Source organism: Nonomuraea sp. NPDC049646, from assembly GCF_044465525.1.
In the GTDB taxonomy this organism is placed as follows: domain Bacteria; phylum Actinomycetota; class Actinomycetes; order Streptosporangiales; family Streptosporangiaceae; genus Nonomuraea.
In genome coordinates, this window is sequence record NZ_JBITLU010000006.1 from 1 (window position 1) to 55,330 (window position 55,330).

At 72.3% G+C, this 55,330-nt stretch carries 53 protein-coding genes, 1 tRNA gene, 1 pseudogene and 1 riboswitch (1 of these 56 cut by a window edge); of the genes and pseudogenes, 21 read left to right on the forward strand and 34 right to left on the reverse strand.

From position 1 onward, the window contains the following. Nucleotides 1-31: 31 nt before the first annotated feature. From ACIBQ8_RS18560 to ACIBQ8_RS18585, 6 genes are all read right to left on the reverse strand, one after another. Nucleotides 32-496, reverse strand: coding sequence for a hypothetical protein (locus ACIBQ8_RS18560; RefSeq protein WP_397192521.1), 465 nt, complete (start codon nt 494-496; stop codon nt 32-34). Then, entirely contained in the window at nt 489-1,769 is a 1,281-nt protein-coding gene (locus ACIBQ8_RS18565; protein ID WP_397192522.1) for a Gfo/Idh/MocA family protein, read from the reverse strand. Before ACIBQ8_RS18565 ends, ACIBQ8_RS18560 begins: the two co-directional genes overlap by 8 nt. 10 nt (nt 1,770-1,779) lie before the next feature. Continuing rightward, on the reverse strand, nt 1,780-3,060 hold the full coding sequence (locus tag ACIBQ8_RS18570) for an ABC transporter substrate-binding protein (protein WP_397169880.1): 1,281 nt from the start codon (nt 3,058-3,060) through the stop codon (nt 1,780-1,782). A gap of 45 nt (nt 3,061-3,105) precedes the next feature. Next, nucleotides 3,106-3,972, reverse strand: coding sequence for a carbohydrate ABC transporter permease (locus tag ACIBQ8_RS18575; protein WP_397169881.1), 867 nt, complete (start codon nt 3,970-3,972; stop codon nt 3,106-3,108). Then, nucleotides 3,956-4,915 carry a carbohydrate ABC transporter permease gene (locus tag ACIBQ8_RS18580; protein ID WP_397169883.1) on the reverse strand — a complete coding sequence of 320 codons (960 nt, stop codon included), beginning with the start codon at nt 4,913-4,915 and terminating at the stop codon, nt 3,956-3,958. The genes ACIBQ8_RS18575 and ACIBQ8_RS18580 overlap by 17 nt, the downstream gene beginning before the upstream one ends. A 206-nt stretch (nt 4,916-5,121) precedes the next feature. Continuing rightward, on the reverse strand, nt 5,122-6,075 hold the full coding sequence (locus tag ACIBQ8_RS18585) for a LacI family DNA-binding transcriptional regulator (RefSeq protein ID WP_397192523.1): 954 nt from the start codon (nt 6,073-6,075) through the stop codon (nt 5,122-5,124). Nucleotides 6,076-6,267: 192 nt separating this feature from the next. On the opposite strand from ACIBQ8_RS18585, the gene ACIBQ8_RS18590 reads away from it, so the two are divergent. The 5 genes from ACIBQ8_RS18590 to ACIBQ8_RS18610 all read left to right on the forward strand — a co-directional run bounded on the left by ACIBQ8_RS18590 (nt 6,268) and on the right by ACIBQ8_RS18610 (nt 12,143). Beyond that, nucleotides 6,268-7,158 carry an NAD-dependent epimerase/dehydratase family protein gene (locus tag ACIBQ8_RS18590; protein ID WP_397192524.1) on the forward strand — a complete coding sequence of 297 codons (891 nt, stop codon included), beginning with the start codon at nt 6,268-6,270 and terminating at the stop codon, nt 7,156-7,158. Continuing rightward, entirely contained in the window at nt 7,155-8,027 is an 873-nt protein-coding gene (locus ACIBQ8_RS18595; RefSeq protein ID WP_397192525.1) for a 5-dehydro-4-deoxyglucarate dehydratase, read from the forward strand. Before ACIBQ8_RS18590 ends, ACIBQ8_RS18595 begins: the two co-directional genes overlap by 4 nt. Then, nucleotides 8,024-9,073: a mandelate racemase/muconate lactonizing enzyme family protein gene (locus ACIBQ8_RS18600; protein WP_397192526.1), complete on the forward strand. Its 1,050-nt coding sequence runs from the start codon at nt 8,024-8,026 to the stop codon at nt 9,071-9,073. Before ACIBQ8_RS18595 ends, ACIBQ8_RS18600 begins: the two co-directional genes overlap by 4 nt. 11 nt (nt 9,074-9,084) lie before the next feature. Further along, complete coding sequence (locus ACIBQ8_RS18605; RefSeq protein ID WP_397192527.1) at nt 9,085-11,040, forward strand: DUF6807 family protein; 1,956 nt, start codon at nt 9,085-9,087, stop codon at nt 11,038-11,040. A gap of 107 nt (nt 11,041-11,147) precedes the next feature. Beyond that, on the forward strand, nt 11,148-12,143 hold the full coding sequence (locus ACIBQ8_RS18610) for an acyltransferase family protein (RefSeq protein WP_397192528.1): 996 nt from the start codon (nt 11,148-11,150) through the stop codon (nt 12,141-12,143). Here ACIBQ8_RS18610 and ACIBQ8_RS18615 read toward each other — a convergent pair. Further along, complete coding sequence (locus ACIBQ8_RS18615; protein ID WP_397192529.1) at nt 12,027-12,767, reverse strand: TetR family transcriptional regulator; 741 nt, start codon at nt 12,765-12,767, stop codon at nt 12,027-12,029. The genes ACIBQ8_RS18610 and ACIBQ8_RS18615 overlap by 117 nt on opposite strands. A 68-nt stretch (nt 12,768-12,835) precedes the next feature. Between ACIBQ8_RS18615 and ACIBQ8_RS18620 the strand changes: the two genes are divergently transcribed. After that, nucleotides 12,836-14,059, forward strand: a complete 1,224-nt coding sequence (locus ACIBQ8_RS18620) for an acyl-CoA dehydrogenase family protein (protein ID WP_397192530.1) — start codon at nt 12,836-12,838, stop codon at nt 14,057-14,059. On the opposite strand, the gene ACIBQ8_RS18625 is transcribed toward ACIBQ8_RS18620, so the two are convergent. The 5 genes from ACIBQ8_RS18625 to ACIBQ8_RS18645 all read right to left on the reverse strand — a co-directional run bounded on the left by ACIBQ8_RS18625 (nt 14,054) and on the right by ACIBQ8_RS18645 (nt 17,822). Continuing rightward, nucleotides 14,054-14,815, reverse strand: coding sequence for a polyphosphate polymerase domain-containing protein (locus ACIBQ8_RS18625; RefSeq protein ID WP_397192531.1), 762 nt, complete (start codon nt 14,813-14,815; stop codon nt 14,054-14,056). The two genes, ACIBQ8_RS18620 and ACIBQ8_RS18625, sit on opposite strands and share 6 nt — an antisense overlap. After that, entirely contained in the window at nt 14,812-15,342 is a 531-nt protein-coding gene (locus tag ACIBQ8_RS18630; protein ID WP_397170711.1) for a DUF4956 domain-containing protein, read from the reverse strand. Before ACIBQ8_RS18630 ends, ACIBQ8_RS18625 begins: the two co-directional genes overlap by 4 nt. Before the next feature lie 87 nt (nt 15,343-15,429). Then, nucleotides 15,430-16,092, reverse strand: coding sequence for a response regulator transcription factor (locus ACIBQ8_RS18635; protein ID WP_352349732.1), 663 nt, complete (start codon nt 16,090-16,092; stop codon nt 15,430-15,432). Next, nucleotides 16,089-17,480 carry an ATP-binding protein gene (locus ACIBQ8_RS18640; protein WP_397192532.1) on the reverse strand — a complete coding sequence of 464 codons (1,392 nt, stop codon included), beginning with the start codon at nt 17,478-17,480 and terminating at the stop codon, nt 16,089-16,091. Before ACIBQ8_RS18640 ends, ACIBQ8_RS18635 begins: the two co-directional genes overlap by 4 nt. 18 nt (nt 17,481-17,498) lie before the next feature. After that, entirely contained in the window at nt 17,499-17,822 is a 324-nt protein-coding gene (locus ACIBQ8_RS18645) for a hypothetical protein (RefSeq protein ID WP_397169899.1), read from the reverse strand. 129 nt (nt 17,823-17,951) lie between these two features. On the opposite strand from ACIBQ8_RS18645, the gene ACIBQ8_RS18650 reads away from it, so the two are divergent. The 3 genes from ACIBQ8_RS18650 (at nt 17,952) to ACIBQ8_RS18660 (ending at nt 20,703) form a co-directional block, all read left to right on the forward strand. Further along, nucleotides 17,952-18,749: an SDR family oxidoreductase gene (locus ACIBQ8_RS18650; protein WP_397192533.1), complete on the forward strand. Its 798-nt coding sequence runs from the start codon at nt 17,952-17,954 to the stop codon at nt 18,747-18,749. 92 nt (nt 18,750-18,841) lie between these two features. After that, the gene (locus ACIBQ8_RS18655) at nt 18,842-19,675 is read left to right on the forward strand and encodes a hypothetical protein (protein ID WP_397192534.1); all 834 of its coding nucleotides are present in this window, start codon (nt 18,842-18,844) and stop codon (nt 19,673-19,675) included. Between the two features lie 176 nt (nt 19,676-19,851). Then, the gene (locus ACIBQ8_RS18660; RefSeq protein WP_397170712.1) at nt 19,852-20,703 is read left to right on the forward strand and encodes an SDR family oxidoreductase; all 852 of its coding nucleotides are present in this window, start codon (nt 19,852-19,854) and stop codon (nt 20,701-20,703) included. 32 nt (nt 20,704-20,735) lie between these two features. Here ACIBQ8_RS18660 and thiC read toward each other — a convergent pair whose 3' ends face one another. Further along, entirely contained in the window at nt 20,736-22,214 is a 1,479-nt protein-coding gene (gene thiC / locus ACIBQ8_RS18665) for a phosphomethylpyrimidine synthase ThiC (protein ID WP_397169904.1), read from the reverse strand. After that, nucleotides 22,207-22,319, reverse strand: a riboswitch (TPP riboswitch). Its footprint overlaps the gene before it by 8 nt. A gap of 35 nt (nt 22,320-22,354) precedes the next feature. Here thiC and ACIBQ8_RS18670 point away from each other — a divergent pair. Then, the gene (locus tag ACIBQ8_RS18670) at nt 22,355-22,975 is read left to right on the forward strand and encodes a class I SAM-dependent methyltransferase (protein ID WP_397192535.1); all 621 of its coding nucleotides are present in this window, start codon (nt 22,355-22,357) and stop codon (nt 22,973-22,975) included. Between the two features lie 78 nt (nt 22,976-23,053). Here ACIBQ8_RS18670 and ACIBQ8_RS18675 read toward each other — a convergent pair whose 3' ends face one another. Together ACIBQ8_RS18675 and ACIBQ8_RS18680 are read right to left on the reverse strand one after the other, a co-directional pair. Further along, nucleotides 23,054-23,284, reverse strand: a complete 231-nt coding sequence (locus tag ACIBQ8_RS18675; RefSeq protein ID WP_397192536.1) for a hypothetical protein — start codon at nt 23,282-23,284, stop codon at nt 23,054-23,056. Beyond that, entirely contained in the window at nt 23,281-23,694 is a 414-nt protein-coding gene (locus ACIBQ8_RS18680) for a glycoside hydrolase N-terminal domain-containing protein (RefSeq protein WP_397192537.1), read from the reverse strand. The genes ACIBQ8_RS18675 and ACIBQ8_RS18680 overlap by 4 nt, the downstream gene beginning before the upstream one ends. A 59-nt stretch (nt 23,695-23,753) precedes the next feature. Here ACIBQ8_RS18680 and ACIBQ8_RS18685 point away from each other — a divergent pair, with 59 nt between their 5' ends. Together ACIBQ8_RS18685 and ACIBQ8_RS18690 are read left to right on the forward strand one after the other, a co-directional pair. Continuing rightward, nucleotides 23,754-24,104: a hypothetical protein gene (locus ACIBQ8_RS18685; RefSeq protein ID WP_397169909.1), complete on the forward strand. Its 351-nt coding sequence runs from the start codon at nt 23,754-23,756 to the stop codon at nt 24,102-24,104. Nucleotides 24,105-24,106: 2 nt separating this feature from the next. Next, nucleotides 24,107-24,943, forward strand: a complete 837-nt coding sequence (locus tag ACIBQ8_RS18690; RefSeq protein ID WP_397192538.1) for a universal stress protein — start codon at nt 24,107-24,109, stop codon at nt 24,941-24,943. A 233-nt stretch (nt 24,944-25,176) separates the two neighbouring features. On the opposite strand, the gene ACIBQ8_RS18695 is transcribed toward ACIBQ8_RS18690, so the two are convergent. From ACIBQ8_RS18695 to ACIBQ8_RS18710, 4 genes are all read right to left on the reverse strand, one after another. Continuing rightward, entirely contained in the window at nt 25,177-25,824 is a 648-nt protein-coding gene (locus ACIBQ8_RS18695) for a YbaK/prolyl-tRNA synthetase associated domain-containing protein (protein ID WP_397192539.1), read from the reverse strand. Then, a complete protein-coding gene (locus ACIBQ8_RS18700; protein ID WP_397169914.1) occupies nt 25,814-26,113 on the reverse strand; it encodes an ArsR/SmtB family transcription factor in 300 nt (99 codons plus the stop codon). Before ACIBQ8_RS18700 ends, ACIBQ8_RS18695 begins: the two co-directional genes overlap by 11 nt. A gap of 65 nt (nt 26,114-26,178) precedes the next feature. Continuing rightward, nucleotides 26,179-26,841, reverse strand: coding sequence for an AIM24 family protein (locus tag ACIBQ8_RS18705; protein ID WP_352319638.1), 663 nt, complete (start codon nt 26,839-26,841; stop codon nt 26,179-26,181). A gap of 121 nt (nt 26,842-26,962) precedes the next feature. Next, nucleotides 26,963-27,349, reverse strand: a complete 387-nt coding sequence (locus tag ACIBQ8_RS18710) for a response regulator (RefSeq protein ID WP_352349704.1) — start codon at nt 27,347-27,349, stop codon at nt 26,963-26,965. A 114-nt stretch (nt 27,350-27,463) separates the two neighbouring features. Here ACIBQ8_RS18710 and ACIBQ8_RS18715 point away from each other — a divergent pair. Next, nucleotides 27,464-27,535, forward strand: a tRNA-Arg gene (locus ACIBQ8_RS18715). 186 nt (nt 27,536-27,721) lie between these two features. On the opposite strand, the pseudogene ACIBQ8_RS18720 reads toward ACIBQ8_RS18715, so the two are convergent. Beyond that, nucleotides 27,722-27,997 (reverse strand): annotated as a pseudogene (locus tag ACIBQ8_RS18720) (IS5/IS1182 family transposase); the annotation flags it as partial. A gap of 285 nt (nt 27,998-28,282) precedes the next feature. Then, nucleotides 28,283-28,906, reverse strand: coding sequence for a hypothetical protein (locus ACIBQ8_RS18725; protein ID WP_397192540.1), 624 nt, complete (start codon nt 28,904-28,906; stop codon nt 28,283-28,285). Nucleotides 28,907-29,417: 511 nt separating this feature from the next. Between ACIBQ8_RS18725 and ACIBQ8_RS18730 the strand changes: the two genes are divergently transcribed. Together ACIBQ8_RS18730 and ACIBQ8_RS18735 are read left to right on the forward strand one after the other, a co-directional pair. Continuing rightward, nucleotides 29,418-29,810 carry a hypothetical protein gene (locus tag ACIBQ8_RS18730; RefSeq protein WP_397192541.1) on the forward strand — a complete coding sequence of 131 codons (393 nt, stop codon included), beginning with the start codon at nt 29,418-29,420 and terminating at the stop codon, nt 29,808-29,810. A gap of 189 nt (nt 29,811-29,999) precedes the next feature. Next, nucleotides 30,000-31,985 carry a CehA/McbA family metallohydrolase gene (locus tag ACIBQ8_RS18735; RefSeq protein WP_397192543.1) on the forward strand — a complete coding sequence of 662 codons (1,986 nt, stop codon included), beginning with the start codon at nt 30,000-30,002 and terminating at the stop codon, nt 31,983-31,985. 259 nt (nt 31,986-32,244) lie between these two features. Here the strand turns inward: ACIBQ8_RS18735 and ACIBQ8_RS18740 are convergent, their stop codons facing one another. From ACIBQ8_RS18740 to ACIBQ8_RS18750, 3 genes are all read right to left on the reverse strand, one after another. Beyond that, nucleotides 32,245-35,127 carry a M48 family metalloprotease gene (locus ACIBQ8_RS18740; RefSeq protein ID WP_397192544.1) on the reverse strand — a complete coding sequence of 961 codons (2,883 nt, stop codon included), beginning with the start codon at nt 35,125-35,127 and terminating at the stop codon, nt 32,245-32,247. Next, nucleotides 35,127-35,612: a hypothetical protein gene (locus tag ACIBQ8_RS18745; protein ID WP_397169924.1), complete on the reverse strand. Its 486-nt coding sequence runs from the start codon at nt 35,610-35,612 to the stop codon at nt 35,127-35,129. Before ACIBQ8_RS18745 ends, ACIBQ8_RS18740 begins: the two co-directional genes overlap by 1 nt. A gap of 189 nt (nt 35,613-35,801) precedes the next feature. Continuing rightward, nucleotides 35,802-36,662 (reverse strand): alpha/beta fold hydrolase, encoded by an 861-nt coding sequence (locus ACIBQ8_RS18750; RefSeq protein WP_397169925.1) that lies wholly within the window; start codon nt 36,660-36,662, stop codon nt 35,802-35,804. 76 nt (nt 36,663-36,738) lie between these two features. Between ACIBQ8_RS18750 and sigJ the strand changes: the two genes are divergently transcribed. Together sigJ and ACIBQ8_RS18760 are read left to right on the forward strand one after the other, a co-directional pair. Beyond that, nucleotides 36,739-37,683 carry an RNA polymerase sigma factor SigJ gene (sigJ, locus tag ACIBQ8_RS18755; RefSeq protein WP_397169927.1) on the forward strand — a complete coding sequence of 315 codons (945 nt, stop codon included), beginning with the start codon at nt 36,739-36,741 and terminating at the stop codon, nt 37,681-37,683. A gap of 103 nt (nt 37,684-37,786) precedes the next feature. Further along, the gene (locus tag ACIBQ8_RS18760; protein WP_397192545.1) at nt 37,787-38,983 is read left to right on the forward strand and encodes an NAD(P)/FAD-dependent oxidoreductase; all 1,197 of its coding nucleotides are present in this window, start codon (nt 37,787-37,789) and stop codon (nt 38,981-38,983) included. A 37-nt stretch (nt 38,984-39,020) separates the two neighbouring features. Here the strand turns inward: ACIBQ8_RS18760 and helR are convergent, their stop codons facing one another. The 3 genes from helR to ACIBQ8_RS18775 form a co-directional block, all read right to left on the reverse strand. Beyond that, nucleotides 39,021-41,207, reverse strand: coding sequence for an RNA polymerase recycling motor ATPase HelR (gene helR, locus ACIBQ8_RS18765; protein WP_397192546.1), 2,187 nt, complete (start codon nt 41,205-41,207; stop codon nt 39,021-39,023). A 238-nt stretch (nt 41,208-41,445) separates the two neighbouring features. Beyond that, nucleotides 41,446-42,441, reverse strand: a complete 996-nt coding sequence (locus tag ACIBQ8_RS18770) for a sporulation protein (protein WP_397192547.1) — start codon at nt 42,439-42,441, stop codon at nt 41,446-41,448. 171 nt (nt 42,442-42,612) lie between these two features. Further along, nucleotides 42,613-42,885 carry a GlsB/YeaQ/YmgE family stress response membrane protein gene (locus ACIBQ8_RS18775; protein WP_397169934.1) on the reverse strand — a complete coding sequence of 91 codons (273 nt, stop codon included), beginning with the start codon at nt 42,883-42,885 and terminating at the stop codon, nt 42,613-42,615. 266 nt (nt 42,886-43,151) lie between these two features. Between ACIBQ8_RS18775 and ACIBQ8_RS18780 the strand changes: the two genes are divergently transcribed. Continuing rightward, nucleotides 43,152-43,727, forward strand: a complete 576-nt coding sequence (locus ACIBQ8_RS18780; protein ID WP_397169936.1) for a YbhB/YbcL family Raf kinase inhibitor-like protein — start codon at nt 43,152-43,154, stop codon at nt 43,725-43,727. A gap of 4 nt (nt 43,728-43,731) precedes the next feature. Here the strand turns inward: ACIBQ8_RS18780 and ACIBQ8_RS18785 are convergent, their stop codons facing one another. The 4 genes from ACIBQ8_RS18785 to ACIBQ8_RS18800 form a co-directional block, all read right to left on the reverse strand. After that, the gene (locus ACIBQ8_RS18785) at nt 43,732-45,234 is read right to left on the reverse strand and encodes an alpha/beta hydrolase (RefSeq protein WP_397192548.1); all 1,503 of its coding nucleotides are present in this window, start codon (nt 45,232-45,234) and stop codon (nt 43,732-43,734) included. A gap of 91 nt (nt 45,235-45,325) precedes the next feature. Then, nucleotides 45,326-47,140, reverse strand: a complete 1,815-nt coding sequence (locus ACIBQ8_RS18790) for a glycoside hydrolase family 15 protein (protein ID WP_397169939.1) — start codon at nt 47,138-47,140, stop codon at nt 45,326-45,328. Between the two features lie 30 nt (nt 47,141-47,170). Further along, the gene (locus ACIBQ8_RS18795) at nt 47,171-48,415 is read right to left on the reverse strand and encodes an RNA polymerase sigma factor (RefSeq protein WP_397192549.1); all 1,245 of its coding nucleotides are present in this window, start codon (nt 48,413-48,415) and stop codon (nt 47,171-47,173) included. Further along, nucleotides 48,408-48,749, reverse strand: a complete 342-nt coding sequence (locus ACIBQ8_RS18800; RefSeq protein ID WP_352319589.1) for a YciI family protein — start codon at nt 48,747-48,749, stop codon at nt 48,408-48,410. Before ACIBQ8_RS18800 ends, ACIBQ8_RS18795 begins: the two co-directional genes overlap by 8 nt. Nucleotides 48,750-48,893: 144 nt before the next feature. Here ACIBQ8_RS18800 and ACIBQ8_RS18805 point away from each other — a divergent pair, with 144 nt between their 5' ends. Together ACIBQ8_RS18805 and ACIBQ8_RS18810 are read left to right on the forward strand one after the other, a co-directional pair. Beyond that, complete coding sequence (locus tag ACIBQ8_RS18805; protein WP_397192550.1) at nt 48,894-50,090, forward strand: serine hydrolase domain-containing protein; 1,197 nt, start codon at nt 48,894-48,896, stop codon at nt 50,088-50,090. Nucleotides 50,091-50,146: 56 nt separating this feature from the next. Next, entirely contained in the window at nt 50,147-52,501 is a 2,355-nt protein-coding gene (locus tag ACIBQ8_RS18810; RefSeq protein ID WP_397192551.1) for an ATP-binding protein, read from the forward strand. Nucleotides 52,502-52,510: 9 nt separating this feature from the next. Here the strand turns inward: ACIBQ8_RS18810 and ACIBQ8_RS18815 are convergent, their stop codons facing one another. Further along, nucleotides 52,511-53,188 carry an alpha/beta hydrolase gene (locus ACIBQ8_RS18815; protein WP_397192552.1) on the reverse strand — a complete coding sequence of 226 codons (678 nt, stop codon included), beginning with the start codon at nt 53,186-53,188 and terminating at the stop codon, nt 52,511-52,513. An 11-nt stretch (nt 53,189-53,199) separates the two neighbouring features. Continuing rightward, complete coding sequence (locus tag ACIBQ8_RS18820; RefSeq protein WP_397169948.1) at nt 53,200-54,153, reverse strand: alpha/beta hydrolase; 954 nt, start codon at nt 54,151-54,153, stop codon at nt 53,200-53,202. 186 nt (nt 54,154-54,339) lie between these two features. Between ACIBQ8_RS18820 and ACIBQ8_RS18825 the strand changes: the two genes are divergently transcribed. Beyond that, on the forward strand, nt 54,340-55,065 hold the full coding sequence (locus ACIBQ8_RS18825; protein ID WP_397192553.1) for an alpha/beta fold hydrolase: 726 nt from the start codon (nt 54,340-54,342) through the stop codon (nt 55,063-55,065). Nucleotides 55,066-55,096: 31 nt separating this feature from the next. On the opposite strand, the gene ACIBQ8_RS18830 is transcribed toward ACIBQ8_RS18825, so the two are convergent. Beyond that, nucleotides 55,097-55,330, reverse strand: partial view of a 2OG-Fe(II) oxygenase family protein gene (locus tag ACIBQ8_RS18830; protein WP_397169951.1) — the 3' portion only. The gene runs 699 nt beyond the window's last position; the window shows 234 of its 933 coding nt (coding positions 700-933); the start codon falls outside the window, past its right edge; it ends in the stop codon at nt 55,097-55,099.

The window sequence follows — 55,330 nt, forward strand, 5'->3', positions numbered from 1 at the left end:
TCGCCACCCGGTACGACAAACTCGCCGTCCGCTACGAAGCCACCGTCCACATCGCCGCCATCAACGACTGGCTCACGATCCTTTGAGACACGGCCCAGGCCCGGCCGCCGTAGACGTCCCGCCGCAGCCGCCGCACCTCGGCCGACGGCCCTTCCGGGCCGTCGGCGATCTTCTCCTTGCCCGCCCACTTCATGCCCGCGTGGCAGTGCAGCGCCACGACGCCGGGCAGCGGGCCGCCGTGGTCGCGCGGTCTCAGCAGGTACGCCCTGGTACGCGGCCCGAAGCCGACCGTCCACGACAGCTCCTCGCCGTGCAGGTCGCCGTCGGTCCACGTGCGCTCGACGCGCACGTCCGCGACGGTCAGGGCGGGCACCCCGATCGCCTGCCGGGCCGCCGCCCGCAACCGCGGACCCGGCAGGGACGGGAACAGCTCCCACTGCCCGCCGACGACCTCGGCCAGCTCCCCGAACACCGCCGGGGCGGAACCGTCAGGCAAGGCGGGTGCCGGTGTCTGCCAGGTGCACGGGGGCGCCCGAGGCGGCCGACAGGTTGGCCGCGACGCCGGTCAGGACGCTGCGGATGCCGTCCAGGTAGCCCGCCTGCCGGGCCAGCGGGTCGTCGGCCGGGCCGCGGAACACGTCGTCCAGCAGCAGCCGGTCGCCGCCTCCGTGGCCGCCCGCGCCCGCCTCGATCGGCACCTCGCGCGGCTCCGCCCAGTGGGGGCGCAAAGTGAGCCGCTCCCAGGCCCCGGCGGCGTGCTCCTTGGACGCGGCGCTCGGGTCGATCGCCGCGTGCGGCGGCGTCCAGGCCCGCTCGACCACCTCCAGCTCCAGCCGTCCCGCCGTCCCGTTGAACGCCACCCGGTAGCCCTCGAAGGGCGCGTGGGCGTTCAGCGAGTACGTCAGCAGCGCCCCGCTGTCGTACCGGACCAGGACCGCCATGTTGTCGTCGATGGTCACGCCGTCGCCGAAGACGTCCTGGTCCCGGATGTAGCCGTCCTCGTGCTCGGCGTCCAGGTAGAGGCGCTTGAGCCGGGGATCGGCGGCGATGTCCAGGATGAACGGGTCGCTGCCGAGGCCGGGCGCGCCCCGGCCGCGTTGGGGACGGCCGGCCAGCCCCCGCGACCGCGCGTTGGCCGAGCCGTAGAAGCGCAGCGAGGTCTGCGCGAAGACGGTCTCCGGCGCCGCCCCGAGCCACCAGTTGACCAGGTCGAAGTGGTGGGTGGACTTGTGCACGAGCAGGCCGCCGGAGCTGGCCCGGTCGCGGTGCCAGCGGCGGAAGTAGTCCGCGCCGTGGATGGTGTCGAGCGTCCACTCGAAGTGCGCGGACGTCACCTCGCCGATCGCGCCGTCCATCAGCAGGCGGCGCACGGCCGAGTTGCGCGGCGAGTACCGGTAGTTGAAGGTGACGATCAGCCTTCCGGTGCTCCGCCGGGCCGACTCGGCGATGGCCGCGCAGCTCCCGGCGTCCACGGTGAGCGGCTTCTCCACGATGACGTCGCGGCCGGCGTCCAGGGCCGCGCACACGTAGCGGGCGTGCGCGGCGTCCACGGTCGCGACCACGACCGCGTCGGCGAGTTCGAGCACCTTGCCGAACTCGGCGGGGGCGAAGCACGGCACCTCGTGGCCGATCCGCTCGGCGTAGTAGTCCATGCGGGTGCGGTTGGTGTCGCACAGGGCGACGACCGTGCCGGTGTCGCGCCACTCGCCGAGCAGCGCGTCGACGTAGAGCTGCGCGCGGTGCCCGAGCCCGACGAACGCGTACCTCATGGTCGTCCTCTCAGCCGCCGAGGGCGGCGTTGGCCTCGGTCAGGAACTTCTGGGCGGCGACGTCGGGGGCCATCCGGCCGAAGATGACCTCCTCGGTGTACCGCTTGAGCATGTCCTCCAGGGCGCTGGCGCCCTTCGGCGGCGCGGCGGGCGGGTCGGCCAGCTCGCCCTTGATGGAGTCGACGAACTGCAGCGTCTTCTGGTCCGCGGGCGGCAGCTTGTCCTTGACCGCGGCCAGGACCTTCGAGCTGGCGGGCAGGCCGCGGTCGCTGAGGATGATGCCGCCCACCTCGGCGTCGTTGATCATGAAGTCGATGAACTTGGCGGCCTCGGCGGCGTGCTCGCTCTTGGCGGAGGCGGTGTAGAACATCGCCGGCTGGAGGAACATGCCGCCGGTGGTGGCGCCCTCCGCCTTGGGCAGGCGCAGCAGGCTCATCTCCTTGCCCGACGCCTTGACGACCGCGCCGAGCTGGTTGCTCCACCACATGCCGGACGCGCCGGTGTTGGTGGCCAGCAGCGACTGGTCCACGCTGGTCGCGCCGACCTCGGCGGTCTTGGCGGCGTCCGGGCTGCCCTTGGCCTTGATCGTGTCCAGCATGACCTGCCACCAGGCCACGATCGTCTGGGGCGTGACGGCGATCTTGTTGCCCTGGTAGAAGGGCTCGCCGCGCTGGGCGGCGAAGATCTGCAGGAAGGCGGGGTTCCAGTTGAGCTGGGTGCCGTAGACCGTGCCGCCGCCCTTGGCGGTGATCTTCGAGCTGAGGTCGACGTAGTCCTTCCACGTCCACTTCGTGTCGTCGGGCACCTTCTGCCCGGCCGACTCCACCAGGGCCGGGTTGAGCACCACCGAGAAGACGTTCGCGCCGGTGGGGACGGCGAACTGCTTGCCGTCGATGCCGCCGGTGCCCAGCAGCTTGGGGTCGATGTCGGCCGTCTGGACCTTGCCGGTCAGGTCGGCCAGCGTGCCGCGGTCGGCGTACTCGCGAAGGCCGCGGATCTCCAGGGTGATGACGTCCGGGGCGTCGCTCGCGGCGACCTTCGTGGACAGCGTCTCGTAGTAGCTGGCGAAGTCGGAGAACTCGCCCTCGACGTCGATGCCCGGGTTCTTGGCCTCGAACTTCTTGATGGCCTCCTCGGTCATCTTCTGCCGCGCGTCGCTGCCCCAGTAGGAGAAGCGCAGCTTGACCTTCCCGCCGGCGCCGTCGTCGCCGCCGCTGCCGCAGGCCGCGGTGACCGCCAGCACGGCGGTGGCGAGCAGGGCCGCCGACCACGTCTTCTTGCCAGAGCTCACGGCTCTACCTCCTGTGGGATTCGTCTGTGTCGGGGGGTGGGGGAACTACTTCAGTCCCGTGGTGGCCACACCACGGATCAGGTACTTCTGGCCGGCCAGGAAGAAGCCGAAGATGGGCCCGAGCGCGACGATCGACATGGCGAACATCGGGCCCCACGACGAGTCGCTGCTGGCGTCGAGGAACGTGCGCAGCGCCACCGGAGCGGTGAAGTTGTCCGGGTTGTTGAGGTAGAGGAGCTGGCTGAGGAAGTCGTTCCACGTCCAGATGAACGTGAAGATCGCCGTCGTGGCCAGCGCCGGGGTGCAGAGCGGGATGATCACCCTGATGAACGTGCGCCAGTAGCCGGCGCCGTCGATCTCGGCGGCCTCGTCCAGCTCCCTGGGGAGCGAGCGGATGAACTGCACCATCAGGAACACGAAGAACGCGTCCGTGGCCAGCACCTTCGGCATGACCAGCGGCCAGATCGTGTTGATCAGCCCGAGCTTGGAGAACATGACGTACTGCGGCACGATCAGCACGTGGTGCGGCAGCATGATCGTGCCCAGCATGAGGGTGAACCACAGCTTCTTGAGCGGGAAGTTCAGCCGGGCGAAGGCGTAGGCGGCCAGCGAGCAGGCCACCAGGTTCGCCACCACCGACAGCGCGGTGATCACCGCGGAGTTCCACAGGTAGTAGCCGAAGGGGTGCTTCAGCGCCGTCCAGCCCTCGGTGTAGTTCTCCAGTGTGACCTCGCTCGGCCACAGGCCGGGCTGCCGGAAGATCAGCTCCTCGGGCTTGAGCGAGCTGGAGATCATCCACAGCAGTGGATAGAGCATGACCAGGCCGAACCCGATCAGCAGCACGTGCTTGACCACCCGGCCGCCCCTGAACGGGCGGAACAGCACGGGCAGCGGCCTACTTGGTGTCGCCATAGAAGACCCAATACTTGGACGCGAGGAAGTTCACCCCGGTGAGACCGGCGATGATGAGCAGCAGGACCCACGCCATGGCGGCCGCGTAGCCCATGTCGAAGCTCTTGAAGCCCTTGAGGTAGAGGTAGAGCGTGTTGAACATCGTGGAGTCGGCCGGCCCGCCCGAGCCGCCGCTCACGATGAACGACTGCGTGAACGACTGGAACGACTTGATGATCTCCAGCACCAGGTTGAAGAAGATGATCGGCGTCAGCAGCGGCAGCGTGATCGACCGGAACTGGCGGAACACGCCGGCGCCGTCCACCGCGGCGGCCTCGTAGTAGCTGGCGGGGATCTGCCGCAGCCCGGCCAGGAAGATGATCATCGGGGCGCCGAACGTCCAGACGTGCAGGATGATCAGCGTGCCGAGGGCGGTGTCGGGGTCGCTGACCCAGCCGGGCCCCTGGATCCCGAAGACCGCCAGCACGGCGTTGACCAGGCCCTCGGCCCCGAAGACCTTGCGCCAGAGGATCGCGATCGCCACGCTGCCGCCCAGCAGCGAGGGCAGGTAGAAGATCGACCGGTAGAGCGACAGGCCGCGCAGCCCGCGGTCGAGCACCAGGGCCAGCGCGAGCGCGAAGGCCAGTTGCAGCGGCACGGAGACGACCACGTAGATCGTCGTCACCTTCAGCGAGTTCAGGTAACGGGGATCCTCGGTGAACATCTTGACGTAGTTGTCGAACCCGACCCACTTGGCCTCCTCCAGGAGGTTGTAGTCGGTGAACGACAGGTAGAGCGAGGCGACGATGGGACCGATCGTGATGACGAGCAGACCGGCGAACCAGGGCGCCAGGAACAGGTAGGCGGCCCGCGCCTCGCGGCGGGAACGTCTGGACGCGCGACGGTCGCCCCGCTCGGGCGGGGTCGCGGCGTCCGGGAGTCTCACCGCCACCGAGTCAGCCATGACGGAACTCATTCGTCATCACGGACCTTCCGGCGAGATGTGAATGGATAGCGCTTTCCTATAGCTGCCGGGAAAGTTCCGTCAACCCTTTGCAGGCGTTACATCGCCGTTATCGATATATCGACACACTGTTTTCCCTGGTGACAAGCGCTTACCGCGAAGAGGTAGGACGAATATTGCTGCGCATTAGTACAACCGTTTGCAGGTCATCGGGGCGGCGCCGTCGACTCCCGCACCACCAGCCGCGTCTCCAGCGAGGTCGTGGCGGTCACCTCCTGGATCAGCAGGTCCACCGCCAGCCGCCCGGCCGCCGCCGTGGGCATGGCGACCGTCGTGAGCTTGGGACGGTTGAGCCGCCCCGGGACGATGTCGTCGATGCCCACCACGCTGACGTCCTCCGGCACGCTCAGCCCGAGCTCGCCCAGCCCCTCGACCAGGCCGATCGCCATCAGGTCGTTGTAGGCCAGCACCCCGGTCACCCCGGCCTCGCGCACCGCGGCCGCGGCGGCCAGGCCGCCCTGCTCGGTGGGCGCGTTCGGCCCGAGGACGACCAGCTCGACGCCCGGCACCCGCTCGGCGGCCGTCCGGATCTCGCCGCTCGTCCAGGAGCCCGGCGGGCCGGACAGCAGCGCCACGCGGCGGTGCCCGAGCCCGGCCAGGTGCTCGACCGCCAGCCGCGCGCCGTGCCCGACGTCCATCAGCACCGTGGCGGCGCCGCGCAGCCGCCGGTTGACCACCACGAACGGCACCCGCTCGGCCAGCCGCTCCAGCGCCTTGTTCGACGAGCGCGGGCTGCACAGCACCACGCCGTCCACCTGCTTGGAGAACGCCTGGATCAGCTCCTCCTCGGCGGCCGGCTCCTCGTCGGTGTCGGCCACGAACAGGTGGTAGTCGCGCTGCCGGGCCGCGGCGTGCGCGGCCTTGATCAGCGGCGGGAAGAACGGGTTGGCGATGTCGGCCACGATCAGGCCCAGGTTGTGGGTACGCCCGGTCGTGAGCGCCCTGGCCGCCCTGTTGGGCCGGTATCCCAGCTCCTCGGCCACCGTCAGCACCCTGGTCCGGGTGGCGGCGTTCACCATGTGCGGCGCGGAGAACGTCCGCGACACGGTCGATACGTGCACACCGGAAGCGCGGGCCACATCACGAATCGTCACTGTCACAGCCACCCACCCTAACGCAACCGCTTGCAGGCACCATGGCATCGATGAAAGCGCTTGCCGACCAACCCGCCCTCGGACACTGACACATCTTCCCAGGTAGAAGCCATGGTCGAAAATCGGCTCTTGACGCCTCGCCCTGCCTGGCCCATAGGTTTGGTGCAACTGTTTGCAGTCCTGAAGGAGTCCCCCACGGTGAGCAGAGTGCTCGTCACCGGCAGCGCCGGACGCCTCGGCCGCAGCGTCGTCACCACGCTCGCCGCCGCCGGGCACGAGGTGATCGGCGTGGACCAGGCCCCCGGCACGCCGGTCGAGGCCGCCGCGACGTCACCGGCCGACCTCACCGACACCGGCCAGGCGTACGAGGTCGTCGCCCGGTTCCGGCCGGAGTCGGTGATCCATCTGGCGGCCATCGCGACGCCGTTCAGCCGGCCGGAGTCAGTGATCTTCCAGGTGAACACCCGGCTCGCGTTCAACGTCTGCGCGGCCTCGGTGGAGCTGGGCGTGTCCGGCGTGGTGGTGGCCAGCAGCCCCACGGTGATCGGGTACGGCGCGCCCGGCGGCTGGCGGCCGTCGTACCTGCCGATCGACGAGGAGCACCCGGCGCTGCCCTGGAACGCCTACAACCTGTCCAAACTGGTGGCCGAGCAGACCATGAAGACGTTCGCGCGGGCCGGCCGGACGAGGATGGCGGCCGTCCGGCCGTGCTTCGTCATCCCGCCCGAGGAGTGGGCGGGCGCGCCCACGCAGTCGGGGCACACCGTCAGGGAGCGGCTCGACCAGCCGCGGATCGGCGGCGTCTCGCTGTTCAACTACATCGACGCGCGCGACGCCGGCGAGCTGTTCGCCGTGCTGGTCGCGGCGTTGCCCGAGCTGCCGGACGGCGAGGTCTTCTTCGCCGGCGCGGCCGACGCCCTGGCCAGGGAGCCGCTGGCCGAACTGCTGCCGCAGGCCGTGCCGGGCACCGAGGAGCTGGCGGCGGCCCTGACCGGCACCGCGCCCGCCTTCTCCACGGACAAGGCCCGCCGCCTGCTCGGCTGGGAGCCCAAGCGAAGCTGGCGAACCGAACTCAAGGAATCCGAATGAATCTCAGCGGTGTGCTGTTCTTCCCCGTCACCCCCTTCGACGCCGGCGGCGCGCTCGCCGAGCAGGTGCTGGCCGAGCACATCCGGCAAGGCATGGCGCACGGCCCCGGCGGCGTGTTCGTGGCCTGCGGCACCGGCGAGTTCTCCGCGCTGTCGGAGGCCGAGCACGCGCGGGCCGTCCGGGTGGCGGCCGAGGTGGTGGACGGGCGGGTCCCGGTGTTCGCCGGGGCGGGCGGCCCGATCGGCGCGGCGTTGAACCAGGCGCGGGCGGCCCGCGCGGCGGGCGCCGACGGCCTGCTGCTCATGCCTCCCTACCTGACGCAGGGTCCGGCGAGCGGCTTCGCCGCGTACGTGGCCGCCGTCGCCGCCGAGCTGCCGGTGATCGTCTACCAGCGCGGCCCGGTCGTGCTCACCCCGGACGCCGCGGTCGAGCTGGCCGGCGTCCCCGGCGTGATCGGGCTCAAGGACGGGCTCGGCGACATCGACCGGATGCAGCGGACCGTCCTGGCGGTGCGCGAGAAGCACCCGGACTTCCTGTTCTTCAACGGCCTGCCGACCGCCGAGCTGACCATGCCCGCCTACCGCGGCATCGGCGTCGACCTGTACTCCAGCGCGGTCTTCGCCTTCGCCCCCGAGATCGCCGTGGCGTACCTGAACGGCGACGAGCGGCTGCTGACCGAGTTCTACGCACCGCTGGTCCGCCTGCGCGACAAGGTGCCCGGCTACCCGGTGGCCCTGGTCAAGGCCGGCGTACGGCTGCGCGGCCTCGACGTCGGGCCGGTGCGCCCGCCGCTGGTCGACGTGGCCGAGGACCATCTGGCCGAGCTCGACGCGCTGATCAGGTCCGGGCTCGCCCTGGCGGCCTCGTGATCACCGGCCTGCGGACCGAGCTGCGGACGGTCCCCCTGCCCCGCCCGTGGGGCCCGGACGTGCCGGCCAACCACGTGATCGTCTGCCACGTGACGCTGGCGGACGGCCGCACCGGCACCGGGTTCTCCTGGACGCCGCAGATCGGCGCGCACGCCGTCCAGGCCCTGCTGGAGCACGACCTGCGCGAGGCGCTGATCGGCCTGCCCGCCCATCCCGAGCTGGTGTGGGACCGGTTGTGGCGGCACCTGCGCGAGGCCGGCCCCGGCGGGATCACCACGGTCGCGCTGGCCGGGATCGACCTGGCGCTGTGGGACCTGCGCTGCGGCGACGCCGGCCTGGCCGACGTGCTGGGCCGGCGCCGGGAGCACGTCCCGGCCTACGGCAGCGGCGTCAACCTGCACTACTCCCTGGAGGAGCTGACCGATCAGGCGCGGCGCTGGGTGGCCGCCGGGCACCGCGGCGTCAAGATCAAGGTCGGCCGCCCCGACCTGGCCGACGACGTGGCCCGGGTGGCGGCCGTCCGCGAGGTGATCGGGCCCGACCGGCTGCTGATGATCGACGCGAACCAGCGCTGGGACCTGCACCGGGCCCGGCGCGCCCTGTCCGCGCTGCGCGAGTTCGACCTGCACTGGATCGAGGAGCCGCTGCCCGCCGACGACGTGGGCGCGCACGTCGAGCTGCGCCGCTCGACCGACGTGCCGGTCGCGGTGGGCGAGAACGTCTACACCGTCTACGGCTTCCGCGACCTGCTCGCCGCGGGGGCCTGCGACGTCGTCCAGCCGAACGTGGTGCGCGTCGGCGGCGTCACGCCGTTCCTGCGGATCGCCGAGCTGGCCAGGGCGTTCGACGTGCCGGTCCATCCGCACCTGCTCAGCGAGGTGTCCGGGCAGCTCGCCCTGGCGCTGCCGCTGCCGCCGCTGGCCGAGGACGTCGAGGACGCCTCGTTCGCCCGCCTGGGGCTGCTGGCCGAGCCGTACCCGGTGCGGATCGAGGACGGCGTGCTGAGCGTGGGCGGCCACGCCGGACTGGGGTTGCGATGGGCGTGAGGACGGGCCCCGTGAAGGTCGTCCTGGCGGGCGCGACCGGGCACGGGCGGCACCACCTGGACAACCTGCGCCGGCTCGCGGCCACCGGGCTGGTCGAGCCGGCCGGGATCTGCGACGTGCGGCCGGTGGAGCTCGACGGCGGCCCCCTGCCGCAGTCGGCGGACCTGGGCGAGCTCATCGCCGCCACCGGCGCCGAGATCACGATCGTCTGCACGCCGATCCACACGCACGCCGACCTCGCGGTCACGGCGTTGCGCGCCGGGTCGCACGTGCTGCTGGAGAAGCCGCCCGCGGCCAGCCCCGAGGCGCACGCGCGGATCGCCGCGGCGGTGGCCGAGACCGGGCTGGCCTGCCAGGTCGGCTTCCAGAGCCTCGGCTCGCGGGCGGTGCCCGCGCTGCGGGAGCTGATGGCGAGCGGCGCGCTCGGCCGCGTCCGCGGCATCGGCGGCGCGGGCGCATGGGAGCGGCCCTCGTCGTACTTCACCCGCTCGTCCTGGGCCGGACGGCGCAGGCTGCACGGCGCGGACGTGGTGGACGGCGCGCTCACCAACCCCTTCGCGCACGCCGTCGCGACCGCGCTCGCCCTGGTGGACGGCCCGGTCGAGACGGTCGAGACCGAGCTGTACCACGCCCATCCGATCGAGGCCGACGACACCTCCTGCCTGCGCGTCCGGATCGCCGGCGGGCCGGTGATCACGATCGCGGTGTCGCTGTGCGCGACCGGCCGCAGCGAGCCGTACCTGGTGGTGCACGGGGAGGCGGGGCGGGCGACGCTCACGTACACGCTGGACGAGCTGCGGGTGGAGCGGGCCGACGGCTCGGTGGAGACCACCGTGCACGAGCGCGACGGCCTGCTGGAGAACCTGGTCGCGCACATCCGCACGGGAGCCGAGCTGCTCGTCCCGCTCGCCCGCACCGAGACGTTCACCCAGGTCCTGGACGCGGTGCGGCTGGCCCCCGAGCCGCTGCCCATCGCCGAGCGGCACCAGGCCGTGGAGCGCGACGGCGACGGCGCGGTCACCCACCGGTTCCTGCCCGGCATCGCCGAGCTGACCGCGCGCAGCGCCGCGGAGCTGGCGCTCTACTCCGAGCTCGGCGCGCCCTGGACGAAGGTGCAGCTGCGGGCGGCGGGCGCGCCGGTCGCGGCCTACGAGTGGCGGCCCGACCTGCCCGTCACCGACTCGCCGCGGCCGTACCTGCATCCGGTGCGCACGCTGGGCGGCGTCACCGTCACCGAGGTGCGTCCCGACGACCACGTGCACCACCTCGGCGCCGGCGTGGCGATCGCCGACCTGGGCGGCGCGAACTTCTGGGGCGGCCGCACCTACGTCGAAGGACGGGGACCGGCCTGGCTGGACGACCACGGCAGGCAACGGCACGTCGCCTTCACCCGGCTGGCCGACGACGGCTTCACCGAGGAGCTGGAGTGGATCGGCCCCGGCGACCGGCTGATCGCCCGCGAGCGGCGCACGGTCACCGCCCGGCCGGTCGGCGACGCGTGGGCCCTGGACCTCGCGTTCACGCTGACCAACCTCACCGGCTCGCCGCTGGAGGTCAACAGCTCGGCCACCAAGGGCCGTCCCGGCGCGGGCTACGGCGGGTTCTTCTGGCGCGCGCCCGGCGCCTCGACCGGCCGGGTGACCTTCCCCGGGGACGAGGAGGCCGTGCACGGCAGCCGGGGCCGCTGGGTGGCCATGGCCGGGACCGGCCCGGACGGGCGGGACTGGACGCTGGTGTTCGTCCAGGACGGCGACGACCCCTGGTTCGTGCGGGTGGCGGAGTATCCCGGGGTCGGTCAGGCGCTCGCGTGGGACCGTCCGCTCGTCGTGGAGGACACGCTGAGCAGGCGGGTCGTCACGGTCGTGGCCGACGGGCGGCTCGACGGGCCGTCGGTCTCGGCGCTGGCCGCCGCGATGGAGACGGTGATGGAGGCGACGATGGAGGCGACGGTCGAGGGGCGGGCCTGACACCCGCTCTCCAACGGTCGGGGAGCGGGCCTGACACCCGCTCTTCGGTAAGCCCTCATTCCCGGTTTCCCGGCGGTTCGGCGGGCCGCGGCTAGGGTGCGGAGTCTGTGAACGCACCCGTCATCGCCCGGCCCGCCACCGCCAGGGACCCGTTCTTCGACAACGCGAAGTACCTGGCCATCGTGCTGGTCGTGTGCGGTCACCTGATCGAGGACCAGCGCGACGCGCCGCTCGCCCACGCTTTGTACTTCTACGTGTACGTCTTCCACATGCCGCTTTTCATCGTACTTAGCGGCTATTTATCCCGAAATTTCACGTTTTCGGGGGGCAAGGCGCGCAAACTTCTCTCCACCCTCGCCGTCCCCTACCTGATCTTCGAGCTGGCCTACTCGCTCCCCCGCCCGATCCTGTACGGCAAGTTCGAGCTGAGCCTGCTCGACCCGTACTACCTCACCTGGTTCCTGCTCTCGCTGTTCCTGTGGCGGCTGTCCACGCCGGTGTGGCAGCAGCTCAAGTGGCCGCTCGCGGTCGCCGTCGCGCTGTCCCTGCTGACCGGGCTCGACCGGCTGCCCGGCGAGCTGGCCATGAACCGCACGTTCGCGCTGCTGCCGTTCTACGTGCTGGGCCTGATGCTGCGGCCCGAGCACTTCGCCCTGCTGCGGCGGTCCTCCGTGCGGCTGGCCGGGTTCTGCGTGCTGGGGCTGGGGCTCGCGGTCGCGCTGCTGGTGCACGAGCGGGTGCCGACCGAGTGGATCAGGTGGCGGCACTCCAACGCGGCCATCGGCGTGGACGACCTCACCGGCACCGCGATCAGGCTGGGGCTGCTGGCCGCGGGGGCGGTGCTGGTGGCGGCGTTCCTGGCGGTCACCCCGGCCCGGCGCACCTGGTTCAGCGGGCTGGGCTCGGCCACCATGTACGCGTACCTGCTGCACGGGTTCGTGGTGAAGGGCGCCGAGCGGCTCGGCCTGGGGCTGCCGCTGTCACTCCTACTGGGCGTCCTGACCGCCACCCTGCTGTGCACGCCCTGGGTGCGCGGGCTGTTCCGCTGGGCCGTCGAGCCGCGCATGACCTGGGCCTTCACCCCGCTCCGCCGTCCCGCCTGAGTCGTGCCTGAGCAGCCGCAGGGCGCCCCTGGACAGCGCGACCAGGATGTCGGCGCACTCGTCCAGGTCGGGGTAGCGGCCTTCCAGGTGGCCCATGGCCAGGGCGTTCGTGGCCGCGTCGACGCCCTCGGCGATCATCTCCAGGCGGCGCCGGTCCCGTTCGTCGCCGGCCGTGTAGCCGAGCTCGGCCAGGTCGGCCGCGTGGTGCTCGCGGTAGGCCGCGGCCGTACGGGCGGCGAAGTCGCGCAGCGAGGAGGACGGGTCGTGCCGCGCGCGCAGCTGGATGCGCAGCAGCTCGGGGTGGCGGCAGATCGCCTCCAGCGGGATGCGGAAGGTGTCGCGGTGGCGTTCGAGGTCGCCGGGCGCCTCGCGGGCCCTGCGCCGGGCCTCCCGCATCGTGCCGCGCAGCCGGTCGCCGCTCTCCTCGGCGAGCACCCGCAGCAGCTCCTGCATGTCCTTGAAGTGCACGTAGAAGCTCGACTGCGCGATGCCGGCGGCCTTGGCGACCTTGCCGGTGGTCAGGCCGGTCTCGCCCTCCTCGTCGAGGATGGTCAGAGCGGCCCTGAGCAGCCTGCGGCGGGTCAGGTCCTTCGCCTCGCTCCTGCTGAGCGGTGTGCTGGTCACGATCGCCTCACGGGACTTGTGCCTGGTTTCACCGATAGTACTATCGGTGAAATCGCCGAAGGAGAGTCATGGCCATCGATTTCACTCTCGCCCCCGAGCACGAGGAGATCCGCAAGCGGATCAGGTCCTTCGTCCAGGAGACCGTGATCCCCGCGATGTCCGGCGTGGAGGAGGGCGACCGGGACGCCTACCTCCGCACGATCTTCGAGCTCCGCCGCCGGGCCAGGGCCGAGGGCCTGTGGCTGCCGCACATGCCGAAGGAGTGGGGCGGCATGGGCCTCGGCCACGTCGAGCTGGCCATGGTGCAGTCGGAGGCGGCCAAGACCCGCATCGGCCCGTGGGTGCTCAACTGCCAGGCCCCCGACGAGGGCAACATGCACACGCTGCTCCACTGGGCCGACGACGAGCAGAAGGAGAAGTACCTGCGCCCGCTGCTCGACGGCGTCCAGATGTCGTGCTTCGCGATGACCGAGCCCGAGGTCGCCGGGTCCGACCCGACCCTGATCCGCACCGAGGCGGTCAAGGACGGCGACGAGTGGGTGATCAACGGCCACAAGTGGTTCATCTCCAACGCCCGCCGGGCGAGCTTCGCCATCCTCATCGCGCGCACCGAGCAGGAAGTGCCGGAAGGCTCGCGCGGCGCGAACACGGCCTTCCTGGTGGACCTGCCCAACCCGGGCTGGAAGGACGTGCGCGAGGTCGAGACGATGCACGGCTCGACCGGCCACAGCGAGATCGTGATCGAGGACCTGCGGGTGCCCGACAGCGCGATCCTCGGCGGCCGGGGCAACGGCCACCGGCTGGGCCAGTACCGGCTGGGCCCGGCGCGGCTCGCCCACTGCATGCGGTGGATCTCGCAGGCCGAGACGGCGCTGGACATGATGGTGGACCGGGCGCTCAACCGCTACAGCCACGGCTCGCTGCTGGCCGAGAAGCAGGGCGTGCAGTGGCTGATCGCCGACTCGGCCATGGAGCTGTACCAGTGCAAGCTCATGGTCCTGCACGCCGCCTCCAAGATCGACCGGGGCGAGGACTTCCGTACGGAGGTGTCGATGGCCAAGCATTTCGTGGCGAACAGCCTCAACCGCATCGTCGACCGGGCGATCCAGGTGCACGGCGCCCTCGGCTACTCCACCGACACGCCGCTGGCGAGCATGTTCCAGCACGCCCGCTGGGCCCGCTTCGCCGACGGCGCCGACGAGATCCACCAGATGCGCATCGCCGAGCGCACGATCGCGGCCTACCAGGCGACCGGTTCGACGAGCGCGGCGACCGGCGGCCTGCCGCTATAGCGCAAGATATCCCCGCATGACGGGCTGCCAGCGGTTGGCCGGGACGCCCCGCAGCGCGGCCACCGCCAGGCAGTACTTGCTGACGCTGACCGGCCGCACCCCCAGCCCGCGCAGCACCCGGTCCACCAGCGCCCGCCCGTCGGCCGACTTCGACTCCAGCAGCACCCGGTCGCGGCGGGCGGGCACCCGGCGGCCCCCGTCGTGGCAGAGCAGGCCGGTGTCGCAGGTCAGCCGGGCCTGCCCGGCCTGGTCGACGAGCGTGACCCGCCGGTAGTCGGTGGACAGCACGGGACCGAGCGCGTCGGGCACGACGACGCTCAGCTCGCTGCTCAGCGTGTCGCCGACGAACTCCATGGCCTCGCTGGTCAGCTCGCCGGCCGGTGCGGCGTCGTACGGGATGCGGTGTTTGTCGGTGTTGCCGCGAGTGCCGTTCAGCTTCAGCTCCAGCCACCGGCCGCCGCCGTCCAGGTACGTACGGGTGCGCAGCTTGAAGCGGCGCCGCCGGTCCTGCCGGTGGTGCCGGAAGGTCAGCAGGTCGGGCGTGTCGAAGTAGGTCGAGGTGTAGCGGAACTGGCGCAACGCCCCGATCCGCAGCACCGACAACCGGTCGCCCAGCTCGGCCACCAGCTCGGCCATGGCCGGGACGCTGACCACGTACTTGCGGTCCACCCGGCTCATCAGCTCCGGCACGTCGTCCAGCCCGACCGGCGGCAGCCCGGCCGCGACGCCCGCCATCAGCGCGCCCGCGTCCCTCATCGGGCCACCTCGGCGATCTGGAAGCGCACGTCCACCACGGTCACGTCGCGCACGTAGTCCACCTGGGTGACGACGCAGTGCAGGACGCGGCCGCGCAACCGGCTCTCCAGGTCGGCCCTGAGCAGCTCGGGGTCGGCGTGCACGACGTCCAGCGTCACGACCTGCTGCCTGGTGCGGCCCAGGAGGCGGGGATGGTCGGCGACGTGCACGACGGCCAGGAGCACGCCGTCCAGGAGCAGCGCGGTCAGCGGGAGCTGGGCGGCGATGCCGTTCACCAGCCCGAGGACGATCGCCACGAAGTAGTAGGCGATCTCCTGCTGGGTGATCTCGCTGGACCGCAGCCGGATGATCGACAACACCCCGAACAGCCCGAACCCGACCGCCAGGTCCACCCGCTGGACCAGCAGCAGGGAGACCACCGCGAAGATGCCCACGTTCAGCGCCACGTAGGCGAACAGCAGGTCGCGCCGGTGGTGTCGCCGGTAGTACAGGCCGTAGGCGAGGACGGTGATCGCCGCCAGGTCCATCGCCAGTCCGGCGGTCACGGTGTCTTGCCCCTCGTTCTCATGTCCACCAGCCTGCGGCTCGCCGGTGAGGGAGCCGTGAGGCGCCCATTAGGCGGCTCTCATCCGGTAGCCGGTGCCGCGCACGGTCTCGATGCGGTCGGGGCCGATCTTCCTGCGCAGGTAGCGGACGTAGACGTCCACGACGTTCGAGCCGGGGTCGAAGTCGAAGCCCCAGACGTGGCTGAGCAGCTGCTCGCGGGTCAGCACCTGGTCGGGATGCCGGCAGAAGATCTCCGCCAGCGCGAACTCCCTGGTGGACAGGTCCACCACGCGGTCGCCGACGTGCGCCCGCCGGGTCCGCAGGTCCAGCGCCAGGTCGCCGACGCGCAGCACGGTCGGCTCGGGCGTGCGGTCGGCCCGCAGCCGCAGCCTGACCCGGGCGAGCAGCTCCTCGAAGGCGAAGGGCTTGGCGATGTAGTCGTCGGCGCCCCCTTCGAGCCCGGCGACCGTGTCGGTCACGCCGCCCCGGGCGGTCAGGATGATCACCGGGATGGCCACCTTCGACTCCCGCAGCCGCCGCAGCACGGTGAACCCGTCGCTGAGCGGCAGCCCGATGTCGAGCAGCAGCAGGTCGAACCCGCCCGAACCGGCCAGGTCGTAGGCCGCGACGCCGTCCGTGACCACGGCCGTGACGAAGCCGTTCCCGCGCAGGCCCTTCTCCAGGAAGGCCGCGATCCTGCTCTCGTCCTCGGCGATCAGGATCCGGTTCATGCCCTGACCAGCGGCAACGTCATCACGAAACAAGCGCCCCCCGCCGGGACGTCCGCCACTCTCACACCGCCTCCGTGCGCCTCCGCGATCGACCTGACGATCGCCAGCCCCAGTCCCGCCCCGTCGTGCCCGCCGGTACGTCCCGCGCCCCTGACGAACCGGCGGAAGATGCGCTCCCGGTCGGCGGGCGCGACGCCCGGCCCGCTGTCGCGCACCCACAGCTCGGCCCGCCCGTCGCGCACGGCCGATCCGACCGCGATGAGATCGTCCTCCATGGTGTGGCGGACGGCGTTCACCACCAGCTGCATGAGCGCCTGCGTGAGCCGCTGCCGGTCGGCCGGGATCCGCGCCTCGGCCACCTGGTCGACCCGCCACCGCCGGTCGCCCAGCGGCCGGGCCTTGGCCACCACGCTCACCGTCAGGTCGGCCAGCTCGACCTCCTCGACCGCGAGGAAGCCGGGCTGCTCGGCCTTGGCCAGGGTGAGCAGGTCGTCCACGATCCGGTTCATGCGGTCCAGCTCGTCGGTGACCAGGGCGAGGGTCTCCGCCCGTTCGGCCGGGTCGTCCCCCATCAGCTCCAGATGGCCGCGGATGACGGTGATGGGGGTGCGCAGCTCGTGCCCCGCGTCGTCCACGAACGTGCGCTGGACGGCGAAGGAACGTTCCAAGCGGTCGAGCATGTGGTTGAACGTGGCGGCCAGCGCGGCCACGTCGTCGTCGCCGGTCACCTTGAGCCTGCGGGTGAGGTCGGCCGAGTCGCTGATCTGCTCGGCCGTCTGGCTCACCAGCCGCACCGGGGCCAGCACCCGTCCCGCCACGAACCATCCCGCCGCCCCCGCCAGAGCCAGCGCGGCCAGCGCCGACAGCCCGAGCACGCCGACCGCGTCCACGATCTCGCCCCGGTGGCGGTCGTAGAAGACGGCGGCGACGAAATGGCCGGGACGGGGGTCGGCCGCCACCCTGACCGGGATGACGGCGTACCTGACCGTGCCCTCGACGCTCTCGGTGTCGCCGTAGGCGGGCCTGGTGGCCGCGGCCAGCGCCTTGACCAGCTTCTCGTCGGTGTCGAGCCGGGCCGGGGGCGTGACGGCGGTGATCCGGTCGGCCCTGCCGCCCACCATGGTGAAGAAGGTCTCCCAGCGGTCGGGCGCGTTGATCGCCAGGTAGCCGGTGAGCAGCTCCCGCACGTCGGAGACCGGCCGTCCGGTACGGGGGTCGTGGGCGGTGGCGGCGTACCTGCGCAGCTTCTCGGCCTCGTTGGTGAACTCCAGGTTCATCCGGTCGTCGAGGCGGGCGAGCAGGACGGTCCAGGTCGCGAAGATCGAGACCGCCAGGGCCAGGCCGACGACGGCGAGCATCCAGCCCACGATCCGGGCGCGGGCACTCACCCGCATCCGGCTCCCCGCTCAGTCGTCGTCATCGTCTTCGTCGTCATCGCCGTCATCGTCTTCGCGGTCGTCATCGTCGTCGTCTCCGCCGGTCCAGGCGCGATGGTGGTCGTCGTCGCCATCATCATCGCCGCCTCCGGGCTTCGGCGCGGGCGGCTTGACGGGTTCGGCCTCGGTTCCCGGCGACGTGAACGGCCGTACGTCGCCGACCGGCGTCCCCGGCGAGGTCGAGACCGTGACGGACTCCCCCAGATCGGGCCCGTCGCCGGCCGCCCGCACCCAGCCGGCCGAGAGGAAGCCCGCCGCCGTCAGCGCCACGAGAATGAGCAGCACGCGTTTCATGAGGTAGAGCGTCCGCCGCTCGGAGGAGACCATCCTGAGGCCAGGATGAGGAACCTCTCATCCCTTCCCATCCGGCCCGCCGTCATTAGAATCATGTTCTGATACCGGCTGGTCGGTCAGGAGGTCTTCATGCGGGTGCGGGACAAGGTGATCGTCGTCACGGGCGCGGCCGGCGGCATCGGACGGGCGATGGCCCTGCGCTTCGCCGCCGAAGGAGCCGCCGGGATCGTGCTGGCCGACCTGGACGAGCCCGGCGCGCGGGCCGTGGCCGACGAGATCGGCGAGCGGGCGGTGGCCGTACGCGCGGACGTCTCCGTCGAGTCCGACGTGGCCGCGCTGGCCGAGCCCACCCCCTTCGGCCCGGTGGACGTGTTCTGCTCCAACGCCGGCGTCATCGGCGGCTCCGGCCTCGACGCCCCCCTCCAGGAATGGACCTCCCTGTACGCGGTCAACGTCCTGGCCCACGTGCACGCCGCCCGCGCCGTCATCCCCGGCATGATCGCCCGCGGCGGCGGCTACCTGCTGAACACCTGCTCGGCGGCTGGGCTGGTGAGCTGCCCCGGCGACGCGCCGTACGCCGTCACCAAGGCCGCGGCCATCGCCTTCGCCGAGTGGGTGGCCATCCACTACGCCGCGCAGGGCATCAAGGTCAGCGTGCTGTGCCCGCAGGGCGTGCGTACCGGGATGCTGGAGCGCGGCGTCGAGGAGGACCACCTGACGGCGCGCGCCGTGGGGGCGTCGGGCGCGATCCTCGACCCCGCCGACGTGGCGACCGCCGTGATCGAGGGCCTGGCCGCCGAACGGTTCCACATCCTGCCCCACCCCGAGGTGGCCGACTTCTACCGCCGCAAGGCCGAGGCCCCGGACAGATGGCTAGCCGCAATGTCCAGCTTCATCACCACCCTCCAATCCACCCCGAACGCCTGACCGCGGGCCGACATCTTCGCTCCCCGCACCCGACAGGCGCTCCCGCAAGGCACTCCCCTCGCCGTCGCCGTCCGCGAAAGGCCGATGTGACCATGGACCAGCACCTCACCCGGACCGCCCGCCAGGCCTGGCGTCGCCTGGAACCCGTCCACGGGATGATCTATTTCGTCCCCGAGGCCACCACCCGCTACGCCGCCCTCGGCCTCACCGGCATGTCCGGATATTTCACCTCACGCTCCGCCCCCTTGGGCCCCGCCCCCGCCGACCTCGTCATCGCCACGTTCTACAACTTCAACCCCGACCTCGTACGCCGCTCACTCCCCTGGGACCAGGTCACCCCCGCCCAGGTCCTGCAAGCCCGCCTCGAAGCCGCCGCCGAAGCCCTCCGCCGGGCCGCCGTCCACGAGCTTCCCGACCTCGTCCCCGTGCTCACCCTCGCCAGGCGCGCCGCCGAGGCCGCCTGCGACCACCCCCAGGGCCGCCCCCTGTTCGCCGCCCACGCCGCACTCCCCTGGCCCGACGACCCCGTCCTCCAGCTCTGGCACGCCCAGACCCTCCTGCGCGAGTTCCGCGGCGACGGCCACGTGGCGACACTGCTGGCCGAGGGCATCACCGGCCTCGAAGCCCTCGTCCTGCACGCGGCCAGCGGCGAGGTCGCCAAGCCGTTCCTCACCATGAGCCGCGCCTGGCCCCCGGACCAGTGGGCGCACGCCGAGACCACCCTCCGCACCCGCGGCCTGCTGACCCCCGACAACGACCTGACCCCCGAAGGCAAGTCCCTGCGCCACCACCTCGAAACCCGCACCGACACCCTGGCCATGCCCGCCTACGGCGCCCTGGGCGAACCCGACTGCGAACGCCTCGCCGACCTCGGCCGCCCCTTCGGCCGCCGCGTGGTGGACGCCGGCCTCCTCAAGCTCACCTGATCACCTGCGCCCCGCCTCCTTGCCGATGGCCGTCACCTGGAGGCTGGATGAGGAGATGCCCGCGGACCTGTTCCGGCGTGCCGCCATCGCCGGCTGACCGCCGCGGCTCGCCGGAAAGGGCTGATCTGGGCGAAGCATGACGTTACCGATACCCCGTGACGGGAAGATCGCCGGACATGTCGGAGACACCACCACCCCAGAGCCAGCCGTACCCGGGCCGTACGGACGAGATGTCCCCCGAGCCGCGCGACGAGATGCGCGGCTACGAGGGCAGGGACCTGCTGGCGGGCAAGAAGGCGCTGATCACCGGCGGCGACTCGGGCATCGGCCGGGCGGTGGCGGTGGCGTTCGCCAAGGAGGGCGCGGACGTCGCCATCGCCTACCTCGACGAGCACGACGACGCCAACCACACCCGCGGCCTGGTCGAGCAGGAGGGACGGCGCTGCGTGCTGCTGCCCGGCGACCTGGGCGACCGCGACCACTGCGCGACGGTCGTGGAGCAGGCGGTCGCCGAGCTGGGCGGCCTGGACGTCCTGGTCAACAACGTGGCCTACCAGGCGCCGGTCGACGGCCTGGAGGAGCTGACGGACGAGCAGTGGGAGCACACGTTCGCGGTCAACATCCACAGCTACTACCGCGTCACCAAGGCCGCGCTGCCGCACCTGCGGGAGGGCAGCGCGATCGTGAACACCTCCTCGATCAACGGCCTGCGCGGCAACAAGACCCTCATCGACTACGCCGCGACGAAGGGCGCGATCAACGCCTTCACCTACTCCATGGCCCAGAACCTGGTCGAGCGCGGCATCAGGATCAACGCCGTCGCCCCCGGCCCGGTCTGGACGCCGCTGATCCCGGCCACGATGCCGGAGGAGAAGGTGGAGAAGTTCGGCGCGCAGGTGCCGATGAAGCGGGCCGCCGACCCCGACGAGATCGCCCCTTCGTACGTGTTCTTCGCCGCCGACCGGCTGTCCTCGTACTACACGGGCGAGGTGCTGGCCCCGATCGGCGGCGAGACGCTCCCGGGCTGACCGCGCGGGCCGGCCCGGGGCCTCCACCAAGATCAGAGATAGATCGAGCCGCCCTTTCCGAGGAACTCGGCCGCCTTGCCGGCCATGCCCGCCCGCACCTCGTGGCTGAGCTTCATCGAGCAGAACTTCGGGCCGCACATCGAGCAGAAGTGCGCGGTCTTGGCGGGCGCGGCCGGCAGGGTCTCGTCGTGGAAGGCGCGGGCGGTGTCCGGGTCGAGCGACAGGTCGAACTGGTCCTCCCAGCGGAACTCGAACCGGGCGTCGGACAGGGCGTCGTCCCACGCCTGGGCCTGCGGGTGCCCCTTGGCGAGGTCGGCCGCGTGCGCCGCGATCTTGTACGTGATCACGCCGGTCTTGACGTCGTCGCGGTTGGGCAGGCCGAGGTGCTCCTTGGGGGTGACGTAGCAGAGCATGGCGGTGCCGTACCAGGCGATCATGGCGGCGCCTATGCCCGAGGTGATGTGGTCGTACCCGGGGGCGATGTCGGTGACGAGCGGGCCGAGGGTGTAGAAGGGCACGTCGTCGCAGAGCTCGCGCTGCAGGTCGACGTTCTCCTTGATCTTGTGCATGGGCACGTGGCCGGGGCCCTCGATCATCACCTGGACGTCGTGCGCGTGCGCGATCTTGGTCAGCTCGCCCAGGGTGCGCAGCTCGGCGAACTGGGCCTCGTCGTTGGCGTCCGCGATCGAGCCGGGACGCAGCCCGTCGCCCAGCGAGAACGTCACGTCGTAGCGGGCCAGCAGGGCGCACATCTCGTCGAAGTGCTCGTACAGGAAGCTCTCGCGGTGGTGGGCCAGGCACCAGGCGGCCATGATCGAGCCCCCGCGCGAGACGATCCCGGTCTTGCGCCGGACGGTCAGCGGGACGTGCGCCAGCCGCACGCCCGCGTGCACCGTCACGTAGTCGACGCCCTGCTCGCACTGCTCGATCAGGGTGTCGCGGTAGACCTCCCACGACAGCGCCTCGGGACGCCCGCCCACCTTCTCCAGCGCCTGGTAGACGGGCACGGTCCCGACCGGGACGGGCGAGCTGCGGATGATCTGCTCGCGGGTCGCGTGGATGTCCGGGCCGGTGGACAGGTCCATGACGGTGTCGGCGCCCCACCGGGTGGCCCAGGTCATCTTCTCGACCTCCTCCTCGATCGAGGAGGTGACGGCGGAGTTGCCGATGTTGGCGTTGATCTTGACCAGGAAGTTCCGGCCGATCGCCATCGGCTCGGACTCCGGATGGTTGACGTTGGCCGGGATGACCGCCCGTCCGGCCGCGACCTCCTGCCGGACGAACTCGGGCGTCATCCCCTCCCGTACGGCCACGAACTCCATCTCCTTGGTCACCACGCCGCGCCGCGCCGCGCCGAGCTGGGTGACCGGCGACCCCCACGCCGAGCGGTCGGTACGCGACGGCCCCGAGGTGTCGTAGAGCCGCACCGACGTGCCGTTCGACAGCCTGACCTCGCGCATCGGCACCTGCAGGTCACCGATGTGGATCTTGGAAAAGCGCGCGTCGCTCATCGCGCAAACTCCCTTCGCCGGCATTATCCGGAGCAGGTTCTGGCGGTCGGCGGCTGACAGCCGTCCTCTCAGCCCGGTCCGCACCGGGCTCCCGCGTTGGTCATCGCGATCATAACCCGGCGCGTGGCAGGATCAAGGGGATGTCTGATCCCAGTGCGCACACGACCGCCACCTACGACCGCATCGCGCGCCAGTTCGACGAGCAGGTCGCCAATCCGTCACGCCCGTTCGCGGCCTTCCGCGACCGGTTCGCCGCAGCCCTGCCCGCCGGAGCCACGGTCGCCGACCTGGGGTGCGGCCCGGGGCGCGAGTCGGCCTGGTTCGCCGGACGCGGCCTGACCACCGTGGGCGTGGACCTGTCGATCGAGATGGCCCGGCTCGCCGCCGGGCGCGGCGTGCCCACCGTTCTGGGCGATCTGCGACGCCCGCCGCTGGCGCCGTCGTCCCTGGACGGCGTCTGGTCGGCCGCGGCCCTCGTGCACGTGCCGTCCGAGCAGACCGAGCCGACGCTGCGCGCCTGGCACGCGGCGCTGCGCCCCGGCGGGGTGCTCGCGCTGACCACCGCCCTGGGCGACAGCGAGGGCTGGGAGCCGGTGCCGTACCGGACGGAGTACGAGCGCTGGTTCGTCCACCGCGACGCGGGCGACCTGCTCGCGGTGCTGGACGCGGCCGGGTTCGCGGTCGCCTGGCACGAGACGAACGCCACGCACCGCACGTGGTTCAGCGTGCTGGCGACAGCGCGCAGCTCTCCCCTGCCCTAGTCTTCGGGTCGAGCGCGAACCCGGGGCCGCGCAGCTGAGCGGCCCCGCCGCGCGCCAGGCGGCCGGCAGCAGTTCGATCTATTGTGCCCCCGCCGCCGGGGCCGGGCCGCGGTAGCCGGGGTGGACGGGCGCGTGGTCGGTGGCCGCCGAGAAGACGAGCACCGCGCTGTCGGCACCGGTCGCCACGACGCGGTCGCCCTCGTCCGTACGGGTGCCGCCCTCGGTCAGCACTTGCACCTGCCCCTCGTACACCAGGCCGTTGTCGGCCGGCACGCCCCGGACGCGCAGCCGTCCTGCCTCAGCGGTCACATCCTCCCCGCCATCATGCGCGGTGCCAAACGCAACATGAACCCCATGCGTCCCCGAGGTGCCGCTGTCAGCCTCCCGACGATGGCGTGCGCCGGGTACGAGGCGAAATATTTCCTGGTGAGCACCACTCCGCGGGCGTCCTCGTCCGTCACGGCGGCCGAAGTTCCGGTACGCCCCGAAGCCCGGAACGTGCCCCACGGCGGGTTCCCCCGTATCGCGGCCACCTCCGCCGGCGCCATCGAACCCCGCTCTCCGATGCCCGGACCGCCGGTCCACAACCACTTCTCGTTGAACTGGACGCGCTCGGCCGAGAGCGTCCCGGACACGCAGGCGCCGAGCGCTCGGTTGCCGATCGGCAGGACATGTCCTTCCCAACCGGGAGCGGGCTCGTCGTACCGGAGCGTCAGCATGGCGATCACCCTGAGGTTTGGCGATCGCCCCTGGCGGTACGGACTCCCTCAGGGGAACTATGATGAAGATCGCCGCTGTGGCCGCGATCGTGGCTCTCACCACGATCGGACCGGCTGCCGCCTCTGGGGACGGCATCGAGCAGCAGGAAGTGAGCAAGCAGCAATACCGGACGCTGACCGCCCAGTGCCGCTACGCCGACACACCAGCCCTGCGCCAGAAGTGCAGGCAGGCGGTCAAGGAGAACTACCGTATCGGCCGGCGCAACCGTTCACTCGACTGCCGGACGTACTCCGGCGTGACGGTCTGCGGCGAACTGCTCCTCAGCAAGACCGAGCGCGCGTGCATCGACGAGTCCACCAGACAGGGCTTGGCCTATCGCCGCGCCGAAGTGGAATGTTACGTGGCCTGACCATGATCGTCGCAGGTGTCGACGGCTCGCCGACCGGACTGCTGTCCGTCGACTGGGCCGCCAAGGAGGCAGTGCTGCGCGGGGTGTCGCTGACCGTGGCCCACGTGGTGCCCGACTGGGTCTGCCGCCCGATCTCCGGCCGGTACGCGGAGGTGGGCAAGTGGATGCGCGACGGCGCCAACGAGGTGCTCGCGGCCGCCGAACGGCAGGCCCGCGAACTGGGCGCCGAGGTGACCACGGAACTCGTGCCCGGCGATCCCCGCGCCGCGCTGATCAAGACCGCCGAGCAGGCCGACCTGCTCGTCGTCGGCAGTCGTGGCCTGGGCGGCGTACGCGGGCTGCTGCTCGGCTCGGTCGCCCACGGGGTGGCCGCGCACGCCCAGACGGACGTCGTCCTGGTCCGCGACCCGCCCGCCGTTCCGCGTGGTGAGCTGGTGGTCGGCGTCGACCGTTCCGAGGGCAGCCTGCGCGCGCTGAAGTTCGCCTTCGCCGAGGCCGAACTGCGCGGCGCCAGGCTGCGCGCGGTGGAGGCCTTCGCCTGGCCGCGTCCCTCGGGATTCGGGCCCGCCGATCCGGAGGCCGAACGCGAGACCCGCGAGGCCCTGCGGACCTTCCTCGCCATACCCCGTCAATGCCATCCCGGCGTGGAGGTGATCGAGGACGTCCTGCACGGCCATCCCGTCGAGGTGCTGCGCGAGGTGGCGGCGGGGGCTGACCTGCTGGTCGTCGGCAGCCGGGGACACGGCACGCTGAAAGGCATGCTCATCGGCTCGGTCAGCCAGGCCATGCTGCACCACGCGCCGGGGACGCTCGCGATCGTGAAAGCCACCTCCGTCTAGGAGTCGCTCCCGCAGCCCGCCACTTTCCCGCGCCTCAGAGCAGAGCCATGCGCGCCCCCCTCGCCTGCACCCGCTCCCCCTCACCCTCGCCGCCCTGACCCGCCACGTGACCCCGACCGCCTCTCACCCCCCGCCGCTCTGACCTGCGCCTGACCCGGGCCGCCTCTCACCCCCCGCTGCCACTGGCCCGCACCCGACTCCCGGTGACCCTGGCCCTGGAGGCCCGCCGGTGGCTAACCGGCGGCCGGCACCGCCGCCGCCACGATGTCGGCCACGCGCGGCTCGGCCAGCCGTATGTAGTCGTCGGTGGCAAGCGCCAGCGAACGGTCGAGACGTGCGGCGTTGAAGTAGATCTCCGGCAGCTCCAGCAGTGAAGGATCGACCACCAGCTCAAGGCGAGGGTCATAACTGAACGGCAACACCGTCCCGCTGACGCTGCCCGCCAGCTCCTCAGCCCGCTCCTTGTCGGCGAAGGCCACGTACGTCCCCTCCAGCAGCCCCTTGACCGCCTGCAGATCCAGCCGCGCGTCCCCCGGCACGACGGCCAGCACGTGCCGGGTGCGCTTCTTGCCGATCTTGACCATCACGATCAGGCACTTGGCCGCCTGCTCGACACCGTGCCCGCGCAGGGCGCTCACCTGCTCGGTACGCCCCTCCGCCGGATGATCGATCACCCGGTACCGCGCCCCGCCCGCATCGAGGTCGGCGATCAGCCGCTCATAGGCGTCCGGCCGCCGGCCACCCTCGGAACCTTCGGCGGCATCGGCCCCTGCGTGTGCTCCGCGACCTTCTCCGGCATCGGGACCTTCGTAGGCTCCGCGACCTTCTCCGCCATCGGCGCCTTCGGCGGCGTCGGGACCTTCGTAGGCGTCACCAGTCACTGCTCAACATCTCCTTGGCCTCGGCGATCCGGCCCTCGTCGCGCTGGTAGAACACCCACTGCTTGATCTTCGTGCCCCGGATCAGCCCCGCCTGGGCCAGCACCTTGAGATGCTCGCCGCAGGTGGGCCGGCTCACGCCCAGCTTCTCGGCGATGAACAACGAGCAGACGCCGTCGCGTACCAGATCGCCGTCACGCTGCGGGCCGAAGTGCCGCTCGGGGTCGCGCAACCACTCAAGGATGAGCAGCCGCTTGTCGCTGGCCAGCGCCTTGACCAGATCCACATCCACCGATCCAGTATGGCAATAAGCTAATTACCTGTCCACGCCCGGCAAGCCCCCTGAGCCGTACGGCCTCAGGACGTCTGCACCACCGGCGCCCCTTCGCTGGCCTGCACCAGGACGAACCCCTGCCCCCGGAACGCCAGCTGCATGGCCTCGCCGCTCCCCCGCCCGATCAGCGCCCCGACCTTCATCGTGCGGTTGACCCCGACCTGCAACCCCGTGCTCCAGCACACCGCCGCCTGCCCGTCCACGAACGTCGGCATCCGCGCCACGTCCAGCAGCACCGGCGTGCCGTGCGTGGTCACCGCCACCCACCCCGTGCCGGTCACCGTGGTGTTGAACAGCCCACCGGCCGCCACCCCGGCGCCCTGAACCCGCTGGATGTCCCATCTCAGCTCCGGCCCGAACGCCAGCAGGTTCCGCCCGTTGACCGTCAGCCCCTCGTTCTCCAGGTAGAAGAGGTGGATGTCGTCGGCGTTGTCGGCCAGATAGAGCTGCCCCTGGCCGCGTACCCGCATCAGGGAGGCCCCCTCCCCCGTCACGGCCTTCTTCAGCAGCCTGCCGAGCCCGCCGCCCTCGTAGTCGAAGTCCATCTGCCCCTGGAAGGCGACCATGGACCCCTGCTTGGCAAGCACCTCGTGCGGCAACTGGACCCGCAGCATCTTGTGGTTCTCCAGCGCGAACCCGCCGGGAAGCGGCTGGCCGGCCAGGTTGCCGAAGATCGAACTACGCACGTCGCGCCTTTCACGTCGATGGTCGTCGCCGCCGACGTGCATCCGGAGCCGGCCCGAGCGGCGTCACCTCCGCCGCTCCCACCACCTCCGGCACACCATCCGGCGCCGTTCTACACCCCCATCAACTCGGCGCCCCGGAAGCGAGTTCCCGTACCACCTGAATGAGCTCGGCCGGATCGAACGGCTTCGTCAGGTACGCGTCGACCCCGATCCCCAGCCCCCGCCTCCGGTCGTCGTCCTGCGCCCGCGCCGTGATCAGGACGACCTTGATGTGACTGGTCGCCTCCTCCGTACGCAACTTCTCCGCCGTCGCCCACCCGTCGAGGCAGGGCATCATCACGTCCAGCGTGATCACATCCGGCATGACGTCCATCACGCGATCCAGACAGTCCTGCCCATCGGTGGCGGTCGACACCTCGAACCCCTCAAGGTTCAGGTTGACCGCGATGAGCTGCCGGATGACCTCGTCGTCATCCACGACCAGTACTTTGCCAAGAACGTCGCTCACGGGCGCAAAGCTAGCCCGTAGCGGGCCGGTCACGTGGGGTTTTCGCGGGATGCGTTCAAGGAGCGTTATCTGGTGCCGAGTGGTCCCCAGATGCTGATAGCCTTATCACTCGTCGCCCCCTTAGCTCAGGGGATAGAGCACCGGCCTCCGGAGCCGGGTGCGTAGGTTCGAATCCTACAGGGGGCACACACGATCTCCATCGAGAGATGGCCAAGGACCTGCGGAAACGCAGGTCCTTCTGCGTTCCAGGCATGCCACCCGCTGCCCCCGAGGGCGAGCATGGGCACGTACCGGGCATGTACCGATCATGAGATGGCACGACGGCCCGCCGCTCACCGACGTTGGATCATGCTCTGCGAACGGCCATGTACGTCGGGTAGAGCGCCCTGCGGCGGCGTCCACGTAGTCGGCTAGCGCGGCCAGCAGGTCCAGGCTTTCGCAAACATGGCGCAACGCTATGGCGAATCCGTTGGCCGATCAGGCGTGGGTGTCGCCGTTGCGCGGGTGGGCCAGGACGAGCAGCGCCTGCTGGGCTGGGTCCGACCGACGCCGCCGGGAACCGCGTTCGGCACGCTGGGTGCGGATGAGTTCGGCCAAGCGGATGAGGGTGTGGTGGGTCAGCGGAATCGCGGCACGACAGGACAGCAACGAGGTTCTTGGTTGGGGCATCGAACTTTGCTCGACTGCTGTCTTACCAGGAGCCTCCTCCGCCCTACACATACCCCTAGTGGTCAGCTTCATCAATTCGGAAGGAGCTCCGTACTTGGTGGCCTCCGCCGGCACCACGCAATGGTTTCTGGGTGAGTTTTGCCGGTATCGATGAGAACCGCGAGTTCGATGGTGTTCTTCCCGGCCATGCCGTTTCTCGGGGCTGCGACGTGAGGCAACGCGTCCTGGTCGTTCACTTCCTTCTGCCGCGGCAGTCGAAGAATTTCAGCCGCTTTCGGTGGACTTCTTCTGAAGGAATTCGCCCCACACTGAGACAGCGGCTCCCTTGTCCCAAAGTCCTCCATCGTCATCGCGCGGATAGAAGTCGTTGGTGACGTATTCGGCAAGGTCTCGGCCGTAGCTGATGATGTCCGTTCCCCATATCGACAGCACCTGACTGCCGTACGTACCGCGGCCACCAGGTAGGAAGCGGTGTCCATAAAGCGGAATGAGCTTCGGCGCCCTCGCCAGCTCCTGCCCCGCGATCCGTAACGCCTCCGCACTGTTCTCCGGCGGGGCTCCCCATGACCTCAGCCACGCACCGCGCTGCACATCATTCAGCACCTCACGCACAGGCCATTCCAAATGAAGGCGGAGTTGCTCCTCCTCACCGTCGCGCCAGTCGGGCCAGGGGCGCTCCCACGTGGCACCCTCCTCCGGCCGAGCGGAGTTGACGGGAAGTCCGGCGGCAAGAAACGCGCGGTGATCGTCGGCGAACTCGATGCCGTACTCAATCTCGATCCAGGCGAACTCCCTGTCGGTCAAACCTGGCCTGACCTCACATATCCCGGACAACGCCAACCGCCGAGCGGCTTCACGACCGAGACGGACCGCATCAGGGTGCAGCACGCCCTCCACCATACCGAGCCACGGTTGTGAACGCCGGGGCCCTGTGGATCGGCGTCGGCAGAGGAATTGTGCGTGGTTCATCGGCGCATGGAAGGTGGCAAACTGCCTTTGACAGTGCGCGCAGGACGGTGGAGAGCACTGACCTCTTGGAACAGCGTTATGTAGGATTCGCTCTCCGCCATTGACGAATATTGCGCAGCCCACCACAGCCTGGGAGCATGTTGACGCTCGCCGGGCTGCGGTCCGCGGAATGGGGTTGATCGGAGCCATGGGCCTGGGCGGCGGCAAGCAGGCGTCCGACGCGGGCTACAGTTGATCACGTTTGCCGCGAAATTCATGCCCGTCGCGGACCCGGAAAAACTCCGCGACGGGCGCGGCGAATTCTTCCCAGCGACCTAAGACACGGCCTGACAATGAGGTACGGAAAAGGGGGCCCATGCGGTACGCCGGCACCGGTGCGACGGAGGCGCGGGCGCATTTTCGCCGGACCCTGGGCTGCGGGGGTGTTCTGGTGGCGGTCGTGCTGCTCGCCGCGGCCGTCGCGTGGGCGGACAGCCAGCTCGTCGACAGCGCGCTCTCGTACTGTTTCGGCGATCTCGACGCGGGCGAGGCGCTGGCCGGCCTGGTTTTTCTCGGCGGCAGGTGGCTGCTTTTCATGGCCGTCTTCCTGTGCGGCGCGCTGCTCCTCGCCGGGTTCCGCGCGCTCGGGAGGCGAGCCGACGGCAGCGCCGCCGTCGCGGCTTTCCGGGTGGGTTTCTGGGTCACCGCCGCGCTTTTGGCGGTCGTCCCGGCCGGCCTGATTCTTTATGCTTTCGCGACGACCGGCACCCCTACCGGCGCTGCAGGGCTCAATTGCGGCGTGGGCAACGTGCCGCCGTGGTGGCCGGGCTGGCTGCCGTCCTGAGGGCGGCCGGGATCGGCCGAGGATGCGGCGCAGCACCTTGCGAGCCCGTGGACATGCCGGGCGCGTCGATCGGCTGGAGGTCATGCTCTTCGCCGCGAAGTGGGACACAGCGGGAGATCCCTGTCAGTATGACGGTGGGTCCCCTCCGAGGAGTGTCCGATGTGTGACGATGCGTTGCTTCCTGGTCCCGTGTCCGCCGCTCTGGCCGAGTACCGCGCGCTCCGTGACGCGCACGGCCCCTGCTGGGGCGAACCGTCTCTGTCCTACGTCGTCCAGGCATGGGCGACGGTCTTCCTCGACCGCCGTTACAACTTCTACACCACCGGCCTGCGCCAACTGGCCGAGCGCTATCCCGACCTGCCCGCTGCCGAGCTGGAGGATCACCTCGGCGAGGTGGACGCCGACCGGGTGGTACGTGACGCGCTCGCCGGGGACGTCGTGGACAACCTGCCCGTGCTGCGCCTGACGCCCGGCGGCTGCGCGGTGGCGGCCGTCACGCGAATCGTGCTGGACGGCGAGCCGTTCCGTACGGCGTTGCTGCTCGACTCCAGCAGGGACGAACCGGTCACCGTGACCGTGGACGGCACCCTGTACACGGTGGAGGCGCGCGGGGCCAAGGTGGTCGAGGTCGCCGAGTCCGTCGTCGTCGACGGGCAGCCGGTCGATCTGGCGTCGCTGAGCAGGCGGGTGGCGGCGGCCGGCGTGCGGTTGCGCGCGGGGTTCCCGTGCCGGTGGAGCGTGACGAGCGCGGACGGCCAGGGCTGGTACCCCGACGGCGCGCCGCCCAAGCTGGACGCGCATCGCAGGCCGTTCTTCCACGGCGACGACCTCGTGGTCCGCGTGCCCGCCGAGCCCGTCACCGTGACCGTGGCCAGGGGGATGGAGTACGGCACCGCCGAAGTGACCGTCACTCCGCAGGCCGGCGCGGAGACGCTGGTGGAGCTGGCGCCCGAACGGCTGTACGACGCGGCCGCCCGCGGCTGGTACGGCGGCGACCTGCACGTCCATCTCAACTGGATGGGCGAGGAGCCCGCCGCGCCCGAGCTGGCCGCCGCCGCGCAGCACGGCGAGGACCTCCACGTGCTCAACCTGGTGGCGGGCAACGTGGCGGGCGAGCGCGTCTACGACGTGGAGGCGCTGGCGCAGTGGGTGGGCAAGGACCTGCCGTGGTCCGACGACCGGCACGTGGCCAGGATCGGCGTCGAGTACCGCAACGACGTGCTCGGCCACTGCACGGCGTTCGGGCTGCGCGGGCTGCCGGGCCGCTACCACTCGGGGTTCGGCGGCGCGGCCGACTGGCCGCCCAACGCGGCGGCGTGCGAGGAGCTGAGGGCGCTCGGCGGGATCATCTCCTACGGTCACCCGTTCCACACCGCGTTCGGCGAGGACGACCCGCCGGACGTCGTGCTCGATCGCGGACGGTCCTGCGCGGCCAGGGAGATCGTGGCCGACGCCGCGCTGGGTCTGATCGACTCGCTCGACGTGCTCAACCACTCCTCCGTCCTGGCCACGGCGGCCGTGTACCGCCGTCTCGTCGGCGCGGGCAACAGGCTGGCGGTGACGGCGGGGACCGACGCCGTGCTGTCGTTCTGCCGCCGCGGCACCGCCTCGGCCCCGCCCGGCTGGGAGCGCGTGTACGCCAACGTCGCCGGACCCCTCACCGCCGAGTCCTACGCCGAGGCGATCCTGCACGGCCGTACGTTCGCCACCACCGGGCCGTGGCTGGAGCTCACGGTGAACGGGCACGGCCCCGGCGACACGCTGGAGCTGCTGCCGGGGCAGGAGGTGGAGATCGTGGTCTCCACGATCGGGCCGGAGGTGGAGGAACTGGAGATCCGCACCGCTGCGGGCGTGCTCGCGCAGGGGCCTCCCGGACAGCTGGTGGCCACGATGACGGCGGGCGAACCGACGTACGTGGTGGCCGTGGCGAGCGGCGGCCCGCATCCGCGCTCGCAGCACCGGCGCGGCGCCTACGCCCACACCAGCCCCGTGTACCTCGACGTCGCGGGCGGCCACGTGGCCAGGGAGGCGGACGTGCGCTGGTGCCTGGCCTGGCTGGACCGGCTGGAGTCGATCCTGCGCGAGTCCGGCCGCTTCGACGCCCCCGCCCAGGTGGACGATCACCTGGCCCTGTACGAGCGAGCCCGGCAGGTCTACCGCGACCGCCTGCCCTGACCGGAGCTCGCGGAGGAACGGGGTCCGCGAAGAAGCGGGGTCCGGCGGTGGCGGAGGGGCGGGCGGGGAGATGGGGGGTGCAGATCTCCACATCGACCGGCTCATGACCCACTGCGCCGAACCGGCCTGGGGCTTCCCCTCCGTAGAAGGCGGGTGGCGGCCGTTCCGGTCGGTCTGGTGGGCTGCCTGGTCCGCGTGGTCCGGTGTGCGCGCCGACGTCGGGTGTCTGCCGGGGTGGGCCTGTAGGTGGGAGGCGGGGTCACCTGGGCATCCTGGCTGTGACCGCTTCGAGGGCCTTTCCGGCCTCGATGAGCTCCTTCATGGACGTGATGAAGAGGTCGCCGTTCTCGTCCCCCAGGCTTTTCCGGCAGTTTCGGCCTCCGTTGCCGGCCTGGGTGATGAACGTCTGCCAGAAGGCCTGGGTCTCGCGGTCGGGGGCTTCGAAGTAGCGGCCCGCGTCTCGGGCGATGTCCCCCATGTGGGTGCACAGGGGGCCGAAGATCGCCGGGTCGACGGAGCCGCGCCTGGCCTGGGCGGCGTCGTTCAGGCTCTTGGAGAGGCGTACGACATCGGCCCGGTAGCGTTCGCGCAGGTCCCATCCGCCGTGCGCCCACCAGGCCTTCACCTGGAGCTGCCTGATCTCGGTGGACACCGCCGCGTCGTCGAGGCCCACCACCTGCCGCACCTGGGAGAGGGTGGCGGATCCGGGTGATTCCTGCTGTGCGGCCGCCACGAGGGGGACCGTCACCGCCGCCGCGCACAGCACAGCCGTGGCGGCTCGCCGCGCGGCGAGCCCGCCGTTCGGCCGCGGGTCGGGCCGGAGCCCGCGCACCACGCTCCGGGTCCTGGACCGCAGCTTCCCGGGCACTGACACGATGCCCGCCGCAATGCCCGCCGCAATGCCCGCCGCGATGGCCGCCGTCATGCCCGCCGCGATGCCCGCCGCAGCCGCGGCGAGCACGAGAACGTAGCCCATGATGCTCTGCACGAGCGTCCAGGCGGGATCCGGCAGCCAGTGGCAGCGCGTCGCCAGGGTGTTGAGCGGCTGGAAGCAGCCGTCCGCGGCAGCGAGCACGAAGCGCCCGGCGAGGCCGCCCAACGCCACCACCTCGGCGGTGACCAGCGCGACGAGCAGCCGGTGACGGCTCGCGAGCACGCTCGCGACGGCGGCCGCCGCCCCGGCCGCCGCCACCAGGGCCACGAGCACCCACGCCTGGTAGACCAGGGCGTAGAAGCCTCCGCGATCCGCGGCGGGAGGCTGCCAGGTGTGCATGTATGCCATCACGGCGGCGACGGCGGCCCAGCTCGCCGGTATCCCCAGCAGCACGACCGCCAGGACCCGCCGCGGCGGCGCCCCCATGGCCGGGGCCTCCCATCGGCCGGGCCCGGTCAAGGAGCCGAGCGTCCACAAGGGCGGAGCGGTGATCGGGCGGAAGGTCCAGGCGAGCAGGGGCACCGCCCACAGGGCCATGACCGCGGAGAGCGCGAGCGGCGTGTCGAGGCTGGTCAGGAGCGGCCACACCGCGCCGATCGCGGACTGCACGGCCGGATGGTCCTGCGGCGAGGCGCCGTACAGGTCCTGGAGCATCCGGCTCATCCCGGCGGGGTCGATCGTTCCGGTGCTCGCCAGGAGCGCGCCTTCGCTCTGCCACCACACGAACCACGCGAACAGCGACAGCCACGCGGCCGCGAGCCCCAGCAGCATGGCCGGCCGGATCGTACGCCCCGGCCAGGCCCTGACCCACAGGTCGGCGCACTGCGCGGTCCACCAGGCGAAGGCCACCCCGGCGAACAGCACCAGCGCCGGCACCACCGGGTGGTCCGGCCACCACCGCAGGACCGTCATCCGGTTCAGCACCAGCTCGCCGGCCACTCCGCCGGCCCCCAGCCACAGCCCGGCGCGCACGCCGGACGGCGCACGACGCCCGGTCAGCACCGCATGGATCACGGCCCGCCACAGCGCGATCCCGGCCACACCGGTGACCAGCCCCGCCACCAGCAGGGCCGACAGCCGGCCCATCCAGGTGCCGCTCGCGACGAGGGGCAGGTAGTCCGCCACCTGGACGTCGATCAGCGGGGCGGCGGCCCCGGTCAGGAACATGGGCAGCCCCTGCACGCCGAACAGCGTCGCCGAGTCGGTGACGGCGTCGCGGCGCAGCGTCCAGCGCGGGTGCATGCGCCACAGCTCGGCGAAGGAGCCGAGCGCCCGCCGCAGCCGGCCCGTGGCCGGGACGGGCGCCGTGAACGCCAGAGAGCGCAGGTCGGCGCCCCAGCGCTGCGCGGCGAGGTCGGCGTGGATCTCCCGGCTGCGCAGGACGTCCGAGCGGGCGAGATAGACCAGGAGGATCATGCAGACCGGGAGCAGCAGGCCCCGGGTGGTGAACGCCGTCTCGCCGGGCCAGAACGGCGACCGGGCGGAGGTGGGAATGGCGGTGAGGTACCAGGCGACGTACGGGAGGAGCACGAGGACGACGAACACCCGCCACACGACGATGGTGGCGTAGGTGATGGTGAGGTCGCGGTTGCGGATGTGGGCGAACTCGTGCATCGCCCTCGCGCGGAAGCCGCCGGGATCGGCGGTCCTGCGGGCGATCAGGCCACCGTGCAGGCACACGATCGGACGGCGGTCGCTGCCGAACACCACGGCGTCGGTCGTGACCGCCGTCAGGTCCACGACGATCCTGGGCACGCGGGCCAGGCCGGCCACGGCGGCGAACTCCGCCATCCTGCGCCCGATCTCGCCGTCGTGGTCGATCGCGTCCAGCGGTACGAGGCGACGCCGCCGGATCTTCCAGTGCGGCAGGCACCGGAACAGCGCCACGGCCACCGCCGCCACCAGGACGAGCCCCAGGAGGGGCAGCCACCAGGGCGCCGCGGGCTCGTAGCGCTCCACGCAGGCCCAGTAGGCGTCGTGGTAGGCGATGATCCTGGCGGAGACGGCCCGGTCGGTGCCCTGGGAGGGGTCGCCGCCGGCGGCGAGCAGGCAGCCGTACCCGTAGCCGCCGTGATACCCGCGCGCCACGACCTGCATCATCGAACCGCTGCTCACCAGCAGCAGGGTCAGCAGCAGCACGAACCGCACGGTCGTGCCCGCGCCCATCGCCCGCTCGTCGATCCGCGGCGCGGAGGCCGTGCCCGGCATCACTGGTTCTTCGTCAGGGGGGCGCCGTCGTTCGGGCCGTCCGGTTCCGGCGCGCCGGACGGCGGTGCGGCCAGTGCGAGCCGGCCCACCACGGCGTCGGCGATGAGCCGGGCGCGACCGTCGCCGAGCCCGTGCTCCACGGCGGTCTCCAGCACCCGGCGGTGGACCTCGGCGAGCTCGTCACGGGTCAGGTCGGGGACGAAGACGGCCGCCGCCGGCCTCCGGAACACCTTGCGCAGCACGGCCTTCGTCCTGGCCGCCGCGCCGTCCACCGCCGCCGTGCCCACCCGCCGTGCGGCCTCGTCGACCATGAGCCACACCACCGGGGTCACCAGGGCGGCGATCTCGCCCAGGCCGAATCCCAGCGGCTCACGCCTGTCGTTCCGCCGGCCCAGCCGCTTGATCACGACGTCGTCGTCGAGCCTGGCCAGCCCGTCCACGAGCAGCAGTTCCTCGGGCGCGGTCGCCGCCACCACATCGCGCACGACGTCGCGGACCCTGGTCGTGGCCGCTCTGCTCGCATGACCGCCGCCGCCGGGCGAAGCCGGCCCAGGACTCATGACGCCCCTCTCCGCATCGCGTTCTGTGACGCTCCTGCCACGCTGTGCAGGGTCTCCATCCTCGCCGAAAGGGTCCGGCGGTGTGGGGGAACGCGGAAAACGGCATGAATGGCGTCATGCGCGCAGGAAGGTCAGCAGGGAGGCGGCGAGTTCGTCCGGGGCCTCCTCGGCGACGTGGTGGCCGCTGTCGATCGGGTGGCCGGTCACGTCGTCGGCCCAGGTGCGCCAGATCGCCAGCGGGTCGCCGTACAGGTCCTCCATGTCGTCCTTAGACGTCCAGAGGAACAGGGTGGGGCAGGTGAGGCGGCGGGAGGCGGCGCGGTCGGCGTCGTCGGCGGCGCGGTCCACGGTCAGGCCGGCGCGGTAGTCCTCGCACATCGCGTGGACGGTGTCCGGGTCGTGGATGGCCCGGCGGTAGTCCTCGTACGCCTCCTGGCCCATCTGCTCGGCGCTGCCCTGGTACCAGGCGTCGGGGTCGGCGTTGATGACGCGTTCGGCGGGTTTGGCGGTCTGGCCGAGGAAGAACCAGTGCCACCAGGACGCCGCGAAGCGGGCGTCGGCCCTGGCCAGCGCCTCGCCGATGGGGATGCCGTCCATCACGACCAGGCGGGTGACGGCGTCCGGGTGGTCGGCGGCCACGCGGTGGGCGACGTAGGCGCCGCGGTCGTGGCCGGCGACGGCGAAGCGTTCATGGCCCAGCGAGCGCATGAGGGCGACCATGTCGCGGGCCATGGCCCGCTTGGAGTAGGGGGCGTGGTCGGGGGTGGTGGGCGGCTTGCCCGAGCGGCCGTACCCGCGCAGGTCGGGGCAGACCACCGTGTGGTGGGGGGCCAGGAGGGGCGCGACGCGGTGCCAGGTCGCGTGGGTACGGGGGTGGCCGTGCAGCAGCAGGACGGGAGTGCCGGAGCCGCCGTACCGGACGAACAGCTCGGTCTCGCCGACGTCGATCATGCCGGTTGCGAAGTCATCGAACATCGGCCCTCTCTACCCGGGACCGTCTTGGATCAACACCGGCGTTCCACCACATAAGGGGACGTTCTAGGATCAGGCCATGCCTTTGACCGTGGACGACGTCGACCGGTTCGTGGCCGCCAGACCCCGCCTGGAGGCCATCGCCTACCGCCTGCTCGGCTCCGCCGCGGAGGCCGAGGACGCCGTGCAGGAGACGTTCCTGCGCTGGCAGTCCGCCGACACGGGCCACGTCGAGGTGCCCGAGGCGTGGCTGACGAAGGTGCTCACCAACCTGTGCCTCAACCAGCTCGGCTCCGCGCGGGCCCGCCGCGAGACGTACGTCGGGGAGTGGCTGCCCGAGCCGCTGCTGGCCGGCGACCCGATGCTCGGCCCGGCCGAGACCGCCGAGCAGCGCGAATCGGTCTCCTACGCCGTCCTCACGCTGATGGAACGCCTGTCGCCCAACGAGCGGGCGGTGTACGTGCTGCGGGCCGCCTTCGACCACTCCCACCGGGAGATCGCCGACATCCTCGACATCACCGAGTCGGCCAGCCAGCAGATCTTCCACCGCGCCAAGAGGCACGTCGCCGACGGCCGGGCCCGCACCGAGGTCGACGAGGCCGCCGCCCGGCGGATCGTCGAGGAGTTCCTGGCCGCCGCCACCAGCGGGCAGACCGAGCCGCTCGTCCGCCTGCTCACCCAGGACGCCATCGCGGTCGGCGACGGCGGCGGGAAGGTGCCGGCCCGCGCCAAGGCGTTCGTGGGCGCCGTCGCGGTCGCCAAGTTCCTGTGGGGCCTGGTCAAGCCCGGCAAGGCCAAGCGCGCCATCATGGGCGGCTCGCCCGAGATCTACCCCTGGACGGCCAACGGCGAGCCGGCCGTCGTCGCCGTCCTGGACGGCCGGGTCGTCGGCGTCATGTGCCTGGAGGTGACCCCGGAGGGCATCGCCGCGTTCCGCAACCAGGTCAACCCCGACAAGCTGGGCCGCGCGACCGAGCGCTGGGCGGCCGGCGACCACGGGGAGCCGCTGTTCAGAGCCTTCTGAGACACGGTGGAGACGGTGTGACGCGCTTCACACCGTGATCCTGTCAGGAAAACGCGGGCCGTCCGGTTCAGGTGGCGAACCCGCGTCAGACAGGAGCGAGGAAATGCAGCACCGCATCATCGTCCTCGGAGCCGGCTACACCGGTGCCGTCGCCGCCGGCCGTCTCGCCAGGCGGCTGAGCCACGAGGACGTCGCCATCACCCTCGTCAACGCCGAGCCCGACTTCGTGGAGCGCGTCCGCCTGCACCAGGTGGCGACCGGGCAGGACCTCAAGCCCCGGCCGTTCCGCGAGATGTTCGCCGGCACCGGCGTCGAGCTGCGGCTCGGGACGGTCACCGGCCTCGACGCCGACCGCGGGACCGTCACCGTCACCGGCGCGGACGGCGCCGAGGAGCTGGCCTACGACACGCTGGTCTACGCCCTCGGCAGCGGCTGGAACACCGAGGGCGTTCCCGGGACGGCCGAGCACGCCTACGACGTCGCCAGCCGGCCGGGGGCGCTGCGGCTGCGCGAGCGGCTGGCCCGGCTCGACGCCGGGCGGCGCGTGGTCGTCGTCGGCGGCGGGCTCACCGGGCTGGAGGCCGCGGCCGAGATCGCCGAGGCCCGTCCGGACCTCGACGTCGCCCTCGCCGCCCGCGGCGGTCTCGGCGACTGGCTCTCGCCGAAGGGCCGCGCGCACGTGCGCAAGGTGCTCGCCGGGCTCGGGGTGACCGTGCACGAGCACAGGGCCGTCACCGGGGTCGAGGCCGACCGCGTCATCACCGACGGCGAGCCCATCCCGGCCGAGGTGACCGTCTGGACGGCCGGCTTCGCCGTGCACCCGATCGCGCGGGCGACCACGCTGGAGGTCAGCGACACCGGCCAGATCGTGGTCGACGCGACCATGCGCTCGGTCTCGCACCCGAACGTGTACGCCGTCGGCGACGCCGCCATGGCGATGGGCCCCGGCGACAAGCCGCTGCGCATGTCGTGCGCGTCGGGCATCCCGACCGCCTGTCAGGCCGCCGACTCGATCGCGGCCCGGCTGACCGGAGGGAAGCTGCCGGACACCACGCCGCACTACTTCAACCAGTGCATCTCGCTGGGCCGGGGCAACGGCCTGATCCAGTTCGTCACCGCCGACGACCGCGCCCTGCCCAGGGTGCTGACCGGGCGGGTCGCCGCCGTCTACAAGGAGCTGATCTGCAAGAGCGCCGCCTGGGGCGTCGCCAACCCGATGATGGGCAAGCCGGCCCGGCAGCGCCGCGTCGTCCGCCCGAACGCCCCGGCCGGCCCCGCCGCCGCCAGGGCGCGTGCGTGACGACGGACGGCGCGGCGCACCCGGCGGCGGGCCCCCGTCAGGGGGTCGTGAGGACGACGAGCTGCCGGGTCGCCCGGGTCATCGCCACGTAACGGTCGACCGCGCCCTCGACGCCGTCGCCGCCGTCGCCGAACCGGTCCGGGTCGACGAGGATCACCAGGTCGAACTCCAGCCCTTTCGACAGCTCCGGCGTCAGCGACCGGACCCGGGGCCGCTCCGGGAAGCCCGGGTCCCCGATCACGCAGGCGATCCCCTCGGGGTTCGCGGCGAGCCAGGCGTCGAGGATCGCGTCCAGCTCGGCGACCGGCCCGCGCTGGACCGGGATGCCGCTCTCCCGGATGGAGACCGGCACGTTGGCGTCCGGCAGGGCGGCCCTGATGACCGGCTCGGCCTCGGCCATGATCTCCGCCGGGGTCCGGTAGTTGACGCTCAGGCCGGCCAGCTCGACGCGGTCGATGCCGACCCGGCCGAGCCGTTCCGCCCACGACTCGGTGAACCCGTGCCTGGCCTGCGCGCGGTCACCGACGATGGTGAAGCTCCTGGACGGGCAGCGCAGCAGCAACATCTGCCATTCGGCGTCGGTCAGCTCCTGGGCCTCGTCCACGACGACGTGCGCGAACGGCCCGGCGAGCAGGTCCGGCTCCACGGTGGGCAGCTCCGACTCGTCCACCAGGTTGCGCTGGAGGTCCGCCCGGCGTAGCTGCGTCACCAGGCCCTCGCCGTCGTCGTCGGCCTCGATCAGGTTGTCGACGACCTGGGCCATGCGCTCGCGCTGGACGGCCAGGGCGGCCTCCTGCCGGCGCTTGCGGCGGGACGCCTCCGGGTCGCCGAGGCGCTGGCGGGCCGCGTCCAGGAGCGGCAGGTCGGAGACCGTCCAGGACTGGGCGTCCGCGCGCTGGAGCCGCCGGATCTCCTCCGGGCTGAGCCAGGGGGCGCACAGCCGCAGGTAGGCGGGGACCGTCCACAGGTCGCCGACGAGGTCGGCGGGCTCGATCAGCGGCCAGGCGCGGTTGAAGGCGGCCAGCAGCTCCCGGTTCGCGCGCAGCGACCTGCGCAGCAGCTCCGGCGAGATGCCGTCCTCGCCGTCCTCGCCGTGCTGGTCACGGGTGTCGTGCTTGTCGATGAGGATCGTGAGCAGTTCCTCCCAGATCTGGTCGCGGGCCTCGTTGTGCGGGGTGCCGGGGTCGGCGGCCTGGAACGCCTCGGCCCAGTCCTCGGCGCTCAGCCGGACGTCCGACCAGTGCGTGCTGACCGTCATGCCCTTGGCGGGCGGGTTCTCGTAGAACCTGACGGCCGGCTCGATCGCCTTCACCATGTCCGCCGACGCCTTCAGCCGCGCCACCTCCGGGTCCCGCTCGGGGACCGCCGCGGCTCCCTCGGGCACGAGGTCGCGCAGGGTGCAGGTGCGCACGCCCTCCTCCCCCAGGCTGGGCAGCACGTCGGCGACGTAGGCCAGGTAGGGCTGGTGCGGGCCGACGAACAGCACGCCGCCCCGGTGGTGGCCGAGCCGGGGGTCGGAGTAGAGCAGGTAGGCCGAGCGGTGGAGGGCGACGACGGTCTTGCCGGTGCCGGGGCCGCCGTCCACGACGAGGGCGCCGCGGGAGCCGGCCCGGATGATGGCGTCCTGGTCGGCCTGGATGGTGCCGAGCACGTCGCGCATCCTGGGCGAGCGGTTGCCGCCGAGGCTGGCGATGAAGGCGGACTGGTCGTCGAGCGCGGCGTGCCCTTCGAAGCCGTCGGCGGTGAACACCTCGTCCCAGTAGTCGCTGATCCGGCCGCGGGTCCAGCGGTAGCGGCGGCGGCTGGCCAGGCCCATGGGGTTGGCGTGGGTGGCGCCGAAGAACGGCTCGGCCGCGGGCGAACGCCAGTCGAGCAGCAGGCGGCGGCCGTCTTTGTCGGTGAGGCCGAGCCGTCCGACGTACACCGGTTCGGGGTGGTCGGCGGTGACCATGTGGCCGAGGCACAGGTCGAGGCCGAAGCGCCGCAGCGTACGCAGGCGGGCGGACAGGTGGTGGATCTCCAGGTCCCGGTCGAGCGCCTGCCGGCCCTTGCCTCCGGGGGCCATGCGTTCGGCGTCGAGGCGGGCGGACAGGTCGGCGATCGACTGCTCCAGGCTCTCGGCGAGGGCCGCGAAGTGTCTCTCGTCGACGGCGATCAGCGCCGGGTCGGCCTTGGCGGCGAGGTTGCCGGGCAGGTCGAACACGCCGGTGGTCAGGGGATTCATGTATGTGGCTCCGCTACGAGGTCGGTCTTCGCGTGGCAAGGCGTCTGGCCTCGGCGGACGATTCTGCGCCACGACGGGGGTCTTGCCGCAAGCCCCCCGGTGCGCTATACGTTAAGAGTGGAAAGGAGTAGAAGCTCCTTTTTCTGCCACTTTGCTCCGCGACACAGTCCCTGCTTCGCTTCCCGGCGCGGCGGAACCAGGGTGACCCGCCCGTGACGGGCGGATCACCGGTCGAGAATCACCAGTCGCCGTCGCCGCCCTCGTCGTCGTCGCCTTCGAAGATCTCCTCGACGATCTCCCCCGCCACCAGGCCGCCGACCACGCCGGCGGCGCCGGCCGCGGCCACCGCGCCCCAGCCCGGCCCGCCGTGGTGCTGCTCGTGATGGCCGTAGCCATGGTGGCCGTGGTGGTCACCGTACCCGTGGTCGCCGTGGCCGTGGTGGTCGCCGTGCCCGAAGCCCCCGTGGGCGTGCGCGGCCAGGCCGGACAGCCAGCGGTCGAGCTCGGCGGCCCAGTCCGTCTGCAGGGCGTCGGCGTGGCTGACGGTGAAGCGGCCGATCGCGTCGCCGGAGTAGCGGCCGGCGCGCTTGTCGGCCTCCAGGACCACCTCCAGCCCCGCCGGGTCGGCCACGAAGGTCACTTCGAGCTCGCCGAGCACGCCGGCGTACCGGCCGGCCGGGTAGAACTCGATCTCCTGGTAGAACGGCAGCTCCTGGCGCACGCCGTACAGGCGGCCGGCCTCCAGGTCGGCGGACTTGAACGCGAAGCCGAGCTGCAGCAGCGCCTCCAGGATGCGCAGCTGGGAGGGCAGCGGCTCGACCGCGACCTCGTCGAGGTCGCCCTTGTCGACCGCCTTGGCGATGGCGAGCTCGGTGCGCACGCCCAGCGCCATGCCGTGCAGCGGCTGCCCGCCGATCTGGCTGATCGGCGCCTCCCACGGCACGCCGACCTGGAAGGGGATCGTGCGCTCCTCGCCCTGTCGCAGCACGAACGGCCCCGACACCTGGACGCGGGAGAACTCCCCCGCCCCCGCGTGCTCGCCGTCGCCGTGCTCGAACTCCACGCGGGCGACCAGGCCGAGGGTGACGTGCTCGATCTCGGCGTCGAAGTCGCCGCCCTTGAGCCGCACCTCGCCGGACAGCGTGCCGCCCGGCTGGACGCGCGGGGTCGCCAGAACGGTGTCCACCGAGGGCGCGCCGACGCCGAAGGCGCCCAGCATGCGTTTGAAGACCACGGCTTGTTCTCCCTGTCGAAGATCGAATGTGTGCAGCCGACCCGCACAACGATCTCCGTCCGGCCCCGGTTCCGGCCATGCCGAAAACGTCTGCCGCGCAAGGGGGCGGGAACGGCGGGATCCCGGAGCGCGGCGCGTTCGCCGCACTCCGGGATCCCGGCGCGTTCCGCTCTACCGGACGCTGCGTCTGCCGTAGAGGCCCGCCGCCAGGGCCACGCCCAGACCGGCGAGCACCACCTGGATGACCAGTTCTATCCAGTCGATGCCGCGGGTGTCCGCGACGCCGACCGCGGCGGCGATCGCGGTGCCGATGAGGGCCGCGACGATGCCGATCACGATGGTGAGCCAGATGGGGATGCTCTGACGGCCCGGCACGACCAGCCTGCCGAGGATGCCGATGACCAGCCCGATGATGAGGGCGGAGATGATGCCGGTGACTTCCACGCTTCACACTCCCGTTCTGCCGCGCCGGATGTCGCCACCCCTCGTGGGGAAGGAGTGCCTCCGGCCTGACAGCGCCATTGCTTCCCAGGAGCATCACAAAGAAACCGGACCACTCAGCCTGATATCGGTTCATGGCGGACAGGTTCCATGAGGGTGTGCCGCTCGCGGTGGTGGCGGAGGCGGCCCCGCGGTGCCTACACTGCGGGCACACCCCACGAACAGCAGACGCGAACGAACGGCGCACCGAACCCCCTCAGGAGCCCTTTGTGACCGTCAGACGAATCGTGCTGCACGCCCTGCTCGCCGCGACGACCGCGACGACCGCCGCCACCGCCGCGGCGCCGGCGAACGCCACCGCCTTCACCCTCACCAGCACCGCCTTCACCCAGGGCGGGATCATCCCGAAGGCGCACGAGTGCACCAGCGGCGGCCAGACCGACCCCGGCCGGCGCAACGAGTCGCCGCCCCTGACCTGGAGCGGCGGCCCGGCCGGGACCCGCGGCTACGCCCTGGTGATGCGGGACCTCGACAACGACAACCTCATCCACTGGGTGATCTACGACATCCCGGCGGAGGTGACCTCGCTGCCGCAGAACGTCGAGCACGCCTACCGGCCCGCGGCCCCCGCCGGAGCCCGGCAGATCTACTACCGCGGCAGCGCCACCCTGTACGGCTACCAGGGGCCGTGCTCCCCCTGGTCGGTCAACACCTACCAGTTCACCGTGCACGCCCTCGACCGGGCCGCCCTGACCGAACTGGGCTCCGGTTCGTCCACGACGACCGCGGCGAGGGTGATCTCCGGCGCGTCCCTGGGGACGGCCGTGCTGTCCGGCGAGTCCTGAACGCTCAGGAGCGCCGGGTCCAGCCCGGCAGACCCGGCACCGGCCCCGCCGGACGGCGAGGCCCGGCGGTGAGGCCCCGCGCGGGCGGCGCCGCCGGGCAGTGCGCGCCCGCGGCGGGCAGGGCCAGGGTGGTCAGGTAGCGGTCCACGGCCCCGGTCAGGCAGGGGCTGCGGCCGTAGGCGCCGTGGCCCCAGCCGTCGTAGGTCAGCAGCCGGGCCTCCCGGCCGATCTGGCGGGCGGTGCTCAGCGCCCACGGGTAGCCGGTCGCCGGGTCGTGCAGGCCGTTGACCAGCAGCAGCGGCGGCGTGCCCGAGACGCGCAGCCGGTGCTGCGGGTCGGGGATCGGCGCAGGCTGTCCCAGGCAGGCGACGGTGAGCGAGACCGAGATCGGGCTCATCCGCATGTCGGGCGCGATGGCCGCCAGCCGCCGCAGGTGCCGCTCGAAGGCCCGCTGGTCGCGTACGGGGAGCAGGTAGTCCTGGCAGATCACCGGCGTGACGTCGTTGAACACCTCCTGGTCCGGGACGGGCGGCGCGAGCGGCGGCACGGCCCCCGAGCCGGCGTCGAGGTCGCGCAGGAACGTGGCCAGGCCGGCCCAGTCGGGGGCGTAGAAGGTGCTGAACGTCAGGTGGAGCAGCGCCAACGGGGTGAGCGGGCCGTCGGGGAGGCGCAGCTCACCGCGTCCGGCCCGGTCGAGCAGGTCTCTGAGCAGCGCCCGCACGTCACGTCCGCGCAGCACGCAGGCGGGGTCGGTCGCGCACCACGAGACGAAGGCGTCGAAGGAGTCCTGGGTGGTCCAGGTGTCGGTGTCGAGCATCTCGGCGGTGCCGAGGCTGTGGTCCATGTTGCTGTCCAGGGCCAGCGCGCGGACCCGCCGGGGGAACCGTTCCGCGTAGAGCTGGCCGATGAGGGTGCCGTAGGAGACGCCGTAGAAGGTGAGGCGTTCCTCGCCGAGCGCCGCCCGCAGCGCCTCCAGGTCGCGGACGACGGACGCGCTGTCCACGTGGTCGTAGAGCGGCCCGGTACGGGCCCGGCAGTCCTGCCGGTAGCGGGCGTTGTACGCCAGCCGCCGGTCGAAGCCGGCCTGGTCGCGCGTCAGCGGGTCGGGGGCCTGCCGGGCCAGCGGCAGCGAGCAGAGCACCGGATGGCTGCGGGCGACGCCGCGCGGGTCGAAGCCGACCACGTCGAAGCGGGCCGCCAGCTCCGGGCTGAGGCGCAGGTCGTCGCGCAGGACGGCGTCCACGCCCGAGTTGCCGGGGCCGCCCGGGTTGATCACCAGTGAGCCGATCCGGGCCGCGGGATCGGTGGCCGGACGCCGCGCCACGGCCAGGTCGAACGTCGGGCCGCCGGGGTCGGCCCAGTCGACCGGCAGGGTGAGCCGGGCGCACTGGGCGGCCGGGTCCTCCGGGCACGGAAACCAGCCGGCGCCCGGGATCGCGGCGGCGGGCGGGAGCGGGACGAGCACGGCCACGAGGAGGGCCAGTGCCGCAAGGATCGGTCGCAGCATGAGATGTCCCATCGGGTCGGGGGGTGACACCGATCATGAGCTTCCGGCGACATCCCCGATACCCCTGGACCGCGCCTTGGGATCCCTGAGGTCAGCCGAGGGCGCGGTCGAGGTTGAAGGCGGCGCTGATCAGGGCCAGGTGGGTGAACGCCTGCGGGAAGTTGCCCTGCTGCTCGCCCGTCCGGCCGATCTCCTCGGCGTACAGGCCGAGGTGGTTGGCGTAGGTCAGCATCTTCTCGAAGGCCAGGCGGGCCTCCTCCACCCGGCCGGCGCGGACCAGCGCCTCGACGTACCAGAAGGAGCAGATGGAGAACGTGCCCTCCTGGCCGCGCAGGCCGTCGGGGCTGGCGTCCGGGTCGTAGCGGTAGACCAGGGAGTCCGACACCAGGTCGGCGGTGAGCGCGTCGAGGGTGGACAGCCACTTCGGGTCGGTGGGCGAGACGAACTTGGCCAGCGGCATCATCAGCAGCGCCGCGTCGAGCACGTCGCCGTCCTCGTGCTGGACGAACGCCTGCCGCAGGTCGGACCAGCCATGGGCCATGATCTGCCGGTAGAGGTCGTCGCGCGCCCCGCGCCAGTGGGGGATGTCGGCGGGCAGGCCGCGGCGGGCGGCCATGCGCATGGCGCGTTCGATGGCGACCCAGCACATCAGCCGGGAGTACAGGAACTTCTTGCGCCCGCCCCTGGTCTCCCAGACGCCCTCGTCGGGCTGGTCCCAGTTGTCGCAGACCCAGTCGACCAGGGCGCAGACGGCGTCCCAGTGGTCGCTGGAGATGGGCTTGCCCCATTTGTCGTAGAGGTAGACGGAGTCGAGCAGGGCGCCGTAGATGTCGAGCTGGAGCTGGCCGGCGGCGGCGTTGCCGACGCGTACCGGGGCCGAGCCGCGGTAGCCCTCCAGGTGGTCGAGCTGTCGTTCGGGCAGGTCGGTGCGGCCGTCGATGCCGTACATGATCTGGAGGGGGCCGTTGGGGCCGGCGGCGCGCAGGCTGACGTGCCGGGTCAGGAACGACATGAACGCCTCGGCCTCGCCGGTGAAGCCCAGCCGGAGCAGGGCGTAGACGCAGAAGGCGGCGTCGCGGATCCACAGGTAGCGGTAGTCCCAGTTGCGCTCGCCGCCGATCAGCTCGGGCAGGCTGGTCGTCGGCGCGGCGACGATCGCGCCGGTCGGCGCGTACGTCAGCAGCTTGAGCGTCAGGGCCGAGCGGTGGACCATCTCCCGCCACCTGCCCCGGTAGCGGGAGGCCGACAGCCATTTGCGCCAGAACGCGACCGTGGCGGTCATCGCCTCCTCCGCCTCGACGTGCGGGCAGCCGAGCGGCGGGATCTCGGCCTCGATCCGGTCCAGCGCGAACACCTCCGACTCGCCCTCCACGAGGGTGAAGCACGCCCGCACGTCGCGTCCGTCGCACTCGACCGGCACGGTGGCGCTCAGCCCGAGCGTCAGCCGGGCGGACTCGAAGACGGTCAGGCCGTCGACCTCGCGCACGACGTGCGGGTCGGCCCCGTAGCCGAAGCGGGGGGCCACCCGCGCGTGGAAGGGCAGCGAGCCGCGCACGCAGAGCACCCGGCGGATCAGCCGCTGCCGGCCGCGGCCGCCCGGCTCGCCGATGATCGGCATGAAGTCCTGGATCTCGCCCACCCCGCTCTCGGTGAAGAAGCGGGTGATGAGCACGTTGGTGTCGGGGAAGTAGAACTGCTTGGTGCGCGCCGGCACGTCGGTGGCCAGCTCGAACGCCCCGCCCCGGTCGGCGTCGAGGATCGCGGCGAACACGCTGGGCGAGTCGAAGGCCGGGCAGCAGTACCAGTCGATGGTGCCGTTGGTGCCGACCAGGGCCACGCTGCGCAGATCGCCGATGAGGCCGTGCTCGGCGATCGGCAGGTAGCGGTCACCGTCTGCTCCACCCATCGCAGCAGTTCTCCCTGGTCAGGGCCGTGCTCAAACCTCCTGCCCGGCCTCCTCCAGCGCGGCCAGGCGGCGGCGGAGGTGGGCGCGCTCGGGCTCGCTCCCGGCCGTCCGGAGCGCGGCGCGGTACGCCTGCGCGGCCTCGGGCAGGCGGCCGAGCCGGTGCAGCAGGTCGGCGCGGGCCAGCAGGTACGGGTGGTAGTCGCGCAGCCGCCGCGCCCCGGCCAGCTCGTCCAGCAGCGCCAGCCCGGTCTCGGGCCCGTCGCGCATGGCCACCGCCGCCGCCCGGTTCAGCGCCACCACCGGAGAGGGGTCGAGCGCGAGCAGCACGTCGTACAGGGCCACGACCTGCGGCCAGTCGGTCGTGGCCAGGTCCGGGGCCTCGTCGTGCAGCGCCGCGATCGCGGCCTGGACGGCGTACGGGCCGGGCGGGCCGCCGCTGAGCGCGGTCACCACCAGCGCCGACCCCTCCTCGATCATGGCCCGGTCCCACAGGCCGCGGTCCTGCTCGCCGAGCAGCACCGGCTCCCCCTCGGGCCCGGTACGGGCCTCGCGCCGGGCGTGCACCAGCAGCAGCAGCGCCAGCAGCCCGGCGACCTCCCGCTCGGCGGGCAGCAGCCGGCGCAGGATCCGGGCCAGCCTGATCGCCTCCTCTGCCAGGTCGAGCCGCTGGAGGAAGGGCCCGGAGCTGGCCGCGTAGCCCTCGGTGAAGATCGAGTAGATCACCTGGAGCACGCCGGGCACCCGTTCCGGCAGCTCGTGGGCCTCGGGCACGCGGAACGGGACGCGCGCCTCCCTGATCTTCTTCTTGGCCCGGACGATGCGCTTGGCCATCGTCTGGGCCGGCACCAGGTAGGCCCGCGCCACCTCGGGGGTGGTCAGGCCGGCCAGGCAGCGCAGCGTCAGCGCCCCGCGGTCCTCGGCCGGCAGCGCGGGGTGGGCGCAGGTGAAGAAGAGCCGCAGCCGTTCGTCGGGCAGGCCGCCGTCCTCGCCGGGGGGCGCTTCGGGGACGGCCCGCTCGGCCTCCGCCGCCAGGACGGCCAGCCGGGTGGCCAGCGCCTGCTCGCGCCTGAGCCGGTCGACCGCCTTGCGCCGCGCGGTGGTCATCAGCCACGCGCCCGGATTGGGCGGCACGCCCTCGGCGGGCCAGTGCCTCAGCGCCGCCTCGACGGCGTCGGAGGTGACCTCCTCGGCGAGGTCGAGGTCGCCGAAGCGGCGGACGAGCGCGGCCAGCAGCCGGCCGCGCTCCTCACGGAAGACGGCCTCGATCTCACGCATCGAAGTCGGCGACCGGGCGCACCACCACCGAGCCGCCGCCGCGCGCACCCGGGCAGCGCACGGCCCAGTCGAGGGCGGCGTCGAGGTCCGGCACGTCGATCACGTAGAAGCCGCCCAGGACCTCGCGCGTCTCGGCGTACGGGCCGTCGGTGACGGTGGGCGTGCCGTCGGCGCTCACCCGTACGGTGGTGGCGGTCACCAGGTCGGCCAGCGACTCGCCGGAGACCAGGATGCCCGCCTCCCGGACGGACTTGTCGTAGGCCATCCACTCCTGGAAGTCGCCCGGCTCCTGCTCGTCGGAGGTGCCGGCGTTGATCAGCAGCATGTACTTCATCGGTGTTCCCCTTCACGGTCGGCGTACGGCGGGACCGCCGTACGCCGTAACCACGAACGGGACCCGCCCGGATGGACACGCCATGACGATGAGTTTTCCGGGTCCGTCCGGTCATTGTCACGACCCGTCACTTCAGGAGGACCGATGAGCGTACTGGAACAGCGGATGCGGGGCGTGCTGGGCGGGTTCGTGGCGCGGGGGGAGGTGCCGGGGCTGGTCGGGCTCGTCCATCATCGGGGCGAGACGCACGTCGTGCCGATGGGCACGCTGGAGAGCGGCGGCGGGGCGGCCGTCGGGGCCGACTCGATCTTCCGGATCGCGTCGCTGACCAAGGCCGTCACCGCGGCGGCGGCGATGATCCTGGCGGAGGAGTGCGTCCTGCGGATCGACGACCCGATCGACGACCTCGTCCCCGAGCTGGCCGGCCGCCGGGTGCTGCGCGCCCTGGACGCGCCGCTGGACGACACGGTGCCCGCCAGGCGGCCGATCACCGTACGCGACCTGCTGACCTTCCGGCTGGGCACCGGACAGCTCCTGATGGAGGGCGACCTGCCCATCCTGCGCGCGATGCGCGACCCGCGGATCGACCACGGCCCCGACGGCCCCGACGACGGCCCGGACGAGTGGCTCGAACGGCTGGGTGCGCTGCCGCTGATGTTCCAGCCGGGCGAGCGGTGGACCTACCACACGAGCGCCGACGTCCTGGGCGTGCTGGTCGCGCGGGCCGCGGGCAAGCCGCTGCACGACTTCATGACCGAGCGGATCTTCGAGCCTCTGGGCATGCGCGACACCGGCTACCACCTGCCCGCCGACAGGCTCCACCGCCTGGCGGGCTGCTACCTGCCGGACGGCTCGGGCGGCGTGACGCCGAGGCCCGACCCGCGCGCGTGGCACGAGCCGCCCGCCTTCCCGTCCGGCGGCGGCGGCCCCGGCCTGCTGTCGACCGCCCTCGACTACGCCGCGTTCTGCCGGATGCTGCTGGAGAAGGGGCGGTACGACGGCGGCCGGATCCTGTCGCGGGCCTCGGTCGAGCTGATGACGTCCGACCATCTGTCGCCGGCCCAGAAGGCGGGCGCCGAGACGTTCCTCGGGTCGGGCGGCTGGGGGTTCGGGGTTCAGGTGGACACCCGGGCCGATCGCCTCTACACCCGTCCGGGGCGGTTCGGATGGACCGGCGGGCTCGGCACCACGGCCTACACCGATCCGTCGGAGGGGCTGGTGGGCGTGCTGTTCACCCAGGTGGCGATGACGTCGCCGGTGGCGCCCAAGGTCTTCGAGGACTTCTGGACCGTGACGTACACCTCGATCGACCAGCACCTCACCCCGTTTTCCGGCAGATAAGGTTGGTATGCGGTGTTTCGGGGGATTTCGCCGCTCACAATCGCTGAGGGGGACGGGTGGCGGAGTCGTTCGGCACGATGCTGCGGAGCCTGAGACACGCCGCCGGGCTGACCATCGAGGAACTCTCCCACGCCTCCGGCGTCAGCGTGCGCGCCATCGGCGACATGGAGCGCGGGGCCAGCCGGGGCCCGCAGCGGCGCACCGTCGAGGCCCTGGCCGGGGCGCTGCGGCTGGACGAGCCGCGGCGCACGGCACTCTCCGACGCCGCCCGCGCCGGCCGCCCGCGCCAGGACGCCGCGCCGGGCGCCTGCGAGCCGCCCCGCGGCGTGGGCGACTTCACCGGCCGCGAACGGGAGCTGCGCCTGCTGCGCGACCTGGCCGCCCGCACGCCCGCCCGCCCAACCGCCCGCACAGCCGACCGCACCGCCGACCACACGGCCGACCGCACGACCGACCGCACGGCCGAGGACGTTCCCGCCGTGGTCGCCGCCGTCTCCGGGGCCGCCGGCATCGGCAAGACCGCCCTGGCCGTGCGCGCCGCCGCCCACCTGGCCGACCTGTTCCCCGACGGCCGGTTCTACCTGGACCTGCGCGGCATGGACCCGGTCCCGCTGGACCCGGGCGCGGCGCTGTCCCGGCTGCTCAACGCCCTGGGCGTGGCCGAGCGGCGCATCCCCGCCGACGAGGAGGACCGCGCCGGCCAGTACCGCGCCGTGCTGCGCGGCCGGCGCTGCCTGGTCATCCTGGACAACGCCGCGCACGAGGCCCAGGTGCGCCCGCTGCTGCCCGCCGAGGGCCCGGCGATGACGCTGGTCACCAGCCGCCGCCCGCTGGCCGGGCTGGAAGGCGTGCACCAGGTGCCGCTGGCGCACCTGGCGGCCGGTGAGTCGGCCGCGCTGCTGCGCGCGATCGTCGGCGCCGAGCGCGCCGACGCCGACCCGGACGGGGTCGCGCGGGTGGCCGACCTGTGCGGGAACCTGCCGCTGGCGCTGCGCATCGCCGGGAACCGGCTGCAGAGCAGGCCCGGCTGGACCGCCGGGCACCTGGCCGCCCGCCTCGGCGACGAGGGACGCCGGGTGGAGTCCCTGGCCGCCGGCGACCTGTCGGTGGCGGCCGCCTTCGCGCTGTCGTACCGGCAGCTCTCGGCGCCCGCGCGGCGCGGCTTCCGGCGGCTGGCGCTGGCCGCCGCGCCGGACTTCGGGGCGCCGATGACTGCCGTCCTCGCCGAGCTCGGCCCGGACGAGGCCGAGGACGCCCTGGAGGAGCTGGTCGATCTCGGGCTGCTGCAGTCGCCGTACCCCGGCCGCTACCGCTTCCACGACCTGGTACGGCTGTTCGCCCGCGCCCGGCTGTCCGACGAGGAGCCCATGACGGCGCAGCGGCGGGCGCGGCGGCGGATGGACGACTGGCTGCTGGACGTCGCGACCGTCGCCGGGCGCTGGTTCGAGCCGGGCTACGGCGCGCCGCCGTCCGGGTGGAGCTCGCTGGTCGAGCTGGGCAGCGCGCGGCAGGCGCAGGACTGGCTCCAGGCCGAGGGCGCGGCGTGGCTGGCCGCGCTGCGGCAGGCGGCCCGCGCCGGGGAGCACGCGCGGGTGGTCGAGGTGGCCGAGGCCATGCACTGGTTCTCCGACCTGTGGATGCACTGGGGGCACTGGCCCGAGGTGTTCGAGCTGTCGTCCGGCGCGGCCCGCGAGTCGGGCGACCGCGTGCAGGAGGCGGTGCACCTGAACTACCTGTCCTGGGCGCGCACGTACTGCCAGGGCCGCTACGACGAGGGCGAGCGGACCGCGCTGCGCGCGCTGGAGCTGGCCCGCGAGGCCGGGGACGTGCGCCAGCAGGGCTGGGCGCTGACCTACGCCACCTGGGCGCTGTGGGGGCGCGACGACCGGCGCGCCACGGAGACCGGCCTGGAGCACGCGCGGCGGGCGGCGGAGTGCTTCCGGCAGGCCGGCGACCCCGAGGGGTACGCCCAGGCCATGCTCAGCGTCGGCAACGGCCTGCGCCGGCTGGGCCGGATCGAGGAGGCCGTCCGGCACGGGCTGGAGCTGCTGGAACGGCTGCGCGACCCGGCGTTCGGCGGCACGCCGGTGATCGTCGCGCACGCCGTCGGGGCGGCGCTGGACCTGCTGAGCGACGGCTACTTCGCGCTCGGCCGCTGGCAGGAGGCCGCCGACCACTACCGCGAGGCGCTGGTCGAGCTGCGCAAACGCCCGATCAACCGGGCCACGGCCCAGACGCTGACGAACCTGGGCCGGGCGCTGGTCGAGCTGGGACGGCGGGAGGAGGCGCACGCGGCCTTCCAGGAGGCCCTGGAGCTGTACGAAGCCTCCGCCGACGCCGTCCGGGCGGCCCGCGTGAGCGCCGAACTCGCCCGGCTGGCCCCGGTGACAACGCATGGAGCCACCGGCTGAGCGGGCCGGTCAGGGGTCCACGAACCGTTCGACGAAGGTCAGGGCGGTGCCGCAGACCTCGCGCCAGCCGCTGTCCACGGTCATCGAGTGCCCGCGGCCCGGCAGCTCGACGATCTCGGTCCGATGGTGCCGGTTGCGCGCCTGCCACAGGTAGGAGGCGTGCGCGGCGGCCCACGGGACCGTGCGGTCCATCTCGCCGGCGACCAGCAGCAGCGGCCCCCGGTCCGGCGCGGTGCCGTCGAGGCCCCACGGGTCGCCCGCCGCCTGGACGGCGTACGTCTCGTACAGCCGCTTGGCCTCCTCCTCGCCGACGGCGTTGGCCACGGCGTGCCGGAAACGCCCGTACGTGAGCGCCCCGCGGAACGGCGCCGGGCTGATCGCCACGCAGGCGCAGGCCAGCCCGCGCCCGGCCAGGATCTGCGCGACCAGGCCGCCGGCGGCGTGGCCGACCAGGGCGGGCCGGCGCGCCAGCCCGCCGATCAGCGCCGCGAAGTGGGCGGCGGGCGCCGCCGTCCCGCCGTCCTCGGGCCAGGCCGGGATGAGGGGGACGAACCCCGCCTGCCCGAACACCTCGGCCCAGGGCTCCCAGCTCTCGGCCAGCAACCACGGGTCGTGGACGAAGACCACCGGCACCCGCCCGGTGGCGTTGGCGTGCCGCACCTGGTCGAGGTCGTAGGCGGAGGGCATGGCGCGGGCGGTCAGCTCTCGTGCAGGGCCCGGCGCAGCGTGCCGGCGGCCAGCTCGATCGCCGACTCGGCCGCGTACGTGCCGCGCAGCGCGTTGAGCATGACGAAGTCGTGGATGATGCCCTGGTAGCGCACGGCGGTCACCGGCACCCCGGCCGCGCGCAGCTTGGCGGCGTACGCCTCGCCCTCGTCGCGCAGCACGTCGGCCTCACCGGTGATGACCAGCGCCGGCGGCAGCCCGGCCAGCTCCTCGACGGTGGCCCGCAGCGGGGACGCGGTGATCTCGGCGCGTTCGGCCTCCGAGGTCGTGTACTGGTCCCAGAACCACTGCATGCCGTCCCGGCGCAGGAAGTAGCCCTCGGCGAACTGCCGGTAGGACCCGGTGTCGAAGGAGGCGTCGGTCACCGGGTAGAACAGCACCTGGCCGCGCAGCGACAGCCCGCCGCGCTGCTTGGCCATGATGGTCAGCGCGGCGGTCATGTTGCCGCCCACGGAGTCGCCGGCCACCGCGACGCGGGTGGCGTCCAGGCCCTTGGCGGCGCCGTCGGTGACGATCCAGCGGGCGACCGTCCAGTTCTGCTCGATGGCGACCGGGTAGCGGTGCTCGGGCGACAGGTCGTACTCGGGGAAGACCACGGCGGCGCCGGCGCCGGTCGCCAGCTCGCGGACCAGCCGGTCGTGGGTGTGGGCGTTGCCGAAGACCCAGCCCGCGCCGTGGATGTAGATGATCACGGGCAGGTCGCCGGTGCTGCCGGCGGGCCGCACGATGCGGGCCCTGACCTCGCCAGTGGGGCCGCCGGGGACCGTCACCCACTCCTCGTCCACGGCGGGCAGCCCGGCCGGGCCGGACTGCACCTCGTCCACGGCCTTGCGGCCCTCCTCCGGCGGGAGCTGGAAGAGGTACGGCGGCTCGGCGGTGGCCTCGGCGAACGCCTGAGCGGCGGGTTCCAGGACGGGCTTGATCATGATCGCTCCAGGAGGAAAGGGGTGGGAAGCAGGGGGGCCGTCCCCCATCCAAGCGACCGGCCTGCGGAGAGACGAGGCGGAACCACAGGCAGAAGTACGTTTCCGCCTCGTGCGCGCGAGCGGTCCGGCTGTTGGATCGCCACCGGGGCCGACCGGTCCCTTCCGCCCCGAGAAGGAGTTTTTCCCATGACGGAGAGCACCACCCCGACGGTCGTCCTCGTGCACGGCGCGTTCGCCGACGCCGCGAGCTGGACCGGCGTCATCGCCGAGCTCCAGCGGGACGGCATCCCCGTGGTCGCACCGCCGAACCCGCTGCGCGGCCTGGCCTCGGACGCGGCGTACGTCGCCTCCGTCGCGGCCCAGATCGACGGCCCGGTCGTGCTGGCCGGCCACTCGTACGGCGGCGCGGTCATCACCGTGGCGGGCGCGGCGGACAACGTCGCCGGCCTCGTCTACGTCGCCGCGTACGTCCCGGAAGAGGGCGAGAGCCTGGGCGACCTCCAGGCCCGCTTCCCCGAGCCACCGCTCGGCGCGAGCCTGCGGCAGGCCGCCTACCCGCTGCCGGACGGCGGCGCCGCCGTCGAGTTCACCATCGCCGCCGACGCCTTCCCGCAGGTCTTCGCCGCCGACGTGCCGGCCGAGGTCACCCGGGTGCTCGCGGTGGCGCAGCGGCCCCTGGCGGCCGGGGCGTTCACCGAGGCGGCGGCCACGGCGGCCTGGCGGACCAGGCCGTCGTGGGCCGTCATCGCCGACGCCGACCAGGCCATCAACCCCGACGTGCAGCGCTTCGGGGCCGAGCGGGCCGGCGCGACCGCCGTGGAGGTCGCCGGCGCCTCGCACGCGGTCGCGGTGTCGCGGCCGAAGGAGGTCGCCGACGTGATCCGGGCGGCCGTCCGGGCCACCGCCTCCTGACGGCCTGCCCGGCCGCCAGGAGGACGGGCGGTCAGGACTGCTTGCCGAGCCCCTGGAAGCGGCTGTCGATGAAGTCGCCCCAGGTGGCGTTCAGCGACATCAGCTCGCCGTCCACCATCTTCCACTGGCGGGCCTTGTGCTGCGGGTAGGCGAACAGCACCGACGACAGGCGCTCGTAGCCGGCGGGCATCGGCTTGGTGTGCACCCGGTGCGTGGACGGCCGGAACCGCCCGTCGGAGGCGCTGGTGAGCATCCGGCCGATGTT

What these genes read in the sequence shown, in the direction of transcription:
- ACIBQ8_RS18565 (WP_397192522.1), bottom strand. Translation starts at nt 1,769, where the DNA reads ATGAGGTACGCGTTCGTCGGGCTCGGGCACCGCGCGCAGCTCTACGTC.
- ACIBQ8_RS18575 (WP_397169881.1), bottom strand. Translation starts at nt 3,972, where the DNA reads ATGGCGACACCAAGTAGGCCGCTGCCCGTGCTGTTCCGCCCGTTCAGG.
- ACIBQ8_RS18580 (WP_397169883.1), bottom strand. Translation starts at nt 4,915, where the DNA reads ATGGCTGACTCGGTGGCGGTGAGACTCCCGGACGCCGCGACCCCGCCC.
- ACIBQ8_RS18595 (WP_397192525.1), top strand. Translation starts at nt 7,155, where the DNA reads ATGAATCTCAGCGGTGTGCTGTTCTTCCCCGTCACCCCCTTCGACGCC.
- ACIBQ8_RS18620 (WP_397192530.1), top strand. Translation starts at nt 12,836, where the DNA reads ATGGCCATCGATTTCACTCTCGCCCCCGAGCACGAGGAGATCCGCAAG.
- ACIBQ8_RS18625 (WP_397192531.1), bottom strand. Translation starts at nt 14,815, where the DNA reads ATGAGGGACGCGGGCGCGCTGATGGCGGGCGTCGCGGCCGGGCTGCCG.
- ACIBQ8_RS18630 (WP_397170711.1), bottom strand. Translation starts at nt 15,342, where the DNA reads ATGGACCTGGCGGCGATCACCGTCCTCGCCTACGGCCTGTACTACCGG.
- ACIBQ8_RS18635 (WP_352349732.1), bottom strand. Translation starts at nt 16,092, where the DNA reads ATGAACCGGATCCTGATCGCCGAGGACGAGAGCAGGATCGCGGCCTTC.
- ACIBQ8_RS18645 (WP_397169899.1), bottom strand. Translation starts at nt 17,822, where the DNA reads ATGAAACGCGTGCTGCTCATTCTCGTGGCGCTGACGGCGGCGGGCTTC.
- ACIBQ8_RS18650 (WP_397192533.1), top strand. Translation starts at nt 17,952, where the DNA reads ATGCGGGTGCGGGACAAGGTGATCGTCGTCACGGGCGCGGCCGGCGGC.
- ACIBQ8_RS18655 (WP_397192534.1), top strand. Translation starts at nt 18,842, where the DNA reads ATGGACCAGCACCTCACCCGGACCGCCCGCCAGGCCTGGCGTCGCCTG.
- ACIBQ8_RS18660 (WP_397170712.1), top strand. Translation starts at nt 19,852, where the DNA reads ATGTCGGAGACACCACCACCCCAGAGCCAGCCGTACCCGGGCCGTACG.
- thiC (WP_397169904.1), bottom strand. Translation starts at nt 22,214, where the DNA reads ATGAGCGACGCGCGCTTTTCCAAGATCCACATCGGTGACCTGCAGGTG.
- ACIBQ8_RS18670 (WP_397192535.1), top strand. Translation starts at nt 22,355, where the DNA reads ATGTCTGATCCCAGTGCGCACACGACCGCCACCTACGACCGCATCGCG.
- ACIBQ8_RS18680 (WP_397192537.1), bottom strand. Translation starts at nt 23,694, where the DNA reads ATGCTGACGCTCCGGTACGACGAGCCCGCTCCCGGTTGGGAAGGACAT.
- ACIBQ8_RS18685 (WP_397169909.1), top strand. Translation starts at nt 23,754, where the DNA reads ATGATGAAGATCGCCGCTGTGGCCGCGATCGTGGCTCTCACCACGATC.
- ACIBQ8_RS18690 (WP_397192538.1), top strand. Translation starts at nt 24,107, where the DNA reads ATGATCGTCGCAGGTGTCGACGGCTCGCCGACCGGACTGCTGTCCGTC.
- ACIBQ8_RS18740 (WP_397192544.1), bottom strand. Translation starts at nt 35,127, where the DNA reads ATGCCGGGCACGGCCTCCGCGCCGCGGATCGACGAGCGGGCGATGGGC.
- ACIBQ8_RS18750 (WP_397169925.1), bottom strand. Translation starts at nt 36,662, where the DNA reads ATGTTCGATGACTTCGCAACCGGCATGATCGACGTCGGCGAGACCGAG.
- sigJ (WP_397169927.1), top strand. Translation starts at nt 36,739, where the DNA reads ATGCCTTTGACCGTGGACGACGTCGACCGGTTCGTGGCCGCCAGACCC.
- ACIBQ8_RS18760 (WP_397192545.1), top strand. Translation starts at nt 37,787, where the DNA reads ATGCAGCACCGCATCATCGTCCTCGGAGCCGGCTACACCGGTGCCGTC.
- helR (WP_397192546.1), bottom strand. Translation starts at nt 41,207, where the DNA reads ATGAATCCCCTGACCACCGGCGTGTTCGACCTGCCCGGCAACCTCGCC.
- ACIBQ8_RS18785 (WP_397192548.1), bottom strand. Translation starts at nt 45,234, where the DNA reads ATGCTGCGACCGATCCTTGCGGCACTGGCCCTCCTCGTGGCCGTGCTC.
- ACIBQ8_RS18790 (WP_397169939.1), bottom strand. Translation starts at nt 47,140, where the DNA reads ATGGGTGGAGCAGACGGTGACCGCTACCTGCCGATCGCCGAGCACGGC.
- ACIBQ8_RS18795 (WP_397192549.1), bottom strand. Translation starts at nt 48,415, where the DNA reads ATGCGTGAGATCGAGGCCGTCTTCCGTGAGGAGCGCGGCCGGCTGCTG.
- ACIBQ8_RS18800 (WP_352319589.1), bottom strand. Translation starts at nt 48,749, where the DNA reads ATGAAGTACATGCTGCTGATCAACGCCGGCACCTCCGACGAGCAGGAG.
- ACIBQ8_RS18805 (WP_397192550.1), top strand. Translation starts at nt 48,894, where the DNA reads ATGAGCGTACTGGAACAGCGGATGCGGGGCGTGCTGGGCGGGTTCGTG.
- ACIBQ8_RS18815 (WP_397192552.1), bottom strand. Translation starts at nt 53,188, where the DNA reads ATGCCCTCCGCCTACGACCTCGACCAGGTGCGGCACGCCAACGCCACC.
- ACIBQ8_RS18820 (WP_397169948.1), bottom strand. Translation starts at nt 54,153, where the DNA reads ATGATCAAGCCCGTCCTGGAACCCGCCGCTCAGGCGTTCGCCGAGGCC.
- ACIBQ8_RS18825 (WP_397192553.1), top strand. Translation starts at nt 54,340, where the DNA reads ATGACGGAGAGCACCACCCCGACGGTCGTCCTCGTGCACGGCGCGTTC.